This window comes from Mitsuaria chitosanitabida ATCC BAA-476 = NBRC 102408 (genome assembly GCF_001598255.1).
Taxonomy (GTDB): domain Bacteria; phylum Pseudomonadota; class Gammaproteobacteria; order Burkholderiales; family Burkholderiaceae_C; genus Roseateles; species Roseateles chitosanitabidus.
On record NZ_BCYP01000023.1, the window covers coordinates 1 to 54476 of the forward strand.

General features: G+C 70.1%; 57 protein-coding genes and 1 riboswitch (1 of these 58 running past the window's edge). Of the genes, 29 read left to right on the forward strand and 28 right to left on the reverse strand.

All coding sequences use genetic code 11. From position 1 onward, the window contains the following. From MCHT01_RS26785 to MCHT01_RS15505, 4 genes are all read left to right on the forward strand, one after another. Window positions 1-180: hypothetical protein (locus MCHT01_RS26785; RefSeq protein ID WP_176579647.1), on the forward strand; the 180-nt coding region annotated here is incomplete at its 5' end. Between the two features lie 127 nt (window positions 181-307). Beyond that, window positions 308-586 (forward strand): hypothetical protein, encoded by a 279-nt coding sequence (locus tag MCHT01_RS15495; RefSeq protein ID WP_067066253.1) that lies wholly within the window; start codon window positions 308-310, stop codon window positions 584-586. 194 nt (window positions 587-780) lie between these two features. Continuing rightward, window positions 781-2169 (forward strand): MATE family efflux transporter, encoded by a 1389-nt coding sequence (locus MCHT01_RS15500; RefSeq protein WP_067066254.1) that lies wholly within the window; start codon window positions 781-783, stop codon window positions 2167-2169. Window positions 2170-2447: 278 nt separating this feature from the next. After that, window positions 2448-4652 carry a S8 family serine peptidase gene (locus MCHT01_RS15505; RefSeq protein WP_245643334.1) on the forward strand — a complete coding sequence of 735 codons (2205 nt, stop codon included), beginning with the start codon at window positions 2448-2450 and terminating at the stop codon, window positions 4650-4652. A gap of 259 nt (window positions 4653-4911) precedes the next feature. On the opposite strand, the gene MCHT01_RS26285 is transcribed toward MCHT01_RS15505, so the two are convergent. Together MCHT01_RS26285 and MCHT01_RS15515 are read right to left on the reverse strand one after the other, a co-directional pair. Next, window positions 4912-5628 (reverse strand): cistern family PEP-CTERM protein, encoded by a 717-nt coding sequence (locus MCHT01_RS26285; protein WP_067066255.1) that lies wholly within the window; start codon window positions 5626-5628, stop codon window positions 4912-4914. Between the two features lie 164 nt (window positions 5629-5792). Further along, the gene (locus MCHT01_RS15515) at window positions 5793-6755 is read right to left on the reverse strand and encodes an Abi family protein (RefSeq protein WP_067066256.1); all 963 of its coding nucleotides are present in this window, start codon (window positions 6753-6755) and stop codon (window positions 5793-5795) included. 255 nt (window positions 6756-7010) lie between these two features. Between MCHT01_RS15515 and MCHT01_RS15520 the strand changes: the two genes are divergently transcribed. The 8 genes from MCHT01_RS15520 to MCHT01_RS15555 all read left to right on the forward strand — a co-directional run bounded on the left by MCHT01_RS15520 (window position 7011) and on the right by MCHT01_RS15555 (window position 16296). Further along, on the forward strand, window positions 7011-7973 hold the full coding sequence (locus MCHT01_RS15520) for an ABC transporter permease (RefSeq protein WP_067066257.1): 963 nt from the start codon (window positions 7011-7013) through the stop codon (window positions 7971-7973). After that, entirely contained in the window at window positions 7970-8779 is an 810-nt protein-coding gene (locus tag MCHT01_RS15525; RefSeq protein ID WP_067066258.1) for an ABC transporter permease, read from the forward strand. The genes MCHT01_RS15520 and MCHT01_RS15525 overlap by 4 nt, the downstream gene beginning before the upstream one ends. Then, the gene (locus MCHT01_RS15530) at window positions 8776-9807 is read left to right on the forward strand and encodes an ABC transporter ATP-binding protein (protein ID WP_084452736.1); all 1032 of its coding nucleotides are present in this window, start codon (window positions 8776-8778) and stop codon (window positions 9805-9807) included. Before MCHT01_RS15525 ends, MCHT01_RS15530 begins: the two co-directional genes overlap by 4 nt. Then, window positions 9804-10640: an ABC transporter ATP-binding protein gene (locus MCHT01_RS15535; protein ID WP_067066259.1), complete on the forward strand. Its 837-nt coding sequence runs from the start codon at window positions 9804-9806 to the stop codon at window positions 10638-10640. The genes MCHT01_RS15530 and MCHT01_RS15535 overlap by 4 nt, the downstream gene beginning before the upstream one ends. 8 nt (window positions 10641-10648) lie before the next feature. Beyond that, the gene (locus MCHT01_RS15540; RefSeq protein WP_067066302.1) at window positions 10649-12199 is read left to right on the forward strand and encodes an ABC transporter substrate-binding protein; all 1551 of its coding nucleotides are present in this window, start codon (window positions 10649-10651) and stop codon (window positions 12197-12199) included. A 241-nt stretch (window positions 12200-12440) separates the two neighbouring features. Then, on the forward strand, window positions 12441-13046 hold the full coding sequence (locus tag MCHT01_RS15545) for a response regulator (protein WP_148661552.1): 606 nt from the start codon (window positions 12441-12443) through the stop codon (window positions 13044-13046). Then, window positions 13043-15448 (forward strand): penicillin acylase family protein, encoded by a 2406-nt coding sequence (locus tag MCHT01_RS15550; RefSeq protein ID WP_067066261.1) that lies wholly within the window; start codon window positions 13043-13045, stop codon window positions 15446-15448. Before MCHT01_RS15545 ends, MCHT01_RS15550 begins: the two co-directional genes overlap by 4 nt. Then, window positions 15445-16296 carry a hypothetical protein gene (locus MCHT01_RS15555; RefSeq protein ID WP_067066262.1) on the forward strand — a complete coding sequence of 284 codons (852 nt, stop codon included), beginning with the start codon at window positions 15445-15447 and terminating at the stop codon, window positions 16294-16296. Before MCHT01_RS15550 ends, MCHT01_RS15555 begins: the two co-directional genes overlap by 4 nt. A 54-nt stretch (window positions 16297-16350) precedes the next feature. Here the strand turns inward: MCHT01_RS15555 and MCHT01_RS15560 are convergent, their stop codons facing one another. After that, complete coding sequence (locus tag MCHT01_RS15560; RefSeq protein WP_067066263.1) at window positions 16351-17013, reverse strand: glutathione S-transferase family protein; 663 nt, start codon at window positions 17011-17013, stop codon at window positions 16351-16353. Window positions 17014-17270: 257 nt separating this feature from the next. Between MCHT01_RS15560 and MCHT01_RS15565 the strand changes: the two genes are divergently transcribed. Next, on the forward strand, window positions 17271-17888 hold the full coding sequence (locus MCHT01_RS15565; protein WP_067066264.1) for a DUF6515 family protein: 618 nt from the start codon (window positions 17271-17273) through the stop codon (window positions 17886-17888). Window positions 17889-17907: 19 nt separating this feature from the next. Here the strand turns inward: MCHT01_RS15565 and MCHT01_RS15570 are convergent, their stop codons facing one another. Then, window positions 17908-18915, reverse strand: coding sequence for an XdhC family protein (locus tag MCHT01_RS15570; RefSeq protein ID WP_067066265.1), 1008 nt, complete (start codon window positions 18913-18915; stop codon window positions 17908-17910). Between the two features lie 66 nt (window positions 18916-18981). Between MCHT01_RS15570 and MCHT01_RS15575 the strand changes: the two genes are divergently transcribed. Both MCHT01_RS15575 and MCHT01_RS15580 read left to right on the forward strand, forming a co-directional pair. Then, the gene (locus tag MCHT01_RS15575; RefSeq protein WP_067066266.1) at window positions 18982-19551 is read left to right on the forward strand and encodes an SRPBCC family protein; all 570 of its coding nucleotides are present in this window, start codon (window positions 18982-18984) and stop codon (window positions 19549-19551) included. A 172-nt stretch (window positions 19552-19723) separates the two neighbouring features. Next, complete coding sequence (locus tag MCHT01_RS15580) at window positions 19724-20803, forward strand: acyltransferase family protein (RefSeq protein ID WP_067066267.1); 1080 nt, start codon at window positions 19724-19726, stop codon at window positions 20801-20803. A gap of 60 nt (window positions 20804-20863) precedes the next feature. On the opposite strand, the gene MCHT01_RS15585 is transcribed toward MCHT01_RS15580, so the two are convergent. Then, window positions 20864-21556 carry a helix-turn-helix transcriptional regulator gene (locus MCHT01_RS15585; RefSeq protein ID WP_067066268.1) on the reverse strand — a complete coding sequence of 231 codons (693 nt, stop codon included), beginning with the start codon at window positions 21554-21556 and terminating at the stop codon, window positions 20864-20866. A gap of 116 nt (window positions 21557-21672) precedes the next feature. Here MCHT01_RS15585 and MCHT01_RS15590 point away from each other — a divergent pair, with 116 nt between their 5' ends. Next, window positions 21673-22959, forward strand: coding sequence for an NAD(P)/FAD-dependent oxidoreductase (locus MCHT01_RS15590; RefSeq protein WP_067066303.1), 1287 nt, complete (start codon window positions 21673-21675; stop codon window positions 22957-22959). 139 nt (window positions 22960-23098) lie between these two features. Here the strand turns inward: MCHT01_RS15590 and MCHT01_RS15595 are convergent, their stop codons facing one another. After that, window positions 23099-23482, reverse strand: a complete 384-nt coding sequence (locus tag MCHT01_RS15595) for a VOC family protein (RefSeq protein ID WP_067066304.1) — start codon at window positions 23480-23482, stop codon at window positions 23099-23101. A 187-nt stretch (window positions 23483-23669) separates the two neighbouring features. Between MCHT01_RS15595 and MCHT01_RS15600 the strand changes: the two genes are divergently transcribed. The 3 genes from MCHT01_RS15600 (at window position 23670) to MCHT01_RS15610 (ending at window position 27438) form a co-directional block, all read left to right on the forward strand. Continuing rightward, on the forward strand, window positions 23670-25148 hold the full coding sequence (locus MCHT01_RS15600) for a M16 family metallopeptidase (protein ID WP_067066269.1): 1479 nt from the start codon (window positions 23670-23672) through the stop codon (window positions 25146-25148). Beyond that, window positions 25145-26668 (forward strand): M16 family metallopeptidase, encoded by a 1524-nt coding sequence (locus MCHT01_RS15605; protein WP_067066270.1) that lies wholly within the window; start codon window positions 25145-25147, stop codon window positions 26666-26668. Before MCHT01_RS15600 ends, MCHT01_RS15605 begins: the two co-directional genes overlap by 4 nt. Next, window positions 26642-26856, forward strand: a riboswitch (yybP-ykoY riboswitch). It overlaps the preceding gene by 27 nt. 3 nt (window positions 26857-26859) lie before the next feature. Continuing rightward, entirely contained in the window at window positions 26860-27438 is a 579-nt protein-coding gene (locus tag MCHT01_RS15610) for a TMEM165/GDT1 family protein (RefSeq protein ID WP_067066271.1), read from the forward strand. On the opposite strand, the gene MCHT01_RS15615 is transcribed toward MCHT01_RS15610, so the two are convergent. From MCHT01_RS15615 to MCHT01_RS15630, 4 genes are all read right to left on the reverse strand, one after another. Then, window positions 27360-27830: a type II toxin-antitoxin system VapC family toxin gene (locus MCHT01_RS15615; RefSeq protein ID WP_067066272.1), complete on the reverse strand. Its 471-nt coding sequence runs from the start codon at window positions 27828-27830 to the stop codon at window positions 27360-27362. The two genes, MCHT01_RS15610 and MCHT01_RS15615, sit on opposite strands and share 79 nt — an antisense overlap. Then, the gene (locus MCHT01_RS15620; RefSeq protein ID WP_067066273.1) at window positions 27827-28090 is read right to left on the reverse strand and encodes a hypothetical protein; all 264 of its coding nucleotides are present in this window, start codon (window positions 28088-28090) and stop codon (window positions 27827-27829) included. The genes MCHT01_RS15615 and MCHT01_RS15620 overlap by 4 nt, the downstream gene beginning before the upstream one ends. Window positions 28091-28230: 140 nt before the next feature. Further along, window positions 28231-29724: a glycerol kinase GlpK gene (gene glpK / locus MCHT01_RS15625; protein ID WP_067066274.1), complete on the reverse strand. Its 1494-nt coding sequence runs from the start codon at window positions 29722-29724 to the stop codon at window positions 28231-28233. A gap of 98 nt (window positions 29725-29822) precedes the next feature. After that, window positions 29823-30587: a DeoR/GlpR family DNA-binding transcription regulator gene (locus MCHT01_RS15630; protein ID WP_067066275.1), complete on the reverse strand. Its 765-nt coding sequence runs from the start codon at window positions 30585-30587 to the stop codon at window positions 29823-29825. A gap of 204 nt (window positions 30588-30791) precedes the next feature. Between MCHT01_RS15630 and glpD the strand changes: the two genes are divergently transcribed. From glpD to MCHT01_RS15670, 8 genes are all read left to right on the forward strand, one after another. Next, window positions 30792-32417, forward strand: coding sequence for a glycerol-3-phosphate dehydrogenase (gene glpD / locus MCHT01_RS15635; protein WP_067066276.1), 1626 nt, complete (start codon window positions 30792-30794; stop codon window positions 32415-32417). A 304-nt stretch (window positions 32418-32721) separates the two neighbouring features. Then, window positions 32722-33792, forward strand: a complete 1071-nt coding sequence (locus MCHT01_RS15640; RefSeq protein ID WP_067066277.1) for an ABC transporter ATP-binding protein — start codon at window positions 32722-32724, stop codon at window positions 33790-33792. After that, entirely contained in the window at window positions 33792-34943 is a 1152-nt protein-coding gene (locus MCHT01_RS15645) for an ABC transporter ATP-binding protein (RefSeq protein WP_067066278.1), read from the forward strand. Before MCHT01_RS15640 ends, MCHT01_RS15645 begins: the two co-directional genes overlap by 1 nt. Continuing rightward, the gene (locus tag MCHT01_RS15650) at window positions 34940-35824 is read left to right on the forward strand and encodes a carbohydrate ABC transporter permease (RefSeq protein WP_067066279.1); all 885 of its coding nucleotides are present in this window, start codon (window positions 34940-34942) and stop codon (window positions 35822-35824) included. The genes MCHT01_RS15645 and MCHT01_RS15650 overlap by 4 nt, the downstream gene beginning before the upstream one ends. Beyond that, window positions 35817-36629, forward strand: a complete 813-nt coding sequence (locus MCHT01_RS15655; RefSeq protein ID WP_067066280.1) for a carbohydrate ABC transporter permease — start codon at window positions 35817-35819, stop codon at window positions 36627-36629. The genes MCHT01_RS15650 and MCHT01_RS15655 overlap by 8 nt, the downstream gene beginning before the upstream one ends. A 10-nt stretch (window positions 36630-36639) precedes the next feature. Beyond that, entirely contained in the window at window positions 36640-36948 is a 309-nt protein-coding gene (locus MCHT01_RS15660; protein ID WP_067066281.1) for a DUF2160 domain-containing protein, read from the forward strand. A gap of 114 nt (window positions 36949-37062) precedes the next feature. Beyond that, window positions 37063-38799, forward strand: coding sequence for an ABC transporter substrate-binding protein (locus MCHT01_RS15665; RefSeq protein WP_067066282.1), 1737 nt, complete (start codon window positions 37063-37065; stop codon window positions 38797-38799). Between the two features lie 135 nt (window positions 38800-38934). Beyond that, window positions 38935-39405 (forward strand): tellurite resistance TerB family protein, encoded by a 471-nt coding sequence (locus tag MCHT01_RS15670; RefSeq protein WP_067066283.1) that lies wholly within the window; start codon window positions 38935-38937, stop codon window positions 39403-39405. 101 nt (window positions 39406-39506) lie between these two features. Here the strand turns inward: MCHT01_RS15670 and MCHT01_RS15675 are convergent, their stop codons facing one another. From MCHT01_RS15675 to MCHT01_RS15690, 4 genes are all read right to left on the reverse strand, one after another. After that, window positions 39507-41480 (reverse strand): RDD family protein, encoded by a 1974-nt coding sequence (locus MCHT01_RS15675; RefSeq protein WP_067066284.1) that lies wholly within the window; start codon window positions 41478-41480, stop codon window positions 39507-39509. A 248-nt stretch (window positions 41481-41728) separates the two neighbouring features. Continuing rightward, window positions 41729-42079, reverse strand: coding sequence for a putative toxin-antitoxin system toxin component, PIN family (locus MCHT01_RS15680; protein WP_084452740.1), 351 nt, complete (start codon window positions 42077-42079; stop codon window positions 41729-41731). Next, entirely contained in the window at window positions 42039-42332 is a 294-nt protein-coding gene (locus MCHT01_RS26790) for a hypothetical protein (protein ID WP_169806144.1), read from the reverse strand. The genes MCHT01_RS15680 and MCHT01_RS26790 overlap by 41 nt, the downstream gene beginning before the upstream one ends. A gap of 36 nt (window positions 42333-42368) precedes the next feature. Further along, window positions 42369-42881 (reverse strand): hypothetical protein, encoded by a 513-nt coding sequence (locus MCHT01_RS15690; protein ID WP_067066287.1) that lies wholly within the window; start codon window positions 42879-42881, stop codon window positions 42369-42371. 102 nt (window positions 42882-42983) lie between these two features. On the opposite strand from MCHT01_RS15690, the gene MCHT01_RS15695 reads away from it, so the two are divergent. Further along, window positions 42984-43718, forward strand: coding sequence for a hypothetical protein (locus MCHT01_RS15695; protein ID WP_148661553.1), 735 nt, complete (start codon window positions 42984-42986; stop codon window positions 43716-43718). Window positions 43719-43833: 115 nt separating this feature from the next. Here MCHT01_RS15695 and MCHT01_RS15700 read toward each other — a convergent pair whose 3' ends face one another. The 12 genes from MCHT01_RS15700 to MCHT01_RS15730 all read right to left on the reverse strand — a co-directional run bounded on the left by MCHT01_RS15700 (window position 43834) and on the right by MCHT01_RS15730 (window position 52772). Further along, window positions 43834-45081, reverse strand: coding sequence for an HlyD family secretion protein (locus tag MCHT01_RS15700; protein WP_067066289.1), 1248 nt, complete (start codon window positions 45079-45081; stop codon window positions 43834-43836). Continuing rightward, the gene (locus MCHT01_RS15705) at window positions 45078-47300 is read right to left on the reverse strand and encodes a peptidase domain-containing ABC transporter (protein WP_218017907.1); all 2223 of its coding nucleotides are present in this window, start codon (window positions 47298-47300) and stop codon (window positions 45078-45080) included. Before MCHT01_RS15705 ends, MCHT01_RS15700 begins: the two co-directional genes overlap by 4 nt. A gap of 135 nt (window positions 47301-47435) precedes the next feature. Beyond that, window positions 47436-47750 (reverse strand): hypothetical protein, encoded by a 315-nt coding sequence (locus MCHT01_RS15710; RefSeq protein WP_067066290.1) that lies wholly within the window; start codon window positions 47748-47750, stop codon window positions 47436-47438. Window positions 47751-47769: 19 nt separating this feature from the next. Next, window positions 47770-47958, reverse strand: coding sequence for a hypothetical protein (locus MCHT01_RS26290; RefSeq protein ID WP_148661554.1), 189 nt, complete (start codon window positions 47956-47958; stop codon window positions 47770-47772). A gap of 9 nt (window positions 47959-47967) precedes the next feature. After that, window positions 47968-48093, reverse strand: coding sequence for a hypothetical protein (locus tag MCHT01_RS27735; protein WP_259375162.1), 126 nt, complete (start codon window positions 48091-48093; stop codon window positions 47968-47970). Window positions 48094-48108: 15 nt separating this feature from the next. Then, complete coding sequence (locus tag MCHT01_RS27740; protein ID WP_259375163.1) at window positions 48109-48231, reverse strand: hypothetical protein; 123 nt, start codon at window positions 48229-48231, stop codon at window positions 48109-48111. 19 nt (window positions 48232-48250) lie between these two features. After that, window positions 48251-48427 carry a hypothetical protein gene (locus MCHT01_RS26795; protein WP_169806145.1) on the reverse strand — a complete coding sequence of 59 codons (177 nt, stop codon included), beginning with the start codon at window positions 48425-48427 and terminating at the stop codon, window positions 48251-48253. Between the two features lie 13 nt (window positions 48428-48440). Further along, window positions 48441-48563 (reverse strand): hypothetical protein, encoded by a 123-nt coding sequence (locus MCHT01_RS27745; RefSeq protein ID WP_259375164.1) that lies wholly within the window; start codon window positions 48561-48563, stop codon window positions 48441-48443. A gap of 14 nt (window positions 48564-48577) precedes the next feature. After that, the gene (locus MCHT01_RS27750; protein ID WP_259375165.1) at window positions 48578-48703 is read right to left on the reverse strand and encodes a hypothetical protein; all 126 of its coding nucleotides are present in this window, start codon (window positions 48701-48703) and stop codon (window positions 48578-48580) included. A 310-nt stretch (window positions 48704-49013) separates the two neighbouring features. Beyond that, on the reverse strand, window positions 49014-49403 hold the full coding sequence (locus MCHT01_RS26295) for a hypothetical protein (RefSeq protein ID WP_148661555.1): 390 nt from the start codon (window positions 49401-49403) through the stop codon (window positions 49014-49016). A 32-nt stretch (window positions 49404-49435) separates the two neighbouring features. After that, on the reverse strand, window positions 49436-52171 hold the full coding sequence (locus MCHT01_RS15725) for a serine/threonine protein kinase (RefSeq protein ID WP_067066293.1): 2736 nt from the start codon (window positions 52169-52171) through the stop codon (window positions 49436-49438). Between the two features lie 46 nt (window positions 52172-52217). Beyond that, window positions 52218-52772, reverse strand: coding sequence for an ECF-type sigma factor (locus MCHT01_RS15730; protein ID WP_067066294.1), 555 nt, complete (start codon window positions 52770-52772; stop codon window positions 52218-52220). A gap of 306 nt (window positions 52773-53078) precedes the next feature. On the opposite strand from MCHT01_RS15730, the gene MCHT01_RS15735 reads away from it, so the two are divergent. Continuing rightward, complete coding sequence (locus MCHT01_RS15735) at window positions 53079-53627, forward strand: diguanylate cyclase domain-containing protein (RefSeq protein WP_084452745.1); 549 nt, start codon at window positions 53079-53081, stop codon at window positions 53625-53627. 16 nt (window positions 53628-53643) lie between these two features. Here the strand turns inward: MCHT01_RS15735 and MCHT01_RS15740 are convergent, their stop codons facing one another. Next, window positions 53644-54105 (reverse strand): GNAT family N-acetyltransferase, encoded by a 462-nt coding sequence (locus tag MCHT01_RS15740; protein ID WP_067066296.1) that lies wholly within the window; start codon window positions 54103-54105, stop codon window positions 53644-53646. A gap of 119 nt (window positions 54106-54224) precedes the next feature. Further along, on the reverse strand, window positions 54225-54476 hold the 3' portion of the coding sequence (locus MCHT01_RS15745) for a phytase (protein WP_067066297.1). It continues 1425 nt past the right edge of the window; the window shows 252 of its 1677 coding nt (coding positions 1426-1677); its start codon lies beyond the right edge, outside the window; the stop codon is at window positions 54225-54227.

Here is a 54476-nt window from a genome sequence, read left to right on the forward strand (position 1 = left end):
CCCAGCCCCAGCCCCAGCCTCAGCCTCAGCCTCAGCCTCAGCCTCAGCCTCAGCCTCAGCCTCAGCCTCAGCCTCAGCCTCAGCCTCAGCCCCGGCCCCGGCCTGGGCCTGGGCCTGGGCCTGAGCCAAGCTGAGCCGCCCCCGCCGAGCCCGGAGCCCGCGCCCATCACGAGCGCGTGAAGGCGGGCGGACTTCCGTCACGACTCGTCGACGGGCACGAAACGCCCGCCGGTGATTCGATGAATAAGGCGCATCCGGGCGTGGATCGCCCATCGCCTTCGGGCGGGCGCTCGACTACTCTGCGCGGATGGCCGCGTTCATCGACACATGCATCATCTGGGTGGTGGGATACCGCCTGGACGGGCGCGACCGCCAGTGGGTCCGCGCGCTGCCGCCCTCGGCGGAGGCGCCGGTCCGCACCATGCTCCTGGAGGAGCTCGACGAGCTCTATGGCGCGCGCGCCGAGCTCGTCTGGCTGCGTCGCGCGACCGACGAGGAGCGCCAGACCTTCCTGGCCGGCGGGCAGCCCTTCTGCCCGGTGACCGCGCCGGTCGCGTCGCCCACGCCGCCGGCACCCGCCGCCTGACCCGCGACGCTCGATCTCCTGATCGCTGGATCGCTGGATCGCTGGATCGCTGAATCGCTGAATCGCTGAATCGCCGCGCGCGGTGGCGCCGGCGCGACATATCGCCGGCCCTTCGCCCCGTGATCTCGTTGTCATCGCGGTTTCATCGCGGTTACGCGGTCCGCCGCGGAATCGCCACGTGAGAATCCGCCGCCATGTCGTCCGCGTCGCTCTCGTCCCCATCCGCTCCCGCCGCCGCCGCGCCCCCCGCGCCGCGACTGTTCTCGCTGGCCTGGCCGCTGTTCCTGGAGCTGTGCCTGGGCATCGCCGTCGGCGTGATCGGGACCATGATGGCGGCGCGGATCTCCGACCCCGCCGGCGCCGCCTTCGCGCTGGCCAACCAGCTGGCGGCGACGCTCTTCATCCTCTTCCGCATCATCGGCGCCGGCATCAGCGTGGTGATCACGCAGGCCCTGGGCGGCGGCCGCCGCGCGGTGGCCGACGCCACCGCCCGCGCCGCGCTGGGCGCCAGCAGCTGGCTGGGCGGCTTCACCGCGCTGATGGCCTTGCTCTTCGCGGGGCCGCTGCTGCGCCTCATGAACGCGCCGGCCGAGGTGCTGCCGCTGTCGCAGCCCTTCCTGATGGCGCTGGCGCCGGCCATGATGCTGGACGCCTGGAATGCCTCGATGGCCAGCGTCATGCGCGCCCACCTGCGCAGCCGCGACACGCTGATGGTGCTGGTGGCGATGCAGATCGCGCAGCTGCTGCTGTCCACGCTGCTGATGCCGCTGCTGGGCCTGCCGGGCTTCGCGGTGGCGCTGGCGATCAGCCGCGCCTTCGGCCTGGGCCTGCACGTCTGGCTGTGGCGCGAACGGCTGGGCCTGCGCCCGCGGGCCTCGGACTGGTGGCGCCTGCCGCGCGCGGAGCTGGCGGCGGTGCTGCACATCGGGCTGCCGGGCGCGGCCGAGAACATCGCCTACCGGCTGGCCTACATGGTCAGCGTCGCCATCGCGGGCCACCTGGGCGCGTCGGCGCTGGCGGCGCACAGCTATGCCTCCCAGCTGATGTACTTCGTGCTGCTGCCCGGCCTGGCGACCGGCTTCGCGGCGGAGATCGTCGTCGGCCACCTGATCGGTGCCGGCCAGTTGCACGAGGCGCACCGGCTCGTGCGCCGCGCGCTGGCACGGGGCCTGGCGATCAGCGTCGCGGTGGCGGCGCTGGCGGCGGCCGCCTCGCCCTGGCTGCTGACGATGTTCACGCACGACGCGCGCATCCTCGCCAGCGCCGTCGTGCTGATGTGGATCACGGTGGTCCTGGAGCCGGGCCGCACCTTCAACCTCGTCGTCATCAACGCGCTGCGCGCGGCGGGCGACGCCAGGTACCCGGTGATGGTGGGCGCGGGATCGATGCTGCTGGTGCTGGCCGGCGGCAGCTGGCTGCTGGGCGAAGTGCTCGGACTCGGCCTGGTGGGGTTGTGGATCGCCTACGCGGCCGACGAGTGGATCCGCGGCCTGCTGATGTGGCGCCGCTGGGCGCGCCTGGGCTGGGTGCCGAAGGCGCGGGCGGTGCACCGCCGGTTGAAGCTGGTCGCGCGGTCGCATTGACGGGCCTCCCGTGTCGATCCCGTGGCGGCCGCGTCAGTCGCCCGTGAGGGCGCGCGAACCCGCTGGGCATCGGGGCTGTCGGCGGATTTGACACTTCGCCGCGAACGTCCTGGCCTGTCCCCGAAAACGTCAATCGCCACCGGGAGTTGCCGATGTGGCCCGAGGTTTGCTCGCTTGTGTTCGCTGGCGAACATAGACGCGCCGGCAAGAAACAGGGAGGGTTCTCGACGACCCGCGAGCGACGCGCGGCAGCCGCGCGGCTCGAGGAGGAGCTAGCCATGCCCGTTCTTGCCTCGCTCGTGCTGGCCGCCGCGGCCAGTGCCCATCCCGCGCCCACCGCACCTGCTTCGGCCGCCGCCGCCTTGTGCGCGCCGGCCAGGCCCACGCAGCTGCAGTCCGACCTGGCGCCCGTCACCGGCCTCGATCGCTACACCGACCTGAGCCCCGAGGTCCGCATGGCGCTGTCCGAGCGGATCGCCCGGCTGCGCGTGGACGACGTCGTGACGCTCGGATCCTCCGGGGTTGTCGGGCAGTACCGCTATGACGGCGAGATCCGCCATGCGCTGACCCAGGGCCAGCTCTGCGACCGGCTCGACCTGTCGGCCTGGAAGTCCGACATCCGCGTGCGCGCGCTGGTCTATTGCGAGGGCGACGCCTGTGTCGCGGTGACGGTCGACAGCCATGTGATGGCCCGCTTGACGCGGCACAAGCCGGACGCGCTGGACGCGCTCGCGCAGGCGCTGCGGGTGCGGCCGGGCGGGCCGCAACAGGAGCTGCTGCTGCCGCCGCCGGCCGCCGGCGCGCCCGCCAACGGCTGGGCGCGGCAGCGGCTGCTGGTGCAGACGCGCGCGGGGCTGTCCGACAAGGATCTGGCCAAGATCCTGTCCTCGCATGGCGGCGGCAAGGCGCGGCGCATCGGACGCTCCCAGCTGGCCGTGGTGGACCTGCCGGCCAACGCGTCCGAGACCGCCATCGCGATGCTGCTGGCCCACCATCCGCAGCTCAAGTCGGCCGAGCTCGACATGCGCGTCGCGCCGGCGCTCACGCCCAACGACCCCTATCTGGGCAGCGAGTGGCACATCAACCGCATCGGCGCGCCCGCGGCCTGGGACAGCGCGCAGGGCAGCGGCGTCCGCGTCGCCATCCTGGACACCGGCATCGACGGCACGCACCCGGACCTCGTGGGGCGCATGGTCCCGGGCTGGAATTTCTACGACGGCAACTCGGACACGAGCGACGTGAACGGCCACGGCACGGCGGTGGCGGGCGCGGCGGCGGCCTCGACCAACAACGCCACCGGCGTCGCGGGCGTGGCGGGCCAGGCGCAGCTGATGCCGGTGCGCATCGCCGATCCCAATGCCTATGCCTACTGGAGCACGGTCGCGCAGGGGCTGACCTGGGCGGCCGACCAGGGCGCGAAGGTGGCCAACATTAGCTACAGCGGCGTGGCCGGCAGCGCGACGGTGCAGAGCGCCGCCAGCTACATGCGCAGCAAGGGCGGGCTGGTGGTGGTCGCGGCCGGCAACAACGGCATCGACGAGGGCATCACGCCGACGACGACGATGATCCCGGTCTCCGCGGTCGACGACACGGACACGATCACCAGCTGGTCCAGCTACGGCAGCTTCGTGGCGATCTCCGCGCCGGGCCTGAACATCTGGACCACCACGCGCGGCGGCGGCTACGGCGCCTGGTGGGGCACGTCGCTGGCCAGCCCGGTGGTGGCGGGGACCGTGGCGATGCTGATGTCGGCTCGGCCGGCGCTGCCCAACACCACGATCGAGAGCCTGCTCTACGGCACCTCGGTCGATCTGGGCGCGGCGGGCCGCGATCCCAAGTACGGCTACGGCCGGGTCAACGCGGCGGCCGCGATGCAGGCCGTGCTGGCGGCGGCCACCCCCGACACCCAGGCGCCGACGGTCTCGTTGAACGCGCCGCTGGCCGGGGCGCTGGTCAGCGGGCTGGTGGCCATCGACGTGGGCGCGACGGACAACGTCGGCGTGGTGCGGGTGGACCTGTCGGTCAACGGGACCAAGGTCGCCTCGGACACGGCGGCGCCGTACGGCTTCAGCTGGGACTCGACGACCGTGGGCAACGGCAGCGTGACGCTGACCGCCACGGCGGTCGACGCGGCCGGCAATGCCGCCACGAGCCGCGCGGTGACCTTGTCCGTGTCCAATGCCGGATCCGCCACGATCGTCGACTCGACGCCGCCGCAGCTGACGATCAACAGTCCGGTGAACGGCGCGCGGGTCAGCGGCAACACGGTGACCGTCTCCACGTCCGCCAGCGACAACGCCGGCGCGTCGGGGATCCGGCAGACCCTGTACATCGACGGCCAGCAGGTCGCCTCCGGCAGCGGGGCCAACCTGAGCTACAGCTGGAACGTGAAGAAGGCCTCGAGCGGGGCGCACACCATCCAGGCCGTGGCGCGCGACGCGGCCGGCAACACGACGACGACGACCTCGCAGGTCACCAAGTAGCGCCCACGCGCGCCGCTCCCCCCGGGACGGTGTCCGTCCCGGCCGACAGCCCGGCGATCGATGGATCGGCCGGGCCGTCGGCGCCTGGGGACTGTCGGATTCCTTGACATCGGGGCTCGCCGGAGGGGCGCGGGTCGACGGACGGCGTCACCGGCCAGGACAAAGTCAGGCCAAGAGAAAAGCCAGGCCAAGAGAAAGGCCCGCCGAAGCGGGCCTTGCGTGCGCGGTGGCGAGACGCCGAGTCGAGGGACGAGGACGCTCAGCCGCGCCGCGCGCCCAGGAAGCGCCGCGACAGGCCGGCCGCCAGTGCGCCGATTGCGATCAGCGCGAGGATGTCGGGCTCCGGCACGTCGCCGCCGCCGCCGCCGGCACCACCGCCACCACCACCCCCACCACCGCCGCCGCAGCCCTGGGTGTTCAGGATGCAGCCGGCGAACTCGAAGGACTGGCCGCTGCGTCCGACGTCCTGGAACTTGATGCCGTAGGGATCAGAGAACTGGATCCCGCTGGTCATGAAGTTGCCGCCGGTCGTCAGCATCAGGTTGAAGCTGGCGGATGCCCCTTCGCCCAGGCCGTTGTTGATGTTGCCGCCGGAGCAGTTGTTGCTGTCCCAGATGCACAGGCTGACGGTCTGGAAGGACGGCAGGTTCTGATTGACGCCGGCGCTCCAGGACGCGTTGTTGGTCGAGGCGCCGGAGAGCATGGGTGTCACCATGCCGATGCCGAAGGACATCAGCCGGTTGGTGCCCGGCCCGGAGGACATGTTGCTGACGATGGTCGAGAACGTGGCCGTGGTCGCGGTCCAGCTCGTCAAGGTGAATTGCACGGAGGCGTTGAGCGAGGCGCCGTCCTGCGTGGCGACGAAGGACAAGGTGGAGGTCTGGTTCAGTCCCGTGAACGTGACCGGCACGGCTTGCGCCTGCGAGGCGAGTGTCAAGGCCGCGGCGAGCGCGACCCAACGGATGCTTGGCTTCATGATCGGTCCCTCTCCGGGCGATGCACGTGGCTTATGGGCTCCCTGTGCCCGCGGGCATGCATATTGCGCGCCAGCCCGCCAAGCCATTGATTTCTCAATCAATTCGATAAATGTGATTCCTTGACTGTAAAAAATGGCGACACCGTATGGTAGTGGAGTGCAAATCAGTCGCACCACAGCGGCAGGGACTGCCAGTCGCGCGGGAAGCCGGCAGAGCGCGGGCTGAGGCCGCCGTCGGCGGGAAAGGAATCCATCAGCGCCTTCAATTGCCGATGCCATGCCGATTGCGGAGAGATCACCTTGAGCATCCATTGCATGCAGCAGAGGGCGCCGAAGAGGCGTGTCCGCGCGTGCTTGTCGTCGTGGAGGAATGACAGGTTGGGGTGAAGGTCACGCGATGGCAGGAGCGGAATCTTGGTCGTGGTGCGGTTCCACAGACGGGCGTGATGCGCGGCGCGATTGCGGATGACATTGAACATGTGGAGCCATGAGCACAGGACGCCGGCATGTCCGACCTTGAAGCTCTTGGCGATCGACTCGCGGTCCCGGCTTTGGAGCCCGGCGACAAACCGCGACAGCAGTCCGAAATCGAGCACCTCCATGGCGGCCCAGACGGGCAATCTGCCGTCGTAGCGGCGCCGATGATGCTCGATGAAGTCTTCCTTGGATCGAGCGCAAAGTTCGTCGAAGCGACGACGCCACGCTTCGTAGGCGGATACGCCGCTGGCGGGATCGATCAGGGTGAACTTGCGGTCGAGCAGCCGTTCGTTGCGATGAGCCTCCACGTCGAGGTGACCGATGCGCGCAGAAACGGCCGCACGAATGGCGAGCTCGATCGCCTCGAGTCCACCGAGGACCGCGGCGCGTAGCGCCTCATCGAACTGGATCAGTCCCTCGATGGTGTCGAAAGAGGCGTCACGGCGAAACGTTTCCGAATCGTCGAGCGGGGACGCGCGCGACTTGAGCGAGTGGGCGTAGCCGGAAAATCGAAAGTAACCGATTCGTCGAAGCACTGCGCGGGCGTGCTGCTCGTCGCTGATGGCAAGGCCTCTTGATCGCAGCAGTTCGATCTGCTCGGGAATCGATGTGAAGCGCTTCAGGGGACGAGGCGAGTCGTCCGAAGCCATGGGGGAAAAGAAGTCCCCCACATGCCGATCCGCGCTTTCGCCGGGGACAGAGGTGGGGGAGCTATTGCCGCGAATCATATCGAGCCTCCAGCGGGTCGAAAGCACACAAATGAGTAGAGATCCGGCTGAGCGCTTGCAAGCGTCGCGTCGGCATCGATGAGCGCGAGAGCTTCGATCCACGGTGCGCGCACAGCAATCGCAAACTCCAGTGTTCTTGCGGCGGGCGTGGCGTCCACGCCTATGATCCCGCCCGCCATGACCTATCTCCTCAAGCGCCTGGCGGTCCTGGGGCTGACGCTGCTGGCCGCCTCGGCGCTGATCTTCGGCGCGCTGGAGTGGCTGCCCGGCAACGCCGCCCAACTGATCATGGGTCCCGAGGCCCCGCCCGAGGCCGTCGCCGCCTTGGCCGCCCAGCTCGGCCTCGATCAGCCCGCCTGGCATCGCTACCTCGACTGGCTCGCCGGCCTCGCGCGCGGCGACCTCGGTCTGTCCTACGCCTATGGCGCGCCCGTCGTCGACCTGATCCGCGAGCGCCTCGCCCTCACGCTGCCACTCGCGCTGCTCGCGATGACCCTGACCGTCGCCCTCGCGCTCGCCGCGGGCTGGTGGGCGGCGAGCCAGCAGGGGCGGCTCGGCGACCACCTGGTCATGGGGCTGACCCAGCTCGGGCTCGCCGTGCCGAGCTTCTGGCTCGGCATGCTGCTGGTGCTGCTCTTCGCGGTGAAGCTGCAGTGGGTCGACGCGGGCGGCTTCCCCGGCTGGGACGCGGAGCTCGGCGGCGGCTGGTGGCCCGGACTGCGCGCGCTGCTGCTGCCGGCGGTCGCGCTGGCGCTGGTGCAGGCGGCGATCCTGGCCCGCATCGCGCGCTCCGCGCTGCTCGACATCGCCCGCGAGGACTTCATGCGCAGCGCCCGCGCCAAGGGGCTGTCGCGCCGCGGCGCCCTGTGGCGCCACGGCCTGCGTCATGCGGCGATCCCGCTGCTGACGCTGGGTGGCTTGCAGTTCGCCAACCTGCTGGCCGGCACCATCGTCATCGAGAACGTCTTCACGCTGCCCGGCCTGGGCCGTCTGATGGCGCAGGCCATCGCCAACCGCGACCTCATCGTGGTGCGCAACGGCGTGATGCTGCTGGCCGCGCTGGTGCTGCTGATCAACTTCGCCGTGGACCTGCTGCACGGCTGGATCGACCCGCGTCTGCGCACGCGGACCCAGGCATGAGGCGCGCCGGCTTCCACCTCGGCGCGGTGCTCACCGCGCTGCTGATGGCGACGGCGCTGCTGTCGCTGATCTGGACGCCCTGGCCGCCCGAGCAGATCGACATGGCGCGCCGCTTCGCCGCCGCCGATGCGTCGCACTGGCTGGGCTGCGACCAACTGGGGCGCGACGTGCTCAGCCGCCTGATGGCCGGCGCGCGCAGCGCCTGGCTGGTGGGCATCGTCGCCGTCGGGATCGGGCTGATCGCCGGCACCGCGCTGGGTTTGCTGGCCGCCGCGCGCCAGGGCTGGGTCGAGGGCCTGGTGCTGCGCGCCGCCGACCTCGGTTACGCCTTCCCCGCGTTGCTGCTGGCGATCCTGCTGGCCGCGGCGCTGGGGCCCGGCATGACGATCGCGATGGTCGCCATCGGCTTGCACGCCGTCCCGTCCTTCGCGCGCCTGGTCAACGGCAGCGCCAAGAGCTGGTGGACGCGCGATTTCGTCCAGGCGGCGCGCGTCGCGGGCCAGGGCCGCGCGGGGATCACCTGGCGCCATGTGCTGCCGCAGCTGATGCCGCTGTTGATCGTGCAAGGCACGACGAGCTTCGCGCTGGCCATCCTGGCCGAGGCCGGGCTGTCCTACCTGGGCCTGGGCACGCAGCCGCCGCAGGCGAGCTGGGGCCGCTTGCTGGCCGAGGCGCAGACGCTGATGCTCGAGGCGCCACAGCTCGCCCTGGCGCCGGGCGTGGCGATCACGCTGGCGGTGCTGGGCCTGAACCTGCTCGGCGACGGGCTGCGCGACCGGCTCGATCCCAAGGAGCAACCGAGATGACGGCCGCGACCGGGACCCTCGAGCCCACCGGCGCGATCGGCACGGCGGACCGGACGCGGGCGACCGCCTCGACGTCTGGCGCGCCGCTGCTGGCTGTTCGCGATCTCCACGTGCGTCTGCCCGGCCGCGGCGGCGCGAGCCTGCACGCGCTGCGCGGTCTGGACTTCGACGTCGACCGCGGCGAGAGCCTCGCCCTCATCGGCGAATCCGGCAGCGGCAAGACGCTCACCGCGCTGGCCGTGATGGGCTTGTTGCCCGAGGGGGCGACGGTCGAGGGCCAGGTCTTGCTCGAGGGCCGTGATCTGCTGGGGCTGGACGAGGACGACTGGTGCGGCCTGCGCGGCCGTCGCGTCGCGATGGTCTTCCAGGAGCCGCTGACCGCGCTGAACCCCTTGCAACGCGTGATCGCGCAAGTGATGGAGCCGATCCGGTTGCATCGCCTCGCGTCGGAGCGGGCGGTGGCTCGGGCACGCGCGATGGCGCTGCTGTCGCGGGTGGGCCTCGACGAGCGCCAGGCCCAGGCCTATCCGCATGAGCTCTCGGGCGGCCAGCGCCAGCGCGCGCTGATCGCGATGGCGCTCGCCGCCGAGCCCGACCTGCTGATCGCCGACGAGCCCACCACCGCGCTCGATGCCCGGCTGCGTGTGCAGGTGCTGGAGCTGCTCAACGAGCTGGTCGCCGAGCGTCGCATGGGCCTGCTGCTGATCTCGCACGACCTGGCGCTGACGGCCCGCCGCGTGGACCGCATGGCCATCCTCTACGGCGGTCGCGTGATGGAGCAGGGCGGCGCGCGGGACCTGCTCGAGCATCCGCGGCACCCCTACACCCAGGCGCTCTGGGCCGCGCGTCCACGGCTCGGCGCCGGACGCGATCAGCCCCTGCACCCGCTGCCCGGCAACGTGCCGGCGCTGACCCAGCTCGGCGCGGGCTGCCCCTTCGCGCCGCGTTGCCCGCTCGCGACCGCGCGATGCGCCGCGGAGCCGCCCGTCTTCGACGGCCGCGTCGCCTGCTGGGAGGTCGGCCCATGAGCGCGTCCTCGTCGACGAGCGCCGCTGGGCAGGTCGCCTCCGCCGCCCACCCCGGCGCGGCCGGTACCGGATCGACGCCGCCCCTGGGCGGCGCGCCGCTGCTCCAGGTCGACGCGCTCGGCCAGCGCTATGGCGGACGCGAGGTGCTGCGCGGCGTGTCGTTCTCGCTGGCGGCGGGCGAGTCGCTCGGGGTCATCGGTGAATCCGGCGCGGGCAAGAGCACGCTCGCCCGGCTGGTGATGGCGCTCGAGCGGCCGCACGCCGGCACGGTCCGCTGGTCCGGCGAGGACGTGAACGCGATGTCCTCGACCGCCCGGCGCGCGCGGCGACCCGCCGTGCAGATGGTGTTCCAGGATCCCTATGGCTCGCTCGATCCGCGCTGGCGTGTCGGGCGCAGCGTCATGGAGCCGCTCGCCGCGCTGGCGATGGACGAGCCCCGCCGGCGCGCGCGGCTGGGCGAGGTGCTGGCCGCCGTCGGCCTGGAGGCCGACGCCGCGGAGCGCTATCCGCATCAGTTCTCCGGCGGACAGCGGCAGCGGCTCGCCATCGCGCGGGCCCTGTCGACGCGACCCCGGCTGATCGTGGCCGACGAGCCGCTCTCGGCCCTGGACGTGTCGGTGCAGGCCCAGATCCTGGCCCTGCTGCGCGAGCTGCAACGGCGCGAGGGCATCAGCCTGGTGCTGGTGAGCCACGATCTCGCGGCGGTCGAGGTGCTGTGCGACCACGCGCTGGTGCTGCGCGGTGGCGAGGTCGCCGAGCAGGGCCCCGCCGCGCGCGTGCTGGGCGAACCGCGTCACCCCTATACCCGGGAGCTGCTGGCCGCTTTGGCATGATCCGCGCCATGGATCGACGCCACTTCAATCGCCTGGCCGGCGGTGCGCTCGCGAGCGCCGCCTCGACGCCTCTTGCCACGACCACCGCGGCCTCCGCCGTGATCGGCCTGGGCGCCGCGGCCTTGCCGGCACGCGCGCAGGGGGCGGCCGGCAAGCCGCTGGTGATGGGCATGACGCTGGAGCCGCCCGGCCTGGATCCGACCGCGGGCGCCGCGTCGGCCATCGGCGAGATCGTGCTCTACAACGTGCTGGAACCGCTGACCAAGGTGGCCGAGGATGGCAGCGCGCAGCCCTTGCTGGCCCTGCGCTGGAGCGCCTCCGCAGACCAGCGCGCCTGGACCTTCACGCTGCGCCCGGGCGTGCGCTTCCACAACGGCGAGGCCTTCGACGCCCGCGCGGTGAAATTCAGCTTCGAGCGCGCCGCCGCGGCCGGCAGTCTGAACAAGGATCGGCGCGTCTTCGAGAACATCGCCGCCATCGCGACGCCCGATCCGCTGACCGTGGTGCTGACGCTCAAGAACCCCGAGCCGCTGTTGCCCGAGCTGCTCGGCCAGTCGACCGCGGTGATCGTCGAGCCCAGGAGCGCCGCCGGCAACGCGCAGAACCCGATCGGCACGGGGCCCTATCGCGTGGCCCAGTGGCAGCGCGGCGCCAGCCTGAGCGTCATCGCCTGGCCAGGCTATCGCGACGCCGCGAGGATCCGCATCCCGCGCGTGCAGTTCCGCTTCATCGGGGAACCCGCCGCGCAGGTCGCCGCGCTGCTGGCCGGCGATGTCGACGTCTTCCCTCGCGTGGCCGCGGCGCGCGCGCTGGCCCAGTTCAAGGCGCAACCCAAGCGCTTCCAGGTGCTCACCGCGTCCTCGCGCGCCAAGACCATCCTGGCCATCAACAACGCCCGCCCGCCGCTGAACGATGCGCGCGTGCGCCGCGCCATCGCCATGGCGATCGACCGCAAGGCGGTGGTGCAGGCCAGCGCCGACGGCTTCGGCGTGCCCATCGGCAGCTACGTCACGCCGGACACGCCGGGCTATGTCGACTGCACCGCGATCAACGCCTACGACCCCGCGGCCGCCAAGGCCCTGCTGGCGCAGGCCAAGGTCGCCGGCCTGTCCCTGTCGCTGAAGCTGCCGCCGGTCCCCTACGCCCGCCAGGGCGGCGAGCTGATCGCCGCCCAGCTCGGCGCCATCGGCATCCAGGTCAGGATCGAGCACATCGAGTGGGCCCAATGGCTGTCGGGTGTCTACGGCAACAAGGCCTACGACCTGACCTTGATCTCGCATGTGGAGCCGCACGACTTCGGCAACTTCGCCCGGGCGGACTACTACTGGGGCTACCGCAGCGAGGCCTTCAACGCGCTGTATGCCCGCATGCAGGCCAGCGCCGATCCGGCCCGGCGCCTGCAGCTCTTCGGGGAGGCGCAACGGCTGGTGGCCCAGGACGCGGTCGCGGCCTTCCTCTACCAGCCCCAATGGATCACCGTGGCCCGCGCCGGGCTCCAGGGCCTGTGGGCGCGCACGCCGCTGTTCGCCAACGATCTCGCGGCGCTGAACTGGTCCTGAGCCCGGCACCTTCGATCGGCCGGTCCCGATCGGGCCGATCGAGCCGGTCGAGCCGCGCGGTCCGAACCCGGTCCTTCCCCCTCGGATGCGGGGTGGCCTGTGGCGCCGCGACCTCAAAGCCGGGGCGGTCGGCGGCGGCTCGTCGGCTGTCATCCACCGGCCATCCGCGCAGAGGGCTTTTCCTCTACAGTGGCGCCCCCGGCCGGTGTAGCGTGCCCGGTTCGGAGGAGTCGGAGGAAGCATGCCGTTTGATTTGCCAGAGACCCTGCAGCCATTCCTGTTGCCGCTGCTGATCGCCATCCCGCTGGCCATCGTGATCATCATCATCACGGTCCGCCGCGGTGATCACCGCGACGTCGGCGCGCCGCCTCCGCCCCCCCGTCCGCAGCCCGCGCCGCCACGCCCGGCTCCCGCCGTCGCCCACGCTCCGGCCACGCCCCCAGTGGCACCCGCCGCGCCCGCGCAGCGCCTGCCGCTGCTGGTGGTGGACGACTCCGCCGTGGTGCGCGCCAAGCTGCTCAAGCTGTTCAGCGAGGCCGGCCATGAGGTCGTCGCCGCGCGCGACGGCGTCGAGGCGCTGGAGCTGCTGGGCCAGACCCGCTTCGGCGTGCTGATCACCGACCTCGAGATGCCCAACATGGACGGCTTCGAGCTGATCCGCGCGGTGCAGGGCGCGCTCGAGACCGAGGACCTGCCCATCATCGCCATCAGCGGCCACGAGGAGCTGCACGCCCGCCTGCATCAGGTGCAGGGCCTGTACGGCATGTTCCAGAAGCCCTGGAACGACCGCGAGCTGATCAAGCGCGTCGAGGCGCTGGCCCAGCTCCGCCAGCCGGCCAAGACATGAGCACTGCGGGTCGCTGGTTCAAGCGGGGACTGATCTCGCTGGCGGTGCTGGTCGCCGTCGGCGCGGCCGGTGTCACCTGGCATGTGCGCGCCAAGCTGCCGCAGCGCGACGGCGAGCTCACCCTCACGGGCCTGAGCGCCCCGGTGCAGGTCCGCTACGACGAATGGGGCGTGCCCCACATCGACGCCCGCAACGAGGCCGACCTCTATCGCGCGCTCGGCTACCTGCATGCGCAGGACCGGCTGTTCCAGATGGAGATGCTGCGCCGGCTGGCGCGCGGCGAGCTGTCCGAGGTGCTCGGTCCCAAGCTGGTCGAGACCGACCGGCTCTTCCGCACCCTGGGCATCCGCGCGAGGGCCGACGAGATCGCGGCGCAGGTCGCCAGGCAGAACCCCGATTCGGCCTCGCTGCGCGCGCTGCGGGCCTACCTGGACGGCGTCAACCAGTACCAGGCGACGCGTCCCGCGCCGCTGGAGTTCGAGGTGCTGGGCATCCCCAAGCGCCCGTTCACCGAGGCCGACACCCTGAGCGTCGCCGGCTACCTGGCCTACAGCTTCGCCGCGGCCTTCCGCACCGAGCCCGCGCTGACCGCCGTGCGCGACCAGCTGGGCCCCGATTACCTGCGCATCTTCGATCTCGACTGGCATCCGCAGGGCATGCTGCAGCCGCAGGCGGCGGGGACGCTGGGCAGCGCCGGTCCGATGCTGATGCGCATCGCCGCGGCCAGCGACCGCGCGGCCGAGCTCGCCGGCCTGCCGCAGTTCGAAGGCAGCAATGCCTGGGTCGTGTCGGGCAGCCGCACCGCGAGCGGCAAGCCGTTGCTGGCGGGGGATCCGCACATCGCGTACTCGACGCCGGCGGTCTGGTGGGAGGCGCATCTGCGCACGCCGGACTTCGAGCTCTACGGCCATCACCTCGCGCTCAACCCGATGGCGCTGCTGGGACACAACCAGCGCTTCGGCTGGAGCCTGACGATGTTCCAGAACGACGACGTCGACCTGATCGCCGAGAAGATCAACCCGGCCAATCCCAACGAGGTCTGGGTGCATGGGCAGTGGGTGCCGATGACGTCGCGCCAAGAGGTGCTTAAGGTCAAGGGCCAGCCGGACCAGATCCTGACGCTGCGCCGCTCGCCGCACGGCCCGATCATCAACGACGCCGTGCCCGGCGACAAAGGCGAGCGCCCGATCGCGATGTGGTGGGCCTTCCTCGAGACCGAGAACCCGGTGCTCGACGCCTTCTATCAACTGGGCCGCGCGGACACGCTCGACAAGGCGCGCCAGGCGGCGAGCCTGGTCCACGCGCCCGGCCTGAACATCGTCTGGGCCAACGCGGCCGGAGACATCGGCTGGTGGGCCTCGGCCAAGCTGCCGCAGCGCCCCGAGGGCGTGAACCCGACCTTCATCCTGGATGGCACGCAGCCGGAGTCGGACAAGCTCGGCTTCCTGCCGTTCTCGTCCAACCCGCAGGAGGAGAACCCGGCGCGCGGCTACATCGTGTCGGCCAACTTCCAGCCGGTGTCCGGGACGCCGGTGCCCGGCTACTACAACCTGGCCGAGCGCGGCCGGCGCCTGGACGGGCTGATCAGCCAGGGCAAGCGCTGGGACACGCAGAACAGCCAGGCGCTGCAGCTGGACGTGCAGACCGACTACGGCCCGCAGGTGCTGCGGCCGCTGATCCCCGAGCTGCGCGGCGCGGCCTCGATCGAGGAGCAGTCGCTGGTCGAGGCGCTGGTGCGCTGGAACGGCGCCTACAAGGCCGATGGCCTGGCCCCCGTGCTGTTCCAGCAGTTCATCGCCGAGCTGCTGCGCGCGACGATGAAGGACGAGCTGGGCGACGCCCAGTTCGAGAACTTGCGCCGCACGCGGGCGCTGGACCATGCGCTGCCGCGGCTGGTGGCGGACGAGAACTCGCCCTGGTGGGACGACCGCACGACGCCGCAGCGCGAGACGCGCGCCGACATCGTGCGCCGGGCCTGGAAGGCGGCGCTCGCGCATCTGCAGGTCACGCTGGGGCCGGACAGCGGCCAATGGCGCTGGGACCGCGCGCACACGCTGACGCACGAGCACCCGCTGGGCAAGCAGAAGCCGCTGGACAAGATCTTCAACGTCGGCCCGTTCCCGGTGCCCGGTGGTCACGAGGTGCCCAACAACCTGGCGCAGCGCAACGGCGACGGGCCCTGGGCGGTGACCTACGGCCCGTCCACGCGCCGGCTGATCGACTTCGCCAAACCGCAGGAGGCCCTGGGCGTGAACCCGGTGGGCCAGAGCGGCGTGTGGCCGGATCCGCATTACGACGACCAGGCGCCGCTGCTCGCCAAGGGCCAGTACCGGCGCGAGTGGCTCTCAGAGGCCGATGTCCAGGCGCACGCGCGCGGCCTGCTGGTGCTGAAGCCGCGATGACGGGCACCACGCGATCGGTGGCTCGGTCGACGGCGCTGTCGATGGCGCTTCGGATCGGCGCCGCGATCGCCACCGGGACCGCCGCCGGCGCGGCAGGCGCCGTCGAGCTGCCCACGCCCGCGGCGGCGCGCGAGCAGCTCGCCCAGGACGCCGTGCCGACCGAGGTCGTCACCGTGCTGGAACCGCATCTGGCGCGGAAGGGCCGGATGCCGGAGGTCCGCTATGTCGGCTTCCCGGCCGACGCGGCGCTGGCCAAGCTGCTCGGTCCCGACTGGAACGCCGCGGGACGGGAGCTGGAGTTCCGTGCGCTCGACGGCTTCGTGTCGCGCATTCCAGTGGAGCGTTTCGCGCAGCATCGCGCCTGGCTGGTGATCGCGCGAGAGGACGGCCGGCCCTTCCAGGTCGACAACCATCTGCAGGGCGAGCAGCAGGTGCCGCTGGGACCGTTCTACCTGGTGTGGGACAACCGGCGCTCGAAGGCGCTTCAGGCCGAAGGCGGCGCGCTGTGGCCCTACCAGGTGGGCGCGGTGAGCAGCGGCCCCTCGTCGACGCGCGCGCTCTTGCCGGGCGGCCTGGCCCGTCGCTACGGCGCCGCGGCCGATCTCGCCCGCACGAACTGCCTGAGCTGCCACCGCATCCGCGGCTACGGCGGCGACAAGATGCCGCTGGACCTCGATGTCGCGGTGAAGGGATTCGACGCGGCGGCCTGGCGGCGATGGCTGCTCACGCCGTCGGCGGTGCGGCCCGGCACGACGATGCCGCCGCTCGCCGAGGGCCGGTCGGAGGCCGATCGCGCCGCCATGGCGCAACAGCTCTACGACTACCTGCGCGCCTTGCCGGCGCGCTGAGCGCGTCCGGCGCTCAAGCGGCCGGGCGGCTCCGGCCGGTGCCGCTGTCCCGGCTCAATACCAGGGCTTCGGCAGCTTCTCGGTCTCGGCCGTCCTGATCAGCGCGGGGCGCTGCGCCATGCGCTCGAGGAAAGCGCCCAGTGCCGGGCGGCTGCGCGCCGGATCGCTGAAGTTGCGCGTCCAGCGGCACAGCATGAACGCGAACGGATCCAGCACCGAGAACTGCTCGCCCAGCAGGAAGGGGCCGCCATGGCGCTCGAACTCCGCGGCCAGCAGGTCCAGCTGCGCGGCGGCGCGGACCTGGGCCTGGGCCTTCACCTCGGCGCTGCCGGCGGTGTTGCCCGGCGCGACGAAGCGGTCCGGGTAGTAGTAGGTGATGACGGTGGGCTGCAGCGTGTTGGTCAGCCACATCAGCCACTTGTAGGCCGCGGCGCGGGCGGGCGTGCCCAGCGCGGGCATCAGGCCGGCCTCGGGATGGGTGTCGGCCAGGTGCAGCAGGATCGCGGCGGTCTCGAACAGCACCAGCCCGTCCTGGCCGGGCCGGGTGTCGCGCAGCGCGGGCAGCAGGCCGTTGGGATTGATCGCGAGGAAGGCGGGGCTCTTGTGCTCGTCCTGATCGCGGTCGACCAGGGTCAGCTGGAAGGGGACGCCCAGCTCGTTCAGGACCACGTGGGGCGCGAAGCTGGCGTTGCTGGGGAAGTAATAGAGCTCGATCATGGCGGCGGCAGGGTGGCTGCTGGGACGGAAGGGGCTGTACGCCGCGGCCGGGTGCGGCCCGCGACGGCGCGCATCATCGCCGATGGCGCCGGCGTGTCCGTTCGGTCACGGGCGAGCGTGGCTTCGCGCGCGGCGGTGCGAGGACCCGCGCGAAGCAATGGTTCTTTACCCCGGCGAAACCCCCTCCCGTAGACGCCCCCGGAGCAGGCGGCGTTGAATGGACTCCTGACTTCCTGCGCCGTTGGCGGAGATCCATCATGAGCAAGCTTCGTTGGCTGATCCCTCTCGCGCTGGCCCTGGGCACCGGGCTGGCATCCGCGCAACACCACGGCGGCCCCGGCCCGCGGGTCGACATCGGCCTGCACTTCGACGCCCGCTATCACCACGACCACTACTACCCCGCGACCGGCTACGTCGCCCGCGGCCTGCCGACCGGCGCGGTCTTCGTGGGCGGGCGCTACTGGTACCACGGCGGGGTCTGGTACCAGCCCTGGGGCCCGAGCTTCCGGGTCATCGTCCCCCCAGTGGGCATCATCGTCCCCGTGCTGCCGTCGGCCTACGTGAGCCTGCGCATCGGCGGCTATCCGTACTACTACGCCAACGGCGTCTACTACCAGACCGCCGTCGCGGGTCCGGGCTACGTGGTCGTCGCACCGCCGCCGGGTGCGGACACGGCGACACCGGCACCCGTCGCGCCGCCCCGGCCGGATCCCATCATCTATCCGCGCAACGGCCAGTCCCCGGAGCAGACCGAGGCCGATCGCCAGGCGTGCAATCGCTGGGCGACCTCGCAGCCCTCGGCGATGAACGACGCCGGCGTGTTCAACCGCGCCGTCGAGGCCTGCATGGACGGACGCGGCTACAGCATGCGATGAGCCGCGGGGAGGGGCGGGCTCACAGCACGCAGCCCGCCTCGCCCGCGCCGCCGGGCACGGCGGTGCTGCCGAGCTTCACCCCGTAGCGCTCCGCCGTCATGTGCGCCAGGATCGCCAGCGCGATCTCCGGCGGCGTGCGGGCGCCGATGTGCAGGCCCACCGGGCCGTGCAGCCGATCCAGCTGCGCGTCGGTCAGGTCGAAGTGCTCCTTCAGGCGCGCGCGCCGCCTGGCCTGATTCACCCGCGAGCCGATCGCGCCCACGTAGAACGCCGGGCCGCGCAGCGCCTCCATCAGCGCCAGGTCATCGAGCTTGGGATCGTGTGTCAACGCCACGATCGCCGTGTGCCCGTCGGGCTGGAGCCGCTGCACCACGTCGTCCGGCATCTCGCGCGTCAGCGGCGCGGCGAGCAGGGTCCAGGGGTAGTCGTCCCGCGGATCGCAGACCTGCACCTGGTAATCGAGCGCCAAGGCCATCTGCGCCAGGTACTGGCTCATCTGTCCGGCACCGATGATCAGCAGCCGCCACTGCGGACCGTGATGCGTCTCCAGCCGGGTCTCGCTCAGCTGCAGCCGATCGGCGCCGCCGAGCGCATGCGCGGGCGGCTCCGACAGCGTCACCGATCCCGTCGCCAGGTCCAGCGTCCGCAGGACCCGCTCGCCGCGGGACAGGCGGGCCAGCAGCTCGGCGATCGCGGAGTCGGGGCCGACCGGCTCCAGCATCAACTCCAGCGTGCCGCCGCACGGCAGGCCGAACCGCTGCGCGGCTTCCGCGCCGACGCCGTAGCGGATCAGCTCCGGGGATCGCAGCGTCAGCGCGCCCTCGCGCACCTTGGCGACCAGGTCGTCCTCGATGCAGCCGCCCGAGACCGATCCGGCGATCAGGCCATCCCCCCGCACCGCGACGATGGATCCCACCGGCCGGGGCGCCGAGCCCCAGGTCCGCGTGATCGTCCCGAGCACGACGCGCTGGTCGGCGTCCAGCCATTGCTGCACCTGGCGCAGCACCTGCAGGTCCATGTTGTCCATCCGCGCACCATAGCGAAATTCGATGCGGTCCGCCTCGGGCCGTCCGCGCCAGCCACAATCCGGCGCATGCCCACCCTCGCCCTGAACGACGACCTCGTCCTGCCCGTGGCGCAGTCCACCGTCTGGAAGGCCCTGCACGACCTGGCCCTGGTCGGCGACGCGCTGCCCGACGGCGCCTCGCTGGCCGCCGCCGACGCGGCGCGCGCCTTCACCCTGGCGATGCCGGGCTTCGACGGCCGCGTGCTGCTGCTCGACCTCGACGCGCCGAGCCGGCTGCGCCTGAGCTTCGACGGGCAGGGGCCCGACACCGGCGGCGTCAGCGGCCAGATGCAGCTCCGGCTGGAGACGCTCGGCCCCGACCGCACGCTGATGCACGTGGCCCTGGTCCTCCAGGCCGAACGCGTCGTCCCGTCCAAGATCGCCGGCCTCCAGAGGCTGCGTCAACGGCTCGCCGCCTTCGAGCGCGCCGTCGAGCAACGCCATCCCTCCGATTGCCCCAAGCCGGTGCCGGCCGCGCCCAAGCCCTGGCCGCAACGCCTGCTCGACTGGTACCTCGGCTGGTTCGCCGCGATGTTCAACGGGACGCTGTTCCCGCCGCCGAAGCCGCGTCCGCGGCGCCACCGCGGGCCGCACTGAAGCGCTCCCGCGCCTCTCGGAACGCCGGTCGGCTGGCGCCCCCGGCGCGCCCATCCGGGCGTCATGCGTTCGTCACGCCACCTGTACGCGAACGTAACTTGTTGATTCGCATATAGAATCTCGTTCGTCTGACGGCCACCTCACGGTGGCCGTTGCCTTTGGCGCTCTCCCTATGGCTTCCCGTCTGCTCCCGCTGGACGCGCTGCGCGCGGTCGCGGCGCAATTGATCGTCCTGCACCATCTGTCCGTCTACGGCCCCATCGCCGAGGCGATGCATGGCCTGTTCCCGCTGCTGACGGGCTGGCTGTACGACTACGGCCGCATGGCGGTGCAGGTCTTCCTGGTGCTGGGCGGCTACCTGAGCGCCCGCGCGCTCTCGGCGCAGGAAGCGCAGCTGCGGCAGTTGGCCCCGGCGCTGCTGGCCCAGCGCTACTGGCGCCTGGTGCCGCCCTTCATGGCCGCCGTGGGCATGACGCTGCTGACCTCCTGGCTGGTCGCGCCGCTGCTGCCGGAGCTGGTGCCCGGCGATATCCACCTGACGCAGATCCTGGCCCACGCGCTGCTGCTGCACGACCTGATGGACGTCGAGGCCCTGACCGTCGGCGCCTGGTACGTGGCCATCGACTTCCAGCTCTTCGCGTTGCTGCTGCTGCTGATGTGGGGCCTGCGCTGCCTGCCGCTCAAGCGTGGCGTGCGCGCCGTGCTGGCGCCGGTGCTGGTGGGCCTGCTCTGCGCGGCCTCGCTGCTCAAGTTCAACCGCATGGCGGGCCTGGACGCCTACGCCATCTATTTCTTCGGCGCCTACGGTCTGGGCGTGTTGCTGTACTGGTGCCAGGGCTGGTCGGCGGGCGCGCGTCGCGCGGGCCTGATCGCCCTGGGCGCGTTGATGGCGGCGGCCCTGGTGCTGCAGTTCCGCGAGCGCCTGGTCGTGGCCGCGCTGACGGCCCTGGTCATCGTGCTGTGGCGCGGTGGCGCCGGTCCGCGCTGGCTGCAGGACGGTCTGCAGGGCATGGCGCGCCATGCCTATGCGCTGTTCCTGATCCACTTCCCGATGTGCCTGCTGGTCAACGCGCTGTACGAGCACCGCGCCGAGAGCCCGGCGCCGATGCTGGACGCGCTGGCCCCGCTGGCGCTGGTGGCCGCCTGGGCGCTGAGCAACATGGCCGCCGTGCCCTTCCACCGCTGGATCGAGGCGCCGCTGCTGCGCTGGCGTCCGGCCGCCACCGCGCTGCCGCGCGTGGCGATCCGCTGATCGACCGGCCGGTCGTCCGGTCCTGCCGGGCCCCGATAACCGTCGCCCGGCGGGGCCGCCTCAGGCCCAGTTCTCGCGCGCGTTCTCGCGGCGCTGCAGATCGGCCAGCGTCTTGCCGGGCTCGTCCCGGAAACGCTCCTCCATCACCTCCAGCTGCTGCACGCGGTCCACGCGGAAGCTGCGGAAGTCCTCGCGCAGCTCGCACCAGGCGGAGAAGGTCCACACCGGCCCCCAGAAGAAGCAGGCCAGCGGCCGCACTAGGCGGGTGCTGGTCTGGTCGCTCAGGTCCAGGTAGTGCAGGCGCAGCTTGGTGCGGGACTCGGTGGCCTGGCGGAGCTGGGTGAGCCGCTCCCGCGTGACGTCGTCCAGGCCGCGCTGCGGCGCGTAGACGGTCAGGCTCTCGGCCGCCGCGCGGGCGGTGCCCGGCAGCACCGCGAAGATCTTGCCCAGCGCCTCCTCGGCGCGCTGGCCCAGCACCGCGTCCAGCTGCGGCTGCGCCAGCCGCACCGCGGCGACCAGCGATTGCGCCTCCTCCGCGCTGAACATCAGCGGCGGCAGCTCGAAGCCCACCCGCATGCGGTAGCCGACGCCGGCCTCGCCGTCGATGGGCACGCCCTGCTGCTGCAGCGCCGCCACGTCGCGATAGACGGTGCGGATCGAGACTTCCAGGCGCTGGGCCAGGAATTCGGCGGTCGTGAGGCGGCGTCCACGGATGAGCTGGACGATCTGGAACAGGCGGTCGGCGCGTCGCATCGGGCGATTGTCAGCCATCGGATTGACACATCCGGGTCGTCATCCCCGCTAGGATGTGCTGCATGGATGCCGACCCTGCCGCCCCCTCCGCCTCGCCCGCCACATCCGCTTCTTCCGTGCCCCATGTGGTGATCGTCGGCTGCGGCTTCGGCGGCCTCGAAGCGACCAAGGTTCTCGACGGCGCGCCGGTGCGCATCACCCTGATCGACCGCAGCAACCACCACCTCTTCCAGCCGCTGCTCTACCAGGTGGCCACGGCCGGTCTGTCGGCCCCGGCGATCGCCTCGCCGATCCGGCACATGCGCCGCCACCAGCGCAACCTGACGGTGCTGATGGCCGAGGTCCAGGCCATCGACAAGGCGCGCCGCGAGGTCCGGCTCACCGACGGCCAGCACATCCCCTACGACGTCCTCATCGTCGCCGCCGGCGCGACGCACAGCTACTTCGGCAACGACCAGTGGCAGGCGCACGCGCCCGGCCTGAAGACCCTGGCCGACGCCTTCAAGCTGCGCGCGCGGCTGCTGAGCGCCTTCGAGCGCGCCGAGACCCTGCCCGATCCCGCGGCCCGCGACCCGTGGCTGACCTTCGTCGTGATCGGTGGCGGACCGACCGGCGTCGAGATGGCCGGCACGCTGGCCGAGATCGCCCGCCACACGCTGCGCGACGAGTTCCGCCGCATCGACCCGAGCCGCGCGCATGTGCTGCTGGTCGAGGGCTCGGACCGGGTGCTGGCCGCCTTCCAGCCCAAGCAGTCGGCGCAGGCGCGGGCCCAGCTGGAGAAGCTGGGCGTGCAGGTGCGCACCGGATGCCGCGTCGTCGGCATCGACGAGGAGGGCGTGGACTTGCAGACGGCCGACGGCAGGACCGAGCGCATCGCCTCCAAGACCAAGGTCTGGGCGGCGGGCGTGGCCGCCTCGCCGCTGGCGCGCACGCTCGACGTGCCGCTGGACCGCGCGGGCCGCGTCGTCGTCGACGAGCACCTGAACATCCCCGGCCATCCCGAGGTCTATGTCGTCGGCGACATGGCCGCGGCGACCAGCCTCCAGAAGGACGGCAGCCGCAAGCCGGTGCCCGGCGTGAGCCCCGGCGCCAAGCAGGCGGGGCGGCACGCGGCGCGTCAGATCCTGGCGCGCCTGCAAGGGCGGTCGATCGCGCCCTTCCACTACAACGACTACGGCAACCTGGCCACCATCGGCCGCAAGGCCGCGATCGCGGACCTGGGCTCGATCCAGTTCAGCGGCCTGTCCGCATGGCTGTTCTGGCTGTTCGTCCACGTCTACTTCCTGATCGGCTTCCGCAACCGCGTCCGCGTCTTCGCCGATTGGGCCTGGGCCTACTTCACCTTCCAGCGCCACGCGCGCATCGTGGTCGAGGCCCAACCCCACGACCACCAAGACGCCTGACGCGCCCGAGCGGCGCGCGCAGGGGCGGGCACTCGTCGTTGCGAATGCTCGCCGTAGCCCCGCTACGGCTGTGCTTCGCGCCTAGATTGCCCACCCCTGCACGCGCCGCTCGGACGCGTCAGGGGGAGCGGATCGGGGATCAGATCGGGGTGCAGATCTCGACGAGCGTGCCGTCGGGGCAGCGGACGTAGGCGACGACCTGGCCCCAGGGCTTGGTCGTGGGCGGGGTCAGGCCTTGCGCGCCGGCGGCCAGCGCCTTGGCGTAGGCGGTCGGGACGTCCTGTGTCGACAGACCGATCTCCATGCCCAGCGGGGAACCGTCCTCCGCCCGGCGGTAGTCCTGACCGAGGTTGCCGCGGGCGATGTCGTGGCGGGCGAAGGACAAGGTGGTGGAACCGGTCTCCAGCTCCCCGTAGGCGCCGGACTCGTGCAGGAAGCGGCGCTGCAGGCCGAAGGCCCGCTCGAAGAAGTCCAGCGAGGCCGGCACGTCCGCGACGTAGACGATGGTGTAGGCGAAGCGCATGCTCATGAAGACTCCCTGCCGGTCCGCCCGGCGTGTGTGAGGCGTGTGAAAGGGTCCTGGAGGCGCCGCGGCTGTCCCTCGCCCGTGGGGCAAGCCTTCCTCGACGTCGCGATCGCTCGTAGGACGATGTCGCGCCGATGATGCGGACCCGCTGCTGACAGCGGATTGGCAGCTACGATCACGCCCCATGAGCGCTCCCAGCCCCGAGATTCAACGTCTCCCGAACGGCCTGCTCTGGCTGGCGCGGCCCGCTCCCGGCGCGCTGGCGACGGTGCGTGTCGTCTACCGCTGCGGCGGGCGCGACGATCCCACCGGCCGCAGCGGCTTGTCGCACCTGACGCTGCGCCTGATCGCCGGCGCCAGCCGCTACCTCGAGCCCGGCCAGTTCAATCGCCTCATCGCCTCCGCCGGCGGCCGCGGCGTGATCGAGATCGACGAGGACTACGCCGCCCTGCAGACACGCGTGCCCGCGCATCAGCTCGAACGCCTGCTCTGGGCCGAGGCCGAGCGCATGAGCAACCCGCGCATCGATGCCGACACGCTGGCCTCGGCGCGCCTGCAGCTGCGCCAGGCGGTGCAGGCGCCGCAGCTCAATCCCTATGCGCGTCTGGACCTCGCGGTCGAGCGCCACGGCTATCTGACGCATCCCTACCAGCGGGGCGCGCTCGGCGATCCGGAGCAACTGCGCGATCTCGAGGTCGACGCGGTGCGGATGTTCCACGCCGCCAACTTCCGCTGCGACCGCGCGCTGGTCATCGTGACCGGCGCTTTCGACGAGGGCGCCGTGGCGCGCTGGATGCTGCACTACTTCGGATCGATCCGGCCGCCGATGCTGGTCGGCGCGGCGCGCGAACTCCCCGCGACTTCGACCGCGAGCGCCTCCGGCGCGTCTGGGCCGTCCGCCGCCGTCAGCGCATCGGGTCCCTCCGCCGCCGCCGCGAGCGGATCGTCGACCGCGGCCAGCGCCGGCAGCGCGCCGGCGTCCGGCCCGCCGAGTCCCGCGGTCTCGCCGAGCGCCTCTCCCATCATCCCGTCGGCGCCCCTCGTCGCCCAGCCGGCCGAGCTGCGCGAATCGCGCCGCCCGCAAAGCCAGACGCTGAAGCTGTCGCTCTCGCAGGCGCCGCTGCCGGCCGCCGCGCTGGTGTGGCAGGTGCCGCGCGCCGACGACGCCTCGACGCCGGTCTGGCAGCTCGCCCAGGCCTTGCTGGGCCTGGGCCGGTCGGGCCGGCTGACCGACACGCTGGTCGACGAGAAGGCGCTCGCGCATCAACTCGGCCTGCGGCTGCTGCAGCACCGCGAGGCGGGACTGCTGGTGGCGCAGGCACTGGCCGCGCATGGACAGACGGCGTCGCCGGTCGCTCAAGCCTTGCAGCAGGAAGTCCTGCGGCTGGCCGATGAGCCGATCACCGATGAGGAACTCGACAAGGCCAAGGCGATGCTGCGACGCGAGACCCAATCGCTCGAATGGACCGCGGAGCGCTGGGCCCGCGCCTTGGGGGAGGCCTGGGCGGTGCGGGGCGACGTGAACGCCGCCGCCAAGGACGCGGCCATCCGCGCCAAGCTGACCGCCGCCGAGGTGCAGCAGCTCTGGCGCAAGCACATCGTGCAGGCGCCGGTGCTGACGCTGCTCGCGGACATCGGCACGGCAGCGGGAGTGGCGGCATGACACGCGATCCGATCGTCACTCTGGGTGCGGCTTCCGCCGCCACATCGGTCGTCTCGTCGTCGCCCGTCGTCGCCGAGGGGCCGGGCGCGCCCCGCGAGGGCGGCCTGGGTCCGCCTCGGCTGAACCGGCGTGAGCTGATGCTCGGCGGCATGCTGGCCACGGGGGCGACGGCGGTGCCGGCGCTCGCGCAGGACGGCTTCGAGCGTCCGCCCGAAGCGCCTGCCGCGGCGGCGGTGTCCGCGCTGCCGCTCGAGCAGGCCAAGCTGCCCAATGGCCTGCGCATCCTGCTGCTGCCCCGGCCCGGCGTGCCGCGCACCGCGATCCGGCTGATCGGCGACGGGGGCTGGGTGCGTGACCCCTCGGGCAAGGAAGGCCTGGCGGAGGTGGCGCTGTCGATGCTCGCGCAGGGCGCGAAGCGGGACGGCGAGGCCATGGACTCGGCCGACATCGCCTACGCGGGCGATCTGCTGGGGCTGCCCTTGGCCCTGGAGCTGAACGCGCTCTCGGCGGAGATCGCACTCGAGGCCTTGCCCGACCAATGCGACGACGCCGTCAACCTGATGGCCGACCTGACGCAGCGGCCCGCGCTGGCCTTCGAGTCGCTGGAGCACATCCGCAGCCGCGCGCAGGACGCGCTGGTGCTGCGCCGGGCCGACGCCCTGCTGCTGGGCCTCTGGGCCGCGCGCCGCGCGTTCTGGGGTCGCTTGCAGCCGGTGCAGACCTCCAGCAGTCTCAAGCGGCTCAAGCGCGAGGACGTGCAGGCCTTCCACCGCCAAGTCTGGCGGCCGGAGCGGAGCACGCTGCTGTTCGTCGGCGAGTTGTCGATGGAGACGGCCAAGGGCCTGGCCACCGACTTCATGGCCGACTGGCGCCCCCCCAAGGCCGCCGCGGCCGCGCCGAACGCGGCCGCGGCGCTGGCGACGGCCGTGCCGGGTCCGGGGTCCGCGCAGTTCCTGCAGTTGCCGCAAGGGCAGGGCTGCCGGCTGATCGTGCAGTCGCCGATCCCGCGTGGCACGCCCCCCGTGCTGCGCGTGCTGGCGCGTGAGCTGATGCATCTGCGCCTGGCCGCCAGACTGCCCTGGCCCTGGGAGAGCGAGATCGAATCGCTGGGCGGCGCCTCGCGCTGGAGCTTCAGCGTGACCCTGCCGGTGGCGGCGGTGCCGGAGCAACTCGCGCTGCTGCGCGAGCAGCTCCCGCTGCTGGCGGCCGAGCCGGTCACGGCCGAGGATCTGTCGACCGCGCAGGCCCTGGCGCTGGGTGACTGGCAGGGCGCGCTGGCGGAGGAACCGGATGCCCTGATCGCGCGCGCGCTGGCGCGGGGCGAGCTCGACGACTGCGTGCAATGGCCGCAGCGCCTGAAGGCGGTGAGCGCGCCGGTGCTGCAGCTGCTGATGGGCGCGAGCTGGCGCGACAACCGCACGCAATTGCTGCTTTTGGGCGATGCCGGGCCGCCGGAACCCGCGCAGCGGGCATGGCCGGGATTGAACCTGGCTACAATTCGCGCCGTCATTGGGGAGTAGCCGCTGCACCCCGCCCGTCGCCCGACGGGCTCATTCAGCAGACCCGCGTCAACAGACTTGAGCTTCGGCTCATGGCGCGAGGTAGCCAGGAACCTTCGTGTTCCCAGCCTGGCGAGACCTTTGACCACGCTCCCGGGTTGCGGCCGGCGGAGGCGTGGTCATTGGTGCGTCTCGGCCGCTGAGTGCTATTCATGGAAGCCTTCCTCATCTCCACCGGGCTCGTGGCCCTGGCCGAAATCGGCGACAAGACCCAGTTGCTGGCCTTCATCCTGGCCGCGCGTTTCCGCAAGCCGGGACCGATCGTGCTGGGCATCCTGATCGCGACGCTGGTGAATCACGCCTGCGCGGGCGCGGTCGGCAGCTGGATCACGACGCAAGTCTCGCCGCACACGCTGCGCTGGGTGTTGGGCGTGGGCTTCATCGCGATGGCGGTGTGGACGCTGATCCCCGACAAGATCGACGACGCCGAGACCGGCGGCAAGTTCAAGCTGGGCGTGCTGGGCACGACCATCGTGGCCTTCTTCCTGGCGGAGATGGGCGACAAGACGCAGATCGCGACCGTGGCGCTGGCCGCGCGTTTCAATGACCTGTGGCCGGTGGTGGCGGGCACGACGCTGGGGATGATGATCGCCAACGTGCCGGCGGTGCTGGTGGGCGACAAGCTGGCGCACAAGCTGCCGGTGCGACTCGTTCATGGGATCGCCGCGGCCATCTTCGCCGTGCTGGGCGTGCTGACGCTGCTGGGGGCGGGCGAGGCGATGGGGATCTGATCCACGAGGGTCATGCCCGCCGACCGGGCCGCGGCCCGGTCGAACGTCATGGTTCTGGCGCAGCCAGCGCCGAAGCATCGACGCTCGACCAGGTAGTCCTGCAGGCTGGCGCGGCCTTCGACGAAACGGGCCACCGCCTCGGCCACCTCATCCTCATGCTCGATTCGCAAGTGCGGAGAGGCCAGAAGCCGTCGGACGGTGCGGACCAGTCCGATCTTCTCCATGTCGTACCTGCCTCCCAGCACCCACCAGAGTTCCAGAAGCGCGACGGTGGACACGTAGCCGGGGTTCTCCGGGGTGAGGGATTCCAGAAAGCGGCGGGCCACCTCCGTCTGCGCGGCGTCGTCGTCCGCAAAGTAGCGGACGAGGATGTTGGTGTCGATGCCGGTCATATCGTGTGCCCTCCGCGTGCGCGGATGGCGCGATTCATGTCCTTGATCGTCACCTTGCGCCTGGGCTTGCCGATCATCCCCTGCATGCTCAGCGGATGCTCGGCGGAGTAGATCAGGTACTCGTGCGGTGCCAGCCTCAGGAACTCGACGCGATCGCCCGGATTCAGGCGGAGCTCGTCGCGGACGGCATCGGGAATGTTGAGCATCTGACCTTCGCCATAGATGCCCATCTTGATGAACTCATCGAACTTGGTCGCCATGGGGCCTCTCCGTTGTGGAAGCCCGTCACTCTATGGATGCCGCCGGTCCTCCGCACTTCCTCAAATCAGTCATTGAGGGGGGAGAGACCCGACCCCCTGACGGGGGAGGCGCGTGATCGCCCTTCGCGAGGCGGGGCGCCTCAACGCGCCGAGGCCTGCCGCACCGCGCGCTCCCACTGCGACATCAGCTCCTGCGCGCGATCGCGCGGCATGGTCGGGCGGAACACGCGTTCCGTCCGCCAGTTGCGGCCGATGTCCTCGAGGTTGCCGTACACGCCGGCCGTGAGGCCCGCGAGGTAGGCGGCGCCCAGCGCCGTGGTCTCGATCACCTTCGGTCGAACGACCGGGATGCCCAGCAAGTCCGCCTGGAATTGCATCAGCAGATCGTTCACGCAGGCGCCGCCGTCGACGCGCAGCTCGCTCACCGGCGCGCCGCCCGCGGCGACCGCGTCCCGGCTCATGGCCTGCAGCAGCGCCGCGCTCTGGAACGCGATGCTCTCCAGCGCCGCGCGCGCGATGTGCGCCACGGTCGAGCCCCGCGTCAGGCCCACGATCGCGCCGCGCGCCTCCGCGTCCCAGTAGGGCGCGCCCAGTCCGGTGAAGGCCGGCACGAACATCACGCCGCCCGCGTCGGGCACGCTCTCCGCCAGACCCTGCACCTCGCCGCTCGCCTTGATCGCGTTCAGCCCGTCGCGCAGCCACTGCACGACCGCGCCGCCGATGAAGACGCTGCCCTCCAGCGCGTACTGCGGCGCCGCGTCGATCTGCGCGGCGCTCGTCGTGATCAGTCCGTTCCCGCTGGTCTGGAAGCGCGGCCCCGTGTGCATCAGCATGAAGCAGCCGGTGCCGTAGGTGTTCTTCGCCATGCCCGCCTCGAAGCAGGCCTGGCCGAACAGCGCGCTCTGCTGGTCGCCGGCGATGCCACCGATCAGGAGTTCGGCGCCCAGGTGTTCCGCCGCCGCGCGGCCGAAGTCCGAGGCCGAGGGCTGCACCCGCGGCAGCACCGACGGGGGGATGTCCAGCAGCGCCAGCAGTTCCTCGTCCCAGCGGTTCTCGCGCACGTTGAACAGCATCGTCCGCGAGGCGTTGCTCACGTCGGTGACGTGCACCTCGCCGTTCGTGAGCTTCCAGATCAGCCAGCTGTCGATGGTGCCGAAGGCGAGCTCGCCGCGCTCCGCCTGCTCGCGCGCGCCGGGGACGCTCTCCAGGATCCACTGCAGCTTGGTCCCCGAGAAGTAGGCGTCGACGACCAGGCCCGTCTTGCGCTGGATCAGGGGCCCATGGCCCTGCTCGCGCAATCGGGCGCAGCGCGGCTCCGCGCGGCGGTCCTGCCACACGATCGCGTGATGGACGGGCCGCCCGGTCTTGCGGTTCCACACCACGGTCGTCTCGCGCTGGTTCGTGATGCCCAGCGCCTTGACGTCGGCGGCCTTCAGCGCCGCCTTGGACAGCACCTCGCGCGCCACCGCCAGCTGCGAGTCCCAGATTTCATCGGCGTCATGCTCGACCCAGCCCGGCTGGGGGTAGATCTGGCGGAACTCCCGCTGCGACATCGCGACGATGCGCCCCTGCGCGTCGAAGACGATGGCGCGGGAGCTGGAGGTGCCCTGGTCCAGGGCCAGCAGGTAGGTCATGGCTTGTCTCGCTCGTGTCGCGGCGTCATCGCCGCGGGATGATGGCGTCGTTGTCGTCGCGGCCTCGTCCGGGCCGCTGTCGTCGTGGATCGTGCCGTTCAGTCGGCCACCACCAGCTCCACGCCCGCGTCGCTCATCAACGCGGGGAAGGGCTCGGGCGGCGGCTCGTCGGTGAACAGCGCGTCGATCTGGGGCAATCGAGCCACCTCGGCCATCGCGGGCCGGTTGAATTTCGTCGCGTCGGCGGCGACCCAGACCTCGCGCGAATGCTCGACGATGGTCCGCGCCACCATCACCTCGCGGTAATCGAAGTCGCGCAGGCTGCCGTCGGACTCGATGCCCGAGATGCCGATCAAGCCGATGTCCACCTTGAACTGCCGGATGAAGTCGACCGCCGCCTCGCCGACGATGCCGCGGTCGCGGTGTCGCACCGAGCCGCCCACCATCACCAGCTCGCAGTCCGGGTTGTCGCTCAGGATCATCGCCACATTCAGGTTGTTCGTGATGACCCGCAGGCCCTTGTGGTGCAGCAGCGCGTGCGCCACCGCCTCGGTGGTCGTGCCCAGGTTCAGGATCAGCGAGCAGCCGGCCGGGATGCGCGCCGCGATGGCGCGCGCGATGCGCGCCTTGCCGTCGGCCTGCATGGCCTGGCGCTGGCGGTAGGCGATGTTCTCGGTGGTCGAGGCGGGCACGCGCACGCCGCCGTGGAAGCGCTGCACCAGGCCGGCCTCGGCCAGGCGCTGCACGTCGCGGCGGACGGTCTGCAGCGTCACGCCGAACTGCTCGGCCAGCGACTCCACGCTCACCGAGCCGCGTGCGCGCACCTCCTGCAGCAGGTCGTTCTGGCGGGGATTGGGATTCATGGCGCGCAGGCTAAAGGAACCGAAACGAACAATTGACCGGGTTAACCCTGGTCTTAAACGCGCGTAATCGCGCTAAAAAGAAAAAAGAAGAACAGAACTGCGAACTTCAGCGGCGCGCGATCCCAGGCGCCGGCCGATGTCCCGGGCCCCCGGCCGGACCGGTCCGCCGCATCGTCCTGAAGCCGCTCCAAGGAGACCTCGCCCTTGACCACCGCCTCGACCTCAGCGCCAGCGGCCGCCACTGCGGCGACCACCGCCCCCGACGGCTGCGACGTGCTCGTCGTCGGCGGCGGCATCAATGGCGCCGGCATCGCGCGCGACCTCGCCGGCCGCGGCTGGAAGGTCGTGCTCGCGGAGGCCTCGGACTTCGCGTCCCACACGTCCTCCTCCTCGACCAAGCTGATCCATGGGGGCCTGCGCTACCTGGAGTACTACGAGTTCTCGCTGGTCCGCAAGGCGCTCCAGGAGCGCGAGGTGCTGCTGCGCAGCGCGCCGCACATCATGTGGCCGCTGCGTTTCGTGATGCCGCATGACGCGGCCATGCGCCCGGCCTGGATGATCCGCATCGGCCTCTTCCTCTACGACCACCTGGCGCGCCGCGAGGTGCTGCCCGGCTCCGAGGGCGTGGACCTGCGCGGCTCGCCCTACGGGGCGCCGCTCAAGCGCACGTACACCAAGGGTTTCGTCTACTCGGACGGTTGGGTGGACGACGCGCGGCTGGTGCTGCTCAACGCGCTGGACGCGCGCGAGCACGGCGCCGTGCTGCACACCCGCACGACCGTCACCGCCGCGCAGCGCCACGCCGACCACTGGACGGCCACGCTGCGCTGCGCCGACGGCGAGCGCCCGCTGCACGCCCGCGCGCTGGTCAACGCCGCGGGGCCCTGGGCCGAGGGCTTCCTGCGCCAGGTCGCGCGGCCCGCGCACGGCGAGACCATCGCCACCAAGAGCCTGCGTCTGGTGAAGGGCAGCCACATCATCGTGCGCAAGCGCTTCGACCACGACCACGCCTACATCTTCCAGAACCCCGACAAGCGCATCATCTTCGCCATCCCCTACGAGGACGACTTCACCCTGATCGGCACGACCGACGTGGAGCTGCCCGCCGACGCGCTGGCCGGCTTTGCGAAGGCCCGTATCGACGAGGGCGAGATCGCCTATCTCTGCGAGCAGGCCAGCCGCTACTTCGCGGATCCGGTGACGCCGGCCGACGTGGTCTGGACTTACGCCGGCGTGCGGCCCTTGCTGGACGACGCTTCCGGCGACCCGTCCGCGGTGACGCGCGATTACCTGCTGGAGACGCATGCCGACTCCGGGGCGCCGCTGCTCAGCGTGTGGGGCGGGAAGATCACGACGTTCCGCAAGCTGGCGGAGGACGCGGCCGATCTGCTGGGCGACATGCTCGGCGATCGGCGGCGGGCCTGGACCGAGCATGCGCATCTGCCGGGCGGCGATCTGCGCGACTGGATCGGCGCGCCGCAGCGGCCCGACACCGACTTCCAGCGCCTGCTCGTGGCCATCGGCCAGCGCCATCCCTGGCTGCCGCCCTCGCTGGCGCGGCGTCTGGCGCGGGCTTATGGGGCACGGGTCGATCGGGTCTTGCACGGGGCCGACTCGCTGGCCGATCTCGGTCCGGAAATTGCCCCGGGGCTGCATCAGGCGGAGCTGGAGTACCTGGTGCGTGAGGAATGGGCTCGCGCCGCGGACGACGTGCTGTGGCGGCGCTCCAAGTTGGGACTGCATTACACGGAGGCGCAGCGGCTGGCGGTGCTGCGCTGGTTCGAGGAACGCGAGCATCTGTGGGTGAGGCCGCCGGGGGTGTCGGCATGAGCTGACCCCGGAAGACCCTCACCCCCGCCCTCTCCCGCCAGCGGGAGAGGGAGTAAGAGCGAGCGACAGCAAGAAGATCCGCTGACTCTCTCGAGGGAACTCACCGGGGACTCCCTCTCCCGCTAGCGGCACAGCGCTGGCGACTCCCTCTCCCGCTGGCGGGAGAGGGCAGGGGAGAGGGTCTTCGGGCTCTCCCTCCGGCGACTCCCTCTCCCGCTTGCGGGAGAGGGTGGGGGTGAGGGTCTTCGGGCTCCAAGACAACGGCACAACAACAACCGGAGAGACAAGCGATGGAGTTGAGCGAATGGAGCTGAGCCTGCGCGGCGTGAGCCACAAGGTGGGCGCGCAGCAGCACCTGTACCCGATGGACCTTCGGCTGGCGCCGAACGCGGTCACCGTGCTGCTGGGCGCGACGCAAGCCGGCAAGACGACGCTCATGCGTCTGATGGCGGGCCTGGACAAGCCCAGCGAGGGCACGATCACCGTCGACGCCGTCGACGTCACCGGCTGGCCGGTGCGCAAGCGCGACGTCGCGATGGTCTACCAGCAGTTCATCAACTACCCGTCGATGAGCGTGCGCGACAACATCGCCTCGCCGCTGAAGCTGCGCGGCCAGCTGGACCGCGACGCCATCCGCCGCCGCGTGGACGAGCTCGCCGCCAAGCTCCACATCGAGATGCATCTGGACAAGCTGCCCGCGCAGCTCTCCGGCGGCCAGCAGCAGCGCGTCGCGCTGGCACGCGCGCTGGCCAAGCAGGCACCGCTGATGCTGCTCGACGAGCCGCTGGTGAACCTCGACTACAAGCTGCGCGAGGAGCTGCGCGAGGAGCTCGGCCAGCTCTTCGCCGCCGGCGAGTCCACCGTGGTCTACGCCACCACCGAGCCGGCCGAGGCGCTGCAGCTGGGCGGCTACACCGCGGTGATGGACGCGGGCGAGCTGCTCCAGTACGGCCCCACCGCCGAGGTCTTCCACCGTCCCGCATCGCTGCGCGTGGCGCGCGCCTTCAGCGATCCGCCGATGAACCTGCTGATCGCGCAAGGGCAGGGCGACCGGCTCCAGCTGCGGCCGGGCCTGGAGCTCGCGCTGCCGGGTCAGGGCGGCGTGACCGTCGGCGTGCGCGCCGGCGCGCTGCGCGTCAGCGCGCAGCCGGGCGACATCGCGATCCAGGGCGAGGTCGAGCTGGCCGAGATCTCCGGCTCCGACACCTTCGTCCACGCGCGCACCGAGCTGGGCAGCCTGGTGGCGCAGCTCACCGGCGTGCACAACTTCGAGCTCGGCGTCCCGCTGACGCTGTATCTGAACGCGGCCCATGTCCACGTCTTCGACGCGGCCGGCCTGCTGACGCGCGCCCCCGAGCGCCGGGGAGGCCGCTGATGGCTCGCATCGACCTGGACCTGGCCCATGCCTACCGGCCCGATCCGAAAGAGGACAGCGACTACGCGCTGCTGCCGCTGAAGATGACGTTCGAGGACGGCGGCGCCTACGCGCTGCTGGGCCCCTCGGGCTGTGGCAAGACGACGCTGCTCAACATCGTGTCGGGCCTGCTTCAGCCCTCGCAGGGCTCGGTGCGCTTCGACGGCCGCGAGGTCACCGCGCTGTCGCCGCAGCAACGCAACATCGCGCAGGTGTTCCAGTTCCCCGTCATCTACGACACGATGACCGTGGCCGAGAACCTCGCCTTCCCGCTGCGCAACCGTGGCGTCGCGCCCGACCGCATCAAGGCGCGCGTGGGCCGCATCGCCGAGATGCTGGAGCTCAACGCCCAGCTCGACCGACGCGCCTCGGGCCTGTCGGCGGACGCCAAGCAGAAGATCTCGCTGGGCCGCGGCCTGGTGCGGGAGGATGTGTCGGCGGTGCTCTTCGACGAGCCGCTGACCGTCATCGATCCGCATCTGAAATGGCAGCTGCGGCGCAAGCTCAAGCAGATCCATCACGAGCTCAAGCTCACGCTGATCTACGTCACCCATGACCAGGTGGAGGCGCTGACCTTCGCCGACCGCATCGTCGTCATGACGCGCGGCCGAGCGGTACAGGTGGGTACGGCGGGCGAGCTCTTCGAGCGGCCCAGCCACCGCTTCGTCGGCCACTTCATCGGCTCGCCGGGCATGAACTTCCTGCCGGCGGCGCTGGAGGGCGACGGCGGTCTGAGCGTCGCGGGGCAGCCGGTGGCGGGATCGGTCGATCCCGGCGCGGGCGCGGCCTTGTCGCGCGCCGAGCCCTTCATGCTGGGCGTGCGGCCCGAATACATCCAGGTCGACGACATCGGCGACGGCGACGAGCGCCTGCCGGGCGCGATCACCGGCGTGGTCAGTCAGGTGCAGGACATCGGCACCTACTGGCTGCTGACCGCCAAGGTCGGCGAGCACACCTTGAAGGCGCGCCTGTCCGCGCATGCGCGTCCGCCGGCGCCCGGCGCGACGGTGGCGCTGCGGGTGCTCAATCCCCACACCTGCTTCTACGGCGCCGACGAGCGCCTGATCGCCACCCCCGCGGCGGTGGCCCGCGCCCAGGAGGGCCTCGCATGAAACCGATCAACCAGAAAGCCTGGTTCCTCGTCCTGCCCGTGTTCCTGTGCGTGGCCTTCTCGGCCATCCTGCCGCTGATGACGGTGGTGAACTACTCGGTGCAGGACATCATCTCGCCCGAGCGGCGCGTCTTCGTCGGTACCGAGTGGTTCGCGGCCGTCATGCGCGACGAGGAGCTGCACGGCGCGCTGCTGCGCCAGCTGGGCTTCTCGCTGGCGGTGCTGTTGGTGGAGATCCCGCTGGGCATCGCGCTGGCGTTGTCCATGCCGGCGCAGGGCTGGAAGGCTTCGGCGGTGCTGGTGCTGGTGGCCCTGTCGCTGCTCATTCCCTGGAACGTCGTCGGCACCATCTGGCAGATTTACGGCCGCGCCGACATCGGGCTGCTGGGCGCCGCGCTGCAGGCGCTGGGCGTGGACTACAACTACACCGGCAACGCGACCGATGCCTGGCTGACCGTGCTCATCATGGACGTGTGGCACTGGACGCCGCTGGTGGCGCTGCTGTGCTTCGCCGGGCTGCGCTCCATCCCCGATGCCTACTACCAGGCGGCGCGCATCGACGGGGCCAGCAAGTTCGCGGTGTTCCGCTTCATCCAGCTGCCCAAGATGCGGGGCGTGCTGATGATCGCGGTGCTGCTGCGCTTCATGGACAGCTTCATGATCTACACCGAGCCCTTCGTCCTGACGGGCGGCGGGCCGGGCAACGCGACCACCTTCCTCAGCCAGTACCTGACGCAGAAGGCGGTCGGCCAGTTCGACCTGGGCCCGGCGGCGGCGTTCTCGCTGATCTACTTCCTGATCATCCTGCTGCTGTGCTTCATCCTCTACAACTGGATGCAGGCGCTCGGGACCCAAGAGAAAGCGGAGGCCGCCCATGGATGAGCGCCGTTTCAAGAAGCGATCGATCTTCCTGATCGCGTACCTGATCTTCGCGCTGCTGCCCATCTACTGGATGGTCAACATGAGCTTCCGCAGCAACGAGGAGATCCTGTCCAGCTTCAGCCTGTGGCCGCAGCACTTCACGCTCGCGAGCTACAAGACCATCTTCACTGACCCCAGCTGGTACGACGGCTACATCAACAGCCTGATCTACGTGGCGATCAACACGGTGATCTCGGTCAGCGTGGCGCTGCCGGCGGCCTACGCCTTCAGCCGCTACTCGTTCCTGGGCGACAAGCACGTCTTCTTCTGGCTGCTGACCAACCGCATGACGCCGCCGGCGGTGTTCCTGCTGCCGTTCTTCCAGCTGTACACGACGCTGGGCCTGATGGACACGCACATCGCCGTCGCGCTGGCGCATCTGCTGTTCAACGTGCCGCTGGCGGTGTGGATCCTCGAGGGCTTCATGAGCGGCATCCCGCGCGAGATCGACGAGACCGCCTACATCGACGGCTACGGCTTCCCGCGCTTCTTCCTGACCATCTTCCTGCCGCTGATCAAGGCCGGCGTGGGCGTGGCGGCCTTCTTCTGCTTCATGTTCTCGTGGGTGGAGCTGCTGCTGGCGCGCACGCTGACCAGCGTCAACGCCAAGCCCATCGTCGCGACGATGACGCGCACGGTGAGCGCCTCGGGGATGGACTGGGCGACGCTGGCCGCGGCCGGCACGCTGACCATCGTGCCGGGCGCGATCGTGATCTGGTTTGTCCGTCACTACATCGCGAAGGGTTTCGCGATGGGCCGCGTCTAAGGAGATCGCGATGTTCGACTGGATGGTGTGGACCACCCCCGTGGCCGTGTTCTTCACCTGCATCGTGCTGATGCTGATCGGCATGACGGTGTGGGAGATCAAGTCCCCGACGACCCTGCGCAAGGGGTGGCTGCCGATGCGCACGACGCGCGGCGATCGCCTGTTCATCGGGCTTCTGACGGCCGCGTACATCAACCTGGCCTTCGTCGGCCTGGGCGGTCGGATGGCCGAGTGGTTCCAGCTCGAGGCCGAGCCCAGCGTCTGGATCAGCTTCGTCGCCTCGATGCTGGTGCTGGCGCTGATCCTGCGCAAGGGCTGACCCCGCGCGGCATCGACCGCTGACGTTGAAGGTTCAAGGAATTCGGCTTCCCGTTCCCCCGGAGCCGCGATTCGTCCTCAAGCAGGGGGAGATCGACGACAAGAGGAGACAAGCGTGAACAAGAGCAAGTATTCCGCGCTGGCCGTGGCGGCGCTGCTGGCGCTGGGCGCCCATTCGGCGTGGGCCGGCGAGGCCGAGGCCAAGAAGTGGGTCGACAGCGAGTTCCAGCCCTCGACGCTGAGCAAGGACAAGCAGCTGGCGGAGATGAAGTGGTTCATCGACGCGGCCAAGAAGCTGCAGGCCAAGGGCGTGAAGGAGATCTCCGTGGTGTCGGAGACGCTCACCGTGCATGAGTACGAGAGCAAGGTGCTGGCCAAGGCCTTCGAGGAGATCACCGGCATCAAGGTCAAGCACGACATCATCCAGGAGGGCGACGTCGTCGAGAAGCTGCAGACCTCGATGCAATCGGGCAAGAGCATCTATGACGGCTGGATCTCGGACTCGGACCTGATCGGCACGCATTACCGCTACGGCAAGATCATGAACCTCACCGACTACATGGGCGGTGCGGGCAAGGAGTGGACCAATCCGGGCCTCGACCTGAAGGACTTCATCGGCACCAGCTTCACCACGGCGCCGGACGGCAAGCTCTACCAGCTGCCCGACCAGCAGTTCGCCAACCTCTACTGGTTCCGCGCCGACCTGTTCGCGCGCAAGGACCTGCAGGACAAGTTCAAGGCCAAGTACGGCTATGAGCTGGGCGTCCCGCTGAACTGGAGCGCCTACGAGGACATCGCCGAGTTCTTCTCGACCGACGTGAAGACCATCGACGGCAAGCCGATCTACGGCCACATGGACTACGGCAAGAAGGACCCGTCGCTGGGCTGGCGCTTTACCGATGCGTGGCTGTCGATGGCGGGCGCGGCGGACAAGGGCATTCCCAACGGCATGCCGGTCGACGAATGGGGCATCCGCGTGGCCGACGACAAGTGCACGCCGGTGGGCGCGTCGATGGCCCGCGGCGGTGCGACCAACTCGCCGGCGGCGGTCTACGCGCTGACCAAGTACGTCGACTGGATGAAGAAGTACGCGCCCAAGGAGGCGACGGGCATGACCTTCGGCGAGGCCGGTCCCGTCCCGGCGCAAGGTCAGATCGCGCAGCAGATCTTCTGGTACACGGCCTTCACCGCGGACATGGTCAAGCCGGGCCTCCCGGTGGTGAACGCCGACGGCACGCCCAAGTGGCGCATGGCGCCGGGCCCCAACGGTCCGTACTGGAAGGCGGGCATGCAGAACGGCTACCAGGACGTGGGCAGCTGGACCTTCTTCGCCAACACCGACCCGAGCCGCACGGCGGCGGCCTGGCTGTACGCGCAGTTCGTGACCGCCAAGACGGTCAGCCTGAAGAAGAGCATCCAGGGCCTGACCTTCATCCGCGACAGCGACATCCGCAGCGACTACTTCACCAAGAACGCCAACAAGTACGGCGGCCTGATCGAGTTCTACCGCTCGCCCGCGCGCGTGGCCTGGACGCCGACGGGCACGAACGTGCCGGACTACCCGAAGCTGGCGCAGCTGTGGTGGAAGAACGTGGCGCAGGCGGTGACGGGCGAGAAGACGCCGCAGGCCGCGATGGACAACCTGGCCGACGAGATGGACGCGGTGATGGCGCGTCTGGAGCGGGCGGGCATGGCGCGCTGCGCGCCCAAGCTCAACAAGAAGGAAGACCCGAAGAAGTGGCTGTCGGACAAGGGCGCTCCGTGGGCCAAGCTGGCCAACGAGAAACCCAAGGGCGAGACCATCGCCTACGACAAGCTGCTGACGGCGTGGAAGGAAGGCCGGGTGCGCTGATCGCGTCCGAATCCGCCCCTGCCGCATGAACAAGGCCGCGTCCTCGGACGCGGCCTTTGTCCTTGTGGGGACGATGGCTGGCGGGTTTAAGACCGACGTAAGCCCCGATCCCACGACCGTGCCACCATGGGCCCCATGTTCAAGTCGCTCATGGATTTCATCGACGGACTCGCGCCGCTGGACGGCGCCGCGGCCGCGCGCAAGCCCTCGATCCAGCTCGCGGCCGCGGTGCTGCTGGTCGAGGTCATGCGCGCGGACGCCGATTACTCGCAGCTCGAGCGCGCCGCCGTGCGTCGCGCGCTGATCGAGCTCTTCCCCCAGTCCGACAGCGAGGCCGACGTGCTCATGACGCAGGCCGAGTCGTCCTCCCGCATGGCCAGCGACCTGTTCGCGTTCACCTCGCCGATCGACGAGCTCTGGGACATGCCCGCCAAGCTGAGGCTGGTCGAGCTGATGTGGGGCGTGGCCTACGCGGACGGCCGACTCAGCGAGATCGAGCGCCACACGATGTTGCGCATCGTCTATCTGCTGCACATTCCCCCCGGGGCCCAAGTCCATGCCCGCATGCGGGCGAAGGCGGCGGCGGGACTCGATCACGAGGACTGACGCGCCGCCTCCGCCGAAGCCCCCTTCGCCTGCCGCGGCGGCGGGGCACCGACCAGAAGAAAGGCCCTCGACAGAGGGCCTTTTGCATGCGGAGGAGGCGCTCAGCGCGGGTTCTGCAGCGCGACGCGCTCGGCCAGCTCGCGCGGCGCGACCGGCGTGCGCTGGATCTGGTCCAGCACCTGGGCGGCGCGTTCGCAGGACACGGGCGCGGCACCGGCGCGGCCGTCCGTCCACAGGCGGGAGAACGCGCCCGAGGCCGTCGCGCCGACCGTGCGGGTCACGACCTCCATCTCCAGCGCCGTCGGCGTGAGCGAGCGGGTGCGGCTCTGCGGCGGATCGTCGGCCGACTCGATCAGCCAGCTGGTCTCCCAGGCCATGGACTCCGCGGACAGCAGGCGCCGCGCCGCGGGCGAGCCCGACAACCAGGCCTGGCAGGTCGGGGCGCCCAGCGTCTGCGCGGCGGCAAGCTGCACGCGCACCACCTGCAGGTAGCGGCGGCGCAGGTCGGGCGAGCCGTTGAGCAGCAGCTCGCGCACCATCGGCGCGAGCACGCTCTGCGCCGCCATCTGCGCGGCGTCCACTTCCTGCGGGGTGCCGGCCAGCGACTCGCGGGCGGTGCGCATCGCGGCGGCGGCGGCGTCGATCAGGCCGGGGAAGCGCTGGTCCAGCCGGAACCAGGCCTCGCTGGCGCGCAGCGCGTTGACGTAGTCGGTGAGCGGCGCCGGCACGCCGGGCTTGTCCGGCTCGGGCAGGGCGACGTCCAGCGTCTTGGGCGGGACCATGATCAGCGCGTGCCGCACCAGCTCGTCGCTGGTCGGGTACCACATGCGATGCGGCGGGGTGCTGAGCGTCTGCTTGATGAATTCCTCGGGCAGGTCCATGCGCCGGTAGGTCCGGGCGAGCTGCTGGTTGGCGAGCTCGTCGAAGGCCGGGTTGAAGGTGCCGGTGGAGGCGCGGTGGAAGCCCAGCTGCGCGCCGGGCATCAGCTGGCGCTTGGCGCCGGCCAGGAAGACCAGGGTGCAGGCGCTCTGGCAATTGCCGATGGCGCGGGTGCTGCCGCCGCGCTCGCGCACCAGCTCCACGATGCGTTCGGCCTCGACGACGCGGCCGCCGGGCGAGGCCAGTTCGAACATGCGCACGGCGGGGGCGGTGTCCAGCAGCGCGCCCAGGCGGCGGGCGTCCCCCATGCCGATCGGGCCGTTGAGCTGCATCGTGCGGCCGTCGGCGCTGAGCTCCAGCCGGACCTGGCCGATGGGGTCGATGCCGCGGGCCATCTTCCAGTAGTTGCCGAACTGCGGGATCAGGCCGAGGCAGAGCGAGGCGAGGATCTGCGCCGCCGACAGCATGAGCAGCACGCGGGCCAGGAAGCCGATGAAGGCGGAGCCCTCGTCGTCGCGATAGCCGCGCACCGCGCGCCAGGCGCCGACGACGCCCCAGGTCTCGAGCACCAGCACCAGGGGCCAGCCGATCAGGATGGCGATGGCGCCGCCCTGCAGGCCGTCGCCCTTGGTGGCGATCCAGGTCATCAGGCCGTAGACGCCCGCGACCAGCGGCGTCATCAGCAGCACGTGATTGAGCCAGTAGCTGCGGGCCAGGCCCTGCTCGCCGCGCCAGTGGGAGCCGATGTAGTCGACCAGCAGGCCCTGGCCGTCGGCGGGGGCGGGGCGGCTGCGCAGCACCGCGGTGCGGGCGATGCGGTCGTGCCAGGCGCGGCCTTCGGCGTCGACGCGGGCCCACAGGAAGCCGGCGAAGAGCGGGATCGCGGACACCAGGTAGCCGATCCAGCGCAGCAGGGCCTGGAGCGGGGACGGGCGGCGGCCGGTCCTGGCGTCGACGACCTTGATGCCGACGAAGAGCTTGCCGGGCGTGGCGCCCTGCCAGCTCCAGAACACGACGCAGGCGATCAGCGGCAGCAGCCAGTTGATGACGATGCTGCCGGGACGCAGGTCGTCCCATTTGGCGATCGGTTGGCCGTAGGTGGCCCACATGAGCAGGGCGCTCAGGCTGGCCATCAACACCCCGTCGATGACCATGGCCAAGGCGCGTGGCGCCAGGCCGGCGGATTGATTCGACATCCTCTTCTCTCCCTCGTGGGCGGGGAGTGTAGGGAGCGTTCACGACCTCCACACACCGTCGCCCCCGAGGGGCGAGGGCGCTGTATTGATTACGTCACAGCTGACACACGGGCTTCCCCCTTTGGGAGGAGTGCTCTAACCGCCGAATGACCTGCCATCGCGCAGCAGGGACACCGCTTCTGCCGAACTCACGATACGCATGTGCCGGAAGGAACCGAGCTTGACCAAGTGCTCATCGCCCGAAACGATCAGGTGAGCTCGACAGGCGAGCGCAGTCGCCAGCACCACATCATCGTCCGGGCATCTGGGACAGTCCTGGGAATCGACGGCGGGACGACGGTTCGGACACGGTCCGCGTACTCGGCCAGCAGCCTCTCCGCCGTCCAGCCCTTGAGCGCGAGTTGCTTGCTGAACTTCTGACGAGTGATGACGTTGCGCAGTTCCGTGTGCAACGGATCGCTGCTGAAAAGGTCGACCGTCAAGATGTTCTTCATCGCGATCGCGATGAGGTCCGACGGGGGACCGTTCCACAGGTAGCCGGATACGACGGTGTTGGTGTCAAGAACCAGACGGACGACGCCTGCTCGCGCGGTACGCATCGATCTCGGCCTGGATCTCTTCGGACGTCATGGGCGGTTCCGAGGGCGGACCCGATCGTGACTCATGTTCGAGGCGGAACGTCTCGAGGCGAAGGTGCTTGCGCAGGATCTGCGCAATCTGATCGGAATCGAAAAGACCGGCGAGCCTGGCCTCGCGCGCCAGGCCTTCGGGCAAAAGAATCTCCACGGACGTCATGCGTTCATCCCCTTCATCACCGCCCGACCGGGCGTTGTCGTCATCGGGAATCGTCACAGCGTCAGCCCTCCATTTCAATTGCTCAGATGAGGATCAATCCCACAAGAATCGGCGGTCCGGATACACGACGCTCTGCGAGGTGCGGGCCACCCGGTGGTCCTTGAAGTGCACGTTGAAGCGCAGCATGTAGCCGTTCATCTCGGGCGCGACGTTCCAGTCCCAGACGTCCTCGCCGCTGAGCTGGAAGAACACCCGCGAGCGCTCCCGGCCCAGCATGCGCAGCACCTGCTCCTCGGTCATGCCGGGCTCGACGCGGAAGCGGTTCTTCTCCGTCAGCCCGTCCACCACGCCGACCAGCCGGTCCTGCGCGTCCAGCCGCACCATGTAGCAGGTCTGCCCGAAGGGCTGGGTCGCGTACTCCAGCGTGCGGCCGCCATCGGTCTCCGGCCAGATGCGCGACGGCGCGCCGTAGTACTGCTGGACCTCCGCGCCGGTGCTCACGCCCGGACGCATCCGCTCGTCCTTCACGGGCGTCGCGCAGCCGCTCAACGCCACCATCACGACCATCGCCATCGTGGCGCCGGTCATCGTCAACCACTCGCGCATCGGAACCTCCTGGGATGCTGATCGGCCATTGTGCTGCGCCGTCGCCGCCGCGCCACGGCCGGAGGTCATCTCCCTGCCGACAGCGCACAATCCGCCCCCATCATGCCGAGCCGTACCCTGTCCGCCATCGTCGCCCCTTCTCCGCGCGTCCGTCGTCGCCCGCGCGGGGCGATCCGGGCCGTGGTCATGACCTTGGCGTCCGTGCTCGGCGTCGGCGCGCTCGCGCAGTCGAACAGCTCACCGGGCGCGGCGGTCGCGCCGCCGACGTCCTCGGCCCGGCCCGCGTCCTCTCCCCCGACGCTCCCGTCGGCGGCCCCCGCCGGGGTGACGCCGGTCGCCAGTGCCCAGCCCGGCCCGGTGGCCGGCGCGCCATGCGTGCTGCTCTTCGGCCAGGGCCGCAACTTCGATCCGCAGCGGCAGGACCGCAACCGCTACTGGGACGACGCCAACACCGCGTTCAACCTCGCGGTGCGGGAGCCGCTCGCCACCGCCGGCCTGCCGGTGATCAACGTGGTGCTGCCGGTCTCCGCCACCGACGTGCCGGCCAACCTGCGCGGCCTGATGGACGAGATCCGCCGGCGCGGCTGCAGCCGGGTGCTGGAGTCGACGGTGTTCTCCGACCCGTCGGCCCGCCTGCTGATCGCGCGGCTGAGGCTCTATCCGGTGGTGGGGCTGCTCGGGCCGCAGGCGCCTGACAGCCAGCCGCGCATCGGCGCGCCGTCGTACACGCAGCAACGCGAGTTCGCGCTGGACAGCCGCACCGTCGAGCGCATCAACCCGAGCCTGATCGGCCGCCTGATGGGCGAGGAGGCGATCGCCGCGCTGCGACCGCGCTGAGGTCGCGTTGCCGGGCCACGGCCCGCGCGCGAGGCGCCGGTTCATCTGCGCGTCCGACCTCGGAGCTCGGTCCCCGGACCTCCCGCACGACGCCGAGAGGCAAGGGTGCGCGCGCTCAGTGGTTCTTCGCGAGCCCCAGCACCGGCGAGAACAGGTACTCGACGATGCGGCGCTGTTCCAGCACCAGGTCGGCCTGCAGCGTCATGCCGGCGCGCAGCGAGGGCGCCTCGCCCGCCAGGCCCGGGAGGCCCTGGTCGAGCGACACCAGCACCCGGTACACCGGGCCCTGCGCGAGCAGGCCCATCGGCAGTTCGCGCGCGTCGACGGCCGCGCGCGACACGCTGATCACGCGCCCGCGGCCGACGCCGAACTTCTGATACGGGAAGGCGTCGTAGCGCAGCCGCACCTCGTCGCCCGGCTTGACGAAGCCGATCGCGCGGCTGGGCGCGAAGAGCTCGGCCCGCAGCGCGCCGTCGGCGGGCAGCAGGTCGGCCACCAGCGTGCCGGCCTTCACCGCCGCGCCGGGCTCCACCCGCACGTTGGCCACGCGGGCGGCGATCGGTGCCACCAGCACGACCTTGCCGCGCCGCGTCGCCTCCGCGCTGCGCTGATCCAGCGCGGCGATCTTCTCGCCCACCTCGGCCAGCGCGACATCGCGATCGTGGCCCACGCCGGCCAGCTCATGCCGCGTGCTGCCCAGCGTCGTGTCGCGCGCCAGCATGTCCTGCTTCACCGATTCGCGCTGCTCCGTGACCGCCAGCACCGCGTCCTCCAGCCGGTCCGCGTCGCGCCGCGAGATGTAGCCCTGCTTCGCCAGGTCCGCCTGATCACGCACCTGACGCTGCGCCAGCTCGGCGCGGCGCTCCAGCGTCTCCAGCTGTCGGCGGTACTGCGCGATCTCGGCCTCGAGGTTGCGGACCTCGCCGCGCAGCCGCGTCTCGCGCAGCTCGTAGCGCGAGCGCACCGCATCGCGCTGCTGCTCCAGCTGCTCGCGTTCGCGCGCCAGGTCGACCAGCAGCCGGCCCGACAGGCTCTGCCCCTGGTCGAGCTGCCCATCCAGCCGCAGTGTCGCGAGCTCCGCGCCGCGCGCGACCGCGTCGCCCTCCGACGCATGCAGCGCCTCGATGACGCCGTCGCTCTGCGCCTCGACGCGAATCACGCCGCGCTCGGGCCGCAGCCAGCCGCCGACCGTTTCCTTGCGCGCGTAGGTGCCGAGGAACAGGAAGCCCAGCAGCAGCGCGAAGACCAGCACCACCAGCGCCGTCACCCAGCGCGCGCTCGCGGGCACGTGCAGCAGCACCTCGCCGAGCAGGCGCTGGCCGCGATGCTCGATGGCCTCCTTGCGGAACAGGTTCGGTCTCATGGGCGGCGCTCCTCGTGGGAGGCCTCGGGGGCGGCCGGGGTGCGGGACGCGGCCGCCGCGGCGGCTTCGGCATCCAGCGGTTCGAGCTCCTGCGGCGCCGACGGCGCCGCGCCCTTGCGGCGGCGCTCGACGAGGCGGCCCTGCACCAGCTCCAGCACGCGATCGGCGCGGTCGACCAGCTCGGGCCGGTGCGCGACGACGATGCGCGTGATGGGCATGTCCTGCACGAGGTCGGCGATGCGGCGCTCGGCGCCGGGGTCGAGGTTGGCGGTGCCCTCGTCGAGGAAGAGCACGGCGGGCTTGCGGTACAGCGCGCGGGCCAGCAGCACGCGCTGGCGCTGGCCGCCGGAGAGCGTGGAGCCCATGTCGCCGACCATGCTGAGGTAGCCCATGGGCATGGCCTGGATCTCGTCGTGGACGGAGGCGGCCTGGGCGCTCTCGACGACGCGGGCCATGTCGACCTGCGGGTCGAAGAAGGCGATGTTGTCGGCGATGGTGCCCATGAGCAGGCCGTCGTCCTGCTGCACGACGCCGATGGACTGGCGCCAGGCGCGCACGCCGAAGGATTGCAGCGGCATGCCGTCGATGAGGATGTCGCCGCTGGTCGGGGGGAGCAGGCTGAGCATCAGCTTGAGCAGCGTGGTCTTGCCGCCTCCGGAGCTGCCGACGATGGCGACGTACTCGCCGGGCGCGATGTCCAGCGAGATCGACTGCAGCAGCAAGGGCTCGTTCTGCGCGTAGCGGAAGGCGACGTCGCGCAGGCTGAGCGCGCCGCGCGGGGTGCGTTCGGGCAGCGCGGCGGAGGATTCGAGCCCGGCTTCGCGCGGCGTGGTCACGATGTCGGCCAGGCGCTCCATGTGCAGGCGCAGGAGGCGGAACTGCACGACCTGGCGCAGCAGCGCCTCGGCGCGGTCGCCGAACTGGTTGCGGTAGAGCAGGATCGCGAACAGCATGCCCGCGCTGAGCGAGCTCTCCATCACCATCAGCGAGCCGAAGTAGACGACGAGCACCAGCTGCAGGTTGAAGATCAGGCTGCGCGCGAACTGGGTGCCGACCTCGACCTGGCCGGTGCCGAGCGCGGCGTTGACGACCTGGCCGAAGTGGTTGCGCCAGACGACCTCGCGCTGCGACTCGCGGCCGTAGAGCTTCACGGTCTTGGAGGCGCGGATCGATTCGATGAGGTAGGTCTGGGCCTCGGCCTGGGCGATGAGCTGTTCCTCCTCGCGGCGGCGGCGCAGCGGGTAGAGGCCCAGGACGAAGGCCGCGTAGATCACGAGCGAGACCAGCACGATGCCGCCGAGCGCGGGGCTGTAGATCATCAGCAGCACGGCGGTGGCGATCATCATGACGCCGTCGATGAGGGCGGTGACGGCGGACTGGGTGAGGGCTTCCTGGATGGGCCGCACGGCGCCCATGCGGGAGAGGATGTCGCCGACGATGCGTTTCTCGAAGAACTCGGCGGGCAGCCGCAGCAGGTGGCGCAGCACGTTGCCGGAGAGCTGGAAGCTCATGGCCTGGCCGAGCTGCAGCACGGTCCAGCCGCGCAGCGCCTCGGTGAGGGACTGCAGGAGGTACATCGCGCCGAAGGCGAGCGCGAGCACGAGCAGGAAGTTCTGGTCGAGGCGGGCGACGGCGTCGTCCATGGCGAGCTGCAGGAAGGCCGGGGCGGCCATCGTGAACAGCTGCAGCATCACGGACAGCACGAGGGTCTGGAGCAGCGGGCCCTGCCAGCCGCGCACGCGGGTCCAGAGGTCGCGCATGCGGGCGCGGATGCGGACCTCGCGGGGTTGGAACGACGCGGTGGGGGTGAGCTCGAGGGCGACGCCGGTGAAGCTCTTGGCCATCTGGCGCGGCGAGATGCGGCGCACGCCGAGGGCGGGGTCGTGAATGATGGCGTCCTCGCCGCGGAGTTCCTTGAGGACGACGAAGTGGTTCATGTCCCAGTGCAGGATGCACGGGAGCTGGAGCTTGCCCAGATGGGAGGGTTCGAGACGCAGCGGGCGGCAGCCGAAGTCCATGCCGTCGGCGATGCGCATGAGGTCGGAGAGGGTGGCGCCCTTGAGCGAGAGCGCGTAGCGCTGGCGCAGGCCGTTGAGGTCGACGTGATGCCCGTGATACGCCGCGATCATGGCGAACGACGCGAGGCCGCATTCAGCGACCTCGGACTGATGGAACATCGGCAGCTCGCGCCGGCCGCGCAGCCAATCGAAGGGGTTCAACGGGATTCCCGATTCAAGGTTGGACCGGCGGTATTGTGCCGAGGGAGCAGGGGGATGCGAGGGGGAAAACGGGGGGAGGAAGAGGGAATGAAAAAAGGGCCGCGATGCGGCCCTTGGGATGCCGATCCGGGGGGATCAGCCGATGCCGTCGTTGGTGACTTGCGGGCCGCCGGCGATGGCGGACAGGTCATCGTTGGCGATCAGCGACGGACCATCGTTGACGACCTGGGGGCCACCAGCGACGGCGGACAGATCGTCTTGGGCGATGAGCGTGGGTAGGTCATTGACGACCTGCGGGCCGCCGGAGATGGTGGACAGGTCGTCTGGGTTGACGAGAGTCGGCCAGTCATTGATCACCTGCGGTCCGCCGGTAGTGGCGAGGACCTCTTCGGCAGTCATTTCACGCAGTTCGACGATGTCGACCTGTGGAGGCGTCTTCTTCTGGTTCATTTGCTTCTCCCTGGATGATTCAGGTCGGCGGACCGTCATTGACGACCTGCGGACCGCCGGAAACGGCAGCGAGGTCTTCGGTCGCGATGAGGGCTGGACCGTCGTTGAGGACTTGGGGTCCGCCGGAGGTGGCCAGGACTTCCTCCGAAGTCAGGTCCCGGACTTCGATCACGTCGTCTTGCGATTGAGGTTGTTGTTTCTGATTCATGGTGGAGACTCAATACGGGGGGCCGTCGTTCTGGACCTCGGGACCACCAGCGACTTCCAACAGTTCCTCGGAAGTCAGCTCGCGGAACTCCGCAAGATCGAGATCCTTCTCATTGATTTCGTACGTGACGTTCAAGTGGAGCTCCTGGCGTTAGACCGGTGCATCGTTGATGACCTGAGGGCCACCGGCGACCGTGGCGATCACCTCATCGGCCGTCAAGGCGCGAGGCTCGATGGACTCGGCCAGAGGCTGCAGCGATTGGATTTGATTCATTGCACTTCTCCCTGTGAGATTAGGTCGGTGGACCGTCGTTGAGGACTTCGGGGCCGCCGGCGACTGCTGCCACTTCCTCATCGGTGAGCACGGTAGTGTCATTAATGACCTGCGGACCGCCTGCAATCGCATGCGTCTCTTCGGCAGTCATTTCGCGAAGCCGCTGAGCTTCAATGTCTTGGGTCTTCTTGCTCATGACGTCTACCAGTTCAACCCGGCCAGTCATTCGTGACTTGCGGCCCACCCGCGACCTCGAGGATCTCCTCAAAGGTCAACTGGCGTGGCTCGACCAGATCGGCCTGCTCGATCTGGAGATCCAACATCTCGTTCATATGAATCTCCATGATCAGCTCGGCCAGTCATTGGTGACTTGCGGGCCACCGGCGATGACGAGGAGTTCGTCAAGAGTGAGCTCGCGAGGCTCAACGATGTCGAGCTCCTGAGGCAAATGCGCTTCTTGCATGTCGTTCATTGATTCCTCTCCCACGTGAATGGATGCGATCGCGAACACCTTTGTCCGCGCGGCTGATTCTGCTGGTCAGATACGTCGCCGACAAGAGGAAACGCGAACGTACTTTCTTACGTGCGGAGTTGAAGAAGGAGAACAGTGGTACGGCCTCCCTTTCCTCACCACCATGGCTGTCATCGGTAGCCAACTGAGACGAGAGGTGGCAGCCGTACATCGTCGAGCAAGAGCGCCGAGGATGACGATGCAAGAAAAAAAGGAGTCGCATAGCGACTCCTTCTTGTGAACGCGCGACCGCGCGATCAAGCGCGGAACATCACAGGCCAGGCGCGTCGTTCGTGATCTGCGGATCGCTGCTGGGGTACAGGCCCTCGACAGTGCCACGCGTCGAGAACAGCAGGACAACGCCCTTGGTCACGGTCGTGCTGGTCGGCATGGTGATGCTGACAACGTTCTCGTCATCGGCCGGAGCGAAGTTGCTCAGGTTCATGCCAGGCGTGGCACCGATCGTCTTGAACGTTGCGCCGATGAGCATCAGATCCGATTCATTGGCCGGAGCGAATTGGCACTCACCAGTGGTGGGCGAAACGTGAAGGGATGAGCTGTCAATTGGCTCTTTGCGAGCTTGATCCCGGAAGTACTGGCACGAGGCAAAGTTTCCATCCGGGCTGATCGAGGCAGCGACATAGAAAGTGGTGGTCGGCATTGGATTCTCCTTGAGCGGGTGTCGTTGATGGGTCATGAAGGCTGACCGGCACGTTCGCTGGCAAGCCATCCTTCGGCCGCCTTCACGCTATCTCGGTTCCCCCTGCCCAAGCAGGATTGGGCCTCAACCCAGGCGCGTGTAATCTGCTGATGAACCATGAGGAGCCCACCCTTCTTCTCAATCTTGTCAATAACGTCGAGGCAGAGGGCCTCGCGTCGAGCGATGGAGTTCGGAGCTGAGGTTCCTCGCAATAGATCCATTTGCGCCAGTCGTGCCATGGTCCAGGATGCAAGTTGCCGCAGGTCCGCGGGGAAGCCCTTTGCGGCTTGATTTGGATCCGGAATCGTTTCGGCCAAGAGTCGATCCGCCCCGGCCGTATCGCCGATATCGTTGAGCGCTTTCGCATACAGCGCTGCCCATCGGAATCGAACGTCGTTGGTCCGAATCACTCCGGCCGGAGAGAGTTTCTTGACATAGTCGTCGATGCGGACGCCGATCTCGCGTAGTTGTGCTGCACGCATAGACGACGGGGTATCGCTCCAGCGAATTTCCGAATCGATCACTTCGCTATGGAGTCCATTCACGCGCCATTGCGTGTTTGCCGGATCTTTCGCGATGAGAGCCTTGATCTGCTCAAGGGAGCGGCGGGATTCATCCACTGCGGCGGCATGATCTCCCTGCTTCTGAAGAGATTCCGCATGCCAGCGCCTGAGGATCGCTTCCCGGTACGCCCATCCATCGTCCAATGGTGCGGCTTTGCGGACATCTGAAACGAGTCCGACGCTTTCTGCAAAGTTTGCCGTCGCGGCGGTCGCCATGCCTTGCCAGAGAAGCGATGTACCAAGCCAACTAAGGCTGTCAGCCAACTCCATGCGCGCGGTGGCTTGATCTGGTGCCTTGCTGCCCTCAAGCGCCTTTCGTTTGAGATCGATAGAACGCTTGAAGTAGTCCGAAGCGCCACGCAGGTCCGACGTATCCAAGCGCAGGCTTCCAAGGCTGTTGTATGCATAGGAAAGCTCGAGCAAGGCCTCTTGGCTGTCCGGCTCGGCATCAAGCCAAGCTTGTTCGGCATCCCGATAGGCAAGAATCGCCTCGGTCGCTTGCTCAAAGGCACTCTGTCGATAGTGCGCTTGACCGAGCCAGAACGCGGCGGCGCCTTGCGCCTTGCGCCAGTCCCCAGTGGCGATTGATGTTGGTACCGATCCTGCAAGCAGCCGCTGAGCGGCCATCAAAGGCTCGATGGCTTCCTTGAGACTCCGCTTCGTCACCCGCACCTCACCAATGACGGTCAACGCCTTCGCGCGCTGAAGCCGTTCCTGCGGTGATGCCTTGTCATCCTGCGCCAGATACGTCAGCGCCTTGCTCCCCACGCTGTCCAGCAGCTCCAATCGCCCGACCGGCCGCAGCTTGTCCGCGAACTCCCCGAGCATGTAGCTCAGCAAGTCATCGGCCTGCTGCCTCCGCTCCTGCGCCTGATGCTCCGCCATCGACGCCCTTCGCGCCTGCAACACGCTCACCGTCGTCAACCCCACCAGCACCATCACCGCCGCGCTGCCCGCCGCCACGCTCCACCGGTGCCGGCGCACGAAGCGCCCCATCACATACAGCCGCGTGTCCGGCCTCGCCGTGATCGGCTCATGCGCCAGCCAGTGCCGCAGGTCGACGGCCATCGACTCCGCATTCGCGTAGCGCTCCGCCGGGATCTTCTTCAGCGCCTTCCCGACGATCGTGTCCAGATCCCCCCGCAACAGCTTCGACTGCCGCGCCACCACCGGATCCAGCTGGTTCTCCGCCACGTCCGACAGCCGCTTGGGGACCAGCTCCACCACGGCCTTGAGCCGTTCCAGGTGCTGCTGCGTGTCGTCCGCCGTCGGGTGCCGGCCGCCGAGCAGCTGATAGAGCAGCACGCCCAGCGCGTACACGTCGGTCGCCGTCGTCACGTCGCCTTGCTGGACCTGCTCCGGCGCCGCGTACTGCGGCGTGAACGCGCTGCCCGCGCGCTGCGTGAGCTCCGTCGCCGCGCCCGATTGCGTCGCGTCGTCGAGCAGCTTCGCGATGCCGAAGTCGAGCAGCTTCACCTGTCCGTCATGCGTGACCAGGATGTTGCTGGGCTTGAGGTCCCGATGCAGGATCAGCCGTTGATGCGCGTGCGCCACCGCCGCCAGCACGTCGAGGAACAGCTTCACCCGCGCCTCGACATCCAGCCCGTTCACCTGGCAGTAGCGGTCGATGGGCAGGCCGTCGACGTACTCCAGCACCAGATAGGCCTGATGCCCGTGATGCAGCCCCGCGTCCAGCAGCCGCGCGATGTGCGGGTGCGAAAGCCGAGCGAGGATCTGCCCCTCGCGCTCGAAGCGGCCGCTGTCGCCCTTGCCGAACAGCCCCGACTTCAGGAACTTGACCGCGACCTCGCCCTCGAAGCGGCCGTCGGCGCGGCGGGCCAGCCACACGGCGCCCATGCCGCCTTGCCCGAGCTCCCGATCCAGCACGTAGGGCCCGATCGATTCCCCGGTGAAGTCCGGCCCCTCCGGCGCGAAGCCCAGCGGCGCCGGCGTGCCTTGCAGCGCCTCCGCGGCCGGTTGCTCCAGGAAGCGCTCCTGCCCCAGCGCGGCATCGCGCGCGAGCAGCGCCTCCAGGTGCTCCCCCATCGCCGCATCGGCGGCGCGGATCTCCGCCAGGCGCGCCGAGCGCCGGGGCTCCTCCAGGTCCAGCAGCTCGTCGAGCAGCGGGCTCAGCGCGATCCAGCGCTGTTTGTCGAGTGCGTCCATCTTCCTCGCGTGGGCGTCTTGTCGAGATGCGGGATTCTGACCGGGGTCAGGTCTTGAGACTCATCGAAAGCAGGATGCGGGCCTTCTGCCAGTCGCGCTGGACCGTGCGCTCGGTCACGCCGAGCGCCTCCGCGATCTCCGTCTCCAGCAGCCCGCCGAAGTAGCGCATCTCCACCACCTGCGCCAGCCGCTGGTCCACCGCCGCCAGTTCCTCCAGCGCCTCGTGCACCCGCAGGATGTCCTCGTCGGTCTGCGGCGTCTGCTCCGCCACCGCGGTGTTCAGCGTCACCGCCGGCTGGTCGCCGCCCCGCCGCTCCGCCTGGCGCGCGCGCACCAGGTCGATCACGACGTGCCGCATCACCCGCGCCGCATAGGCCAGGAAGTAGCGCCGATCCGGAAAGCTCTTGCCCTGCGCGCCGGCCAGCCGCAGCCAGGCCTCGTGCACCAGCGCCGTGGTGTCCAGCAGCGTCATCTCGCCCGCCGCCCGGATGCGCTGGCGCGCCAACCGCTGCAGCTCGCCGTACAGCTCCGCCACCACCTGGTCGGCGGCGGCACGGTCGCCTTGGCCGGCGGCCTGCAGCAGTTGAGTGATCTCCGTCATGGGCGGCACTCTAGCGGCCTCGTATGACCTTGTTACATCCGCCGGGCGACAGACCGGTCAAACCTGACCCTCCTGGCGTCATTTCAAGGGTTTCCACCTAGAAGATTTTTGTTAGCGAATGTCGGGAGCGCCGGCGGGATTCCGTTCTGTATTGATGAGAGCGCGATTCGGTCATGTGGCAAGGGAGGCCGGCATGGACGGGCTGCTTCAGCAGGGTCGCGCTCTCACCCCATTCGAACGCGTCCCCGTGACGGCCCAGGCGGCCGGCGGCGGGCGCGACATCCAGAAGTCCGCAGGGAGTCGCGCATGAGCTTGTCCACCGTCACCGCCACGTCCGGCGATGGGTCCGCGCCCGCGGAGACAGCCCGGATGGACCGCGCCAAACCTGCCCGCCACACCCCGGCCCTGTGGGTCCCCCGCGTGGATGCGCTGGCCGAGTTCGGCCTGATGATCTCGCGCCACCTGACGCAATGCCGCCGCTACGGCGGGCACCTCGCGGTGCTGTGGCTGGAGGCCGCGCCGCTGGCGCGCGAGGGCCAGTCCTGGCCCCACGACGCCCAGGACGCGCTGATGCTGGCCGTGGGTCGCCGCCTGCGCAGCCGCGTGCGCGGGACCGACATGGTCCTGCAGGTCGGCGAGTCCAGCTTCGCGGTGATGCTGCTGGACGCGGGAACGCCCGAGGCCAACCTCGTGCAGCAACGCCTGATGCAGGTGCTGAACGGGCCCTACAACGTCGACGAGCACACCATGCACGTCGGCCTGAGCATGGGCGCGGCCGCCTTCCCCGAAGGCGGAGTGCGCGGGGCCGACCTGGCCGAGAGCGCCCGCGCCGACCTGCGCCGCCGCCAGGGCTGAGCGCCCGCTTGACGCGTCAGACGTCGCGTCCGTAGACGATGAAGCCCTGATGCTGGGCCACGCGGTCGTAGAGCGCGCGGCCGGTCGCGTTGGTCTCGTGCGTCTGCCAGTAGAGCCGCTCGCTGCCCTGCGCCTTCGCCGCCGCGGCGGTGGCCTCGATCAGCGCCCGTCCGACGCCCTTGCCGCGCAGCGCCGGCGCGGTGAACAGGTCCTGCAGGTAGCAGACCCCGCCCGGCCGCGTGGTGCTGAGGTGGAAGAGGTAGTGCGACAAGCCCACCACCTGACCGTCGAGCTCCGCCACCAGCGCGTGCATCGGTACCTGCTCGTCGAAGAAGCGCTCCCACAGGATGCGGGTGCGTTCTTCCGGAAGGGCGGTCTCGCCCGCGCGTCCGTAGAAGGCGTTGTAGCCGTCCCAGAGCGGCCGCCAGGCGGCGAGGTCGGAGGAACGGATCGGGCGGATGACGAGATCGGTGGGCATGCGCGCGTGAGGTGAGGGGTCGAGCGGGACCCGGGCGAGACGCCCGTGCACCGCGGGGGTGGAAGGAGCCCGGATCATCCGTGCTGGCCCGCCCCCGATCAATCGTCACCCTGGGGGACTCAGCGCGCCGGACCCTCGATCACCCGCCGCACCTCGCTCCACGGCACCAGTTTGAAGTTCTGGCGTCCCATCGGCCAGCGCTTGTGGCCGTCCTGCACGACGAGCAGGCCTTCGCCGTACTCGCCGCCCAGCGACACCGAGGTCACGTCCAGACCGTCCGTCTCCGACGTGCCGTCGATGCCCCGGGCCGTGTTCAGGCCGATGCGGAAGCGACCCTTGACCGCGTATGGCGCGTCGGCGTCCAGCACCAC

Excerpts from the sequence above, each read along its gene's own strand:
- MCHT01_RS15730 (WP_067066294.1), bottom strand. The coding sequence starts at position 52,772 with ATGACGGAGATCACTCAACTGCTGCAGGCCGCCGGCCAAGGCGACCGT.
- MCHT01_RS15645 (WP_067066278.1), top strand. The coding sequence starts at position 33,792 with ATGGCTCGCATCGACCTGGACCTGGCCCATGCCTACCGGCCCGATCCG.
- MCHT01_RS15675 (WP_067066284.1), bottom strand. The coding sequence starts at position 41,480 with ATGTCGAATCAATCCGCCGGCCTGGCGCCACGCGCCTTGGCCATGGTC.
- MCHT01_RS15670 (WP_067066283.1), top strand. The coding sequence starts at position 38,935 with ATGTTCAAGTCGCTCATGGATTTCATCGACGGACTCGCGCCGCTGGAC.
- MCHT01_RS15570 (WP_067066265.1), bottom strand. The coding sequence starts at position 18,915 with ATGGACAACATGGACCTGCAGGTGCTGCGCCAGGTGCAGCAATGGCTG.
- MCHT01_RS27745 (WP_259375164.1), bottom strand. The coding sequence starts at position 48,563 with ATGAACGAGATGTTGGATCTCCAGATCGAGCAGGCCGATCTGGTCGAG.
- MCHT01_RS15630 (WP_067066275.1), bottom strand. The coding sequence starts at position 30,587 with ATGAATCCCAATCCCCGCCAGAACGACCTGCTGCAGGAGGTGCGCGCA.
- MCHT01_RS15605 (WP_067066270.1), top strand. The coding sequence starts at position 25,145 with ATGACACGCGATCCGATCGTCACTCTGGGTGCGGCTTCCGCCGCCACA.
- MCHT01_RS15555 (WP_067066262.1), top strand. The coding sequence starts at position 15,445 with ATGACGGGCACCACGCGATCGGTGGCTCGGTCGACGGCGCTGTCGATG.
- glpK (WP_067066274.1), bottom strand. The coding sequence starts at position 29,724 with ATGACCTACCTGCTGGCCCTGGACCAGGGCACCTCCAGCTCCCGCGCC.
- MCHT01_RS27740 (WP_259375163.1), bottom strand. The coding sequence starts at position 48,231 with ATGAATCAAATCCAATCGCTGCAGCCTCTGGCCGAGTCCATCGAGCCT.
- MCHT01_RS15520 (WP_067066257.1), top strand. The coding sequence starts at position 7,011 with ATGACCTATCTCCTCAAGCGCCTGGCGGTCCTGGGGCTGACGCTGCTG.
- MCHT01_RS26285 (WP_067066255.1), bottom strand. The coding sequence starts at position 5,628 with ATGAAGCCAAGCATCCGTTGGGTCGCGCTCGCCGCGGCCTTGACACTC.
- MCHT01_RS15690 (WP_067066287.1), bottom strand. The coding sequence starts at position 42,881 with ATGCGCGAGTGGTTGACGATGACCGGCGCCACGATGGCGATGGTCGTG.
- MCHT01_RS15735 (WP_084452745.1), top strand. The coding sequence starts at position 53,079 with ATGAGCTTGTCCACCGTCACCGCCACGTCCGGCGATGGGTCCGCGCCC.
- MCHT01_RS15615 (WP_067066272.1), bottom strand. The coding sequence starts at position 27,830 with ATGACCGGCATCGACACCAACATCCTCGTCCGCTACTTTGCGGACGAC.
- MCHT01_RS15695 (WP_148661553.1), top strand. The coding sequence starts at position 42,984 with ATGCCGAGCCGTACCCTGTCCGCCATCGTCGCCCCTTCTCCGCGCGTC.
- MCHT01_RS15565 (WP_067066264.1), top strand. The coding sequence starts at position 17,271 with ATGAGCAAGCTTCGTTGGCTGATCCCTCTCGCGCTGGCCCTGGGCACC.
- MCHT01_RS15540 (WP_067066302.1), top strand. The coding sequence starts at position 10,649 with ATGGATCGACGCCACTTCAATCGCCTGGCCGGCGGTGCGCTCGCGAGC.
- MCHT01_RS15740 (WP_067066296.1), bottom strand. The coding sequence starts at position 54,105 with ATGCCCACCGATCTCGTCATCCGCCCGATCCGTTCCTCCGACCTCGCC.
- MCHT01_RS15495 (WP_067066253.1), top strand. The coding sequence starts at position 308 with ATGGCCGCGTTCATCGACACATGCATCATCTGGGTGGTGGGATACCGC.
- MCHT01_RS15610 (WP_067066271.1), top strand. The coding sequence starts at position 26,860 with ATGGAAGCCTTCCTCATCTCCACCGGGCTCGTGGCCCTGGCCGAAATC.
- MCHT01_RS15530 (WP_084452736.1), top strand. The coding sequence starts at position 8,776 with ATGACGGCCGCGACCGGGACCCTCGAGCCCACCGGCGCGATCGGCACG.
- MCHT01_RS15640 (WP_067066277.1), top strand. The coding sequence starts at position 32,722 with ATGGAGCTGAGCCTGCGCGGCGTGAGCCACAAGGTGGGCGCGCAGCAG.
- MCHT01_RS15545 (WP_148661552.1), top strand. The coding sequence starts at position 12,441 with ATGCCGTTTGATTTGCCAGAGACCCTGCAGCCATTCCTGTTGCCGCTG.
- MCHT01_RS15650 (WP_067066279.1), top strand. The coding sequence starts at position 34,940 with ATGAAACCGATCAACCAGAAAGCCTGGTTCCTCGTCCTGCCCGTGTTC.
- MCHT01_RS26295 (WP_148661555.1), bottom strand. The coding sequence starts at position 49,403 with ATGCCGACCACCACTTTCTATGTCGCTGCCTCGATCAGCCCGGATGGA.
- MCHT01_RS15595 (WP_067066304.1), bottom strand. The coding sequence starts at position 23,482 with ATGCGCTTCGCCTACACCATCGTCTACGTCGCGGACGTGCCGGCCTCG.
- MCHT01_RS15700 (WP_067066289.1), bottom strand. The coding sequence starts at position 45,081 with ATGAGACCGAACCTGTTCCGCAAGGAGGCCATCGAGCATCGCGGCCAG.
- MCHT01_RS15600 (WP_067066269.1), top strand. The coding sequence starts at position 23,670 with ATGAGCGCTCCCAGCCCCGAGATTCAACGTCTCCCGAACGGCCTGCTC.
- MCHT01_RS15575 (WP_067066266.1), top strand. The coding sequence starts at position 18,982 with ATGCCCACCCTCGCCCTGAACGACGACCTCGTCCTGCCCGTGGCGCAG.
- MCHT01_RS15660 (WP_067066281.1), top strand. The coding sequence starts at position 36,640 with ATGTTCGACTGGATGGTGTGGACCACCCCCGTGGCCGTGTTCTTCACC.
- MCHT01_RS15550 (WP_067066261.1), top strand. The coding sequence starts at position 13,043 with ATGAGCACTGCGGGTCGCTGGTTCAAGCGGGGACTGATCTCGCTGGCG.
- MCHT01_RS15680 (WP_084452740.1), bottom strand. The coding sequence starts at position 42,079 with ATGCGTACCGCGCGAGCAGGCGTCGTCCGTCTGGTTCTTGACACCAAC.
- MCHT01_RS15580 (WP_067066267.1), top strand. The coding sequence starts at position 19,724 with ATGGCTTCCCGTCTGCTCCCGCTGGACGCGCTGCGCGCGGTCGCGGCG.
- MCHT01_RS26290 (WP_148661554.1), bottom strand. The coding sequence starts at position 47,958 with ATGAATCAGAAACAACAACCTCAATCGCAAGACGACGTGATCGAAGTC.
- MCHT01_RS15505 (WP_245643334.1), top strand. The coding sequence starts at position 2,448 with ATGCCCGTTCTTGCCTCGCTCGTGCTGGCCGCCGCGGCCAGTGCCCAT.
- MCHT01_RS15515 (WP_067066256.1), bottom strand. The coding sequence starts at position 6,755 with ATGGCTTCGGACGACTCGCCTCGTCCCCTGAAGCGCTTCACATCGATT.
- MCHT01_RS26795 (WP_169806145.1), bottom strand. The coding sequence starts at position 48,427 with ATGAGCAAGAAGACCCAAGACATTGAAGCTCAGCGGCTTCGCGAAATG.
- MCHT01_RS15620 (WP_067066273.1), bottom strand. The coding sequence starts at position 28,090 with ATGGCGACCAAGTTCGATGAGTTCATCAAGATGGGCATCTATGGCGAA.
- MCHT01_RS15500 (WP_067066254.1), top strand. The coding sequence starts at position 781 with ATGTCGTCCGCGTCGCTCTCGTCCCCATCCGCTCCCGCCGCCGCCGCG.
- MCHT01_RS15560 (WP_067066263.1), bottom strand. The coding sequence starts at position 17,013 with ATGATCGAGCTCTATTACTTCCCCAGCAACGCCAGCTTCGCGCCCCAC.
- MCHT01_RS15585 (WP_067066268.1), bottom strand. The coding sequence starts at position 21,556 with ATGCGACGCGCCGACCGCCTGTTCCAGATCGTCCAGCTCATCCGTGGA.
- MCHT01_RS15535 (WP_067066259.1), top strand. The coding sequence starts at position 9,804 with ATGAGCGCGTCCTCGTCGACGAGCGCCGCTGGGCAGGTCGCCTCCGCC.
- MCHT01_RS15710 (WP_067066290.1), bottom strand. The coding sequence starts at position 47,750 with ATGAACCAGAAGAAGACGCCTCCACAGGTCGACATCGTCGAACTGCGT.
- MCHT01_RS27750 (WP_259375165.1), bottom strand. The coding sequence starts at position 48,703 with ATGAACGACATGCAAGAAGCGCATTTGCCTCAGGAGCTCGACATCGTT.
- MCHT01_RS15655 (WP_067066280.1), top strand. The coding sequence starts at position 35,817 with ATGGATGAGCGCCGTTTCAAGAAGCGATCGATCTTCCTGATCGCGTAC.
- MCHT01_RS15725 (WP_067066293.1), bottom strand. The coding sequence starts at position 52,171 with ATGGACGCACTCGACAAACAGCGCTGGATCGCGCTGAGCCCGCTGCTC.
- MCHT01_RS15525 (WP_067066258.1), top strand. The coding sequence starts at position 7,970 with ATGAGGCGCGCCGGCTTCCACCTCGGCGCGGTGCTCACCGCGCTGCTG.